A 44,893-nucleotide genomic window follows, 5' to 3' on the forward strand; every position below is an offset into this window, starting at 1 on the left:
GATTCCCGGTCGGCCACATCGGCGACCACCGCGACCGCGGGCACGCCGGTCTCGGGCGCCAAATGATAGGTGGGGTGGTTTAGCCGCCCCCCCCCCGCCCCCCGCCCCCCCCGGGGCGGCCCCCCCCCCCGCTTGGGCCCCCCCCCCCCCCCCCGGGGCCCCCCCCCCGGCCGGGTTCTGCGTTTCCGGGGTGGTTTACGCGCCTGTCGCCAGTGCGGCGATCAGGCGTTTGACGGGGCTCTCGGCGTTGTAGCGATGGGCCAGTGCGTCGAGTGCGTCGGCGTCGGCGGGGATGGGGTGCAAGGTATCAGGGCGGGACAGGATCACGTCCGCGTCGCGGACCACCCGCACGACCGGCGCCGCGGCATCCAGATAGCCGGCGGCGGCGCGAAGTTTGGCCCGGATGCCCTGGGCGAGATCGGTGCCGGGATCGTCGACGGCGGCGCGGAGGGCTTCGAGCGAGCCGAACCGGCTGATCAGCGTCGCGGCGGTTTTCTCGCCGATACCGGCCGCGCCCGGCAGACCGTCGGACGAATCGCCGCGCAGCGTCGCCATATCGGCGTAGGCGGGACCCGCGTTTTCTTCCGGCACACCGTATTTGGCCGCCACCTCGGCGGGGCCGAAGAGTTCGGCCTTGGCCAGCCCGCGGCCGGCGTACAGCACCCGGACGGGCGGTTCCGGGGTATCGCGGACCAGTTGCAGTAGATCCCGGTCGCCGCTGACCACCACCACCGGATCGGTGCGTTCGGTCGAGGCGAGGGTGCCGAGTACATCGTCGGCTTCCAGCCCGGCCGCGCCGCCGGTGGCGATACCGGCCGCGGCCAGCACCTCCAGGATCATCTCGACCTGCGGTGTCAGCCGGTCCGGGACCACCTCGGCGCCCGGTTCGGCGCCCGCGGAAGTATCCAGGCGATGCGTTTTGTAGGTCGGTACCAGGTCCACCCGGAACTGCGGCCGCCAGTCCAGGTCCAGGCACACCACCAGGCGGGCGGGGCGATGCCGGGTGATCAAAGCGGCCACCATATCGATGAAACCGCGCACGGCGTTCACCGATCTGCCGTCCGGTGCGGTGATCTTGTCCGGGATGGCATGGAAAGCCCGGAACCACAGACTCGCGCCGTCCAGCAGGAGCAGCGGACGCGGTGCGGATTCGGTCGTGTTCACCCGCCGGAATCTACCGGGCCCCACCGACCGATCCGGTGTGCCGTCCCCGAAGCCGGGGTAAGTTCGAGATCATGAGCGCGCATACGGAGGCACGGTTCGCGGCGGAGGTCTACGAGCAGCGGCTGGAGCGGGCGGTCCAGCTGATCCGCGCGGCGCATCTGGACGCCCTGCTCATCACCCCCGGCCCGGACCTGCGGTATCTCATCGGTTCGGCGGCGCAATCGTTCGAACGGCTCACCTGCCTGGTGATCACCTCCGATAAGGCCACCCCGTCGGTTGTCGTACCGAAACTGGAGGTGGCCGGGTTGCAGGAATCCGCGGTGGACGAACTCGGCCTGCGGGTACTGGACTGGGTCGACGGTGTGGACCCCTACGAACTGGTGCAGTCGGCGCTGCATATCGGGTCGCGGGTGGCGGTCGCCGACGATATGCCCGCCCGGCATCTGCTGCCGCTGGCCCACAGTTTCAGTGGCCTCCCCGTTTCCGCGACCCCGGTCCTGCGTGAACTGCGCATGATCAAGGATGCCGCCGAGACCGAGGCGCTGCGCCGCGCGGGGGCCGCCATCGACCGGGTCCATGCGCGGATGGGGGAATTCCTGCAGGCCGGTCGCACCGAGGCCGAAGTCGGCGCGGCCATCACCGCGGCCATCGTGGCCGAGGGGCATACCGAGGCCGCGTTCGTCATCGTGGGTAGCGGGCCCAACGGCGCCATCCCGCACCACGAGGTGTCGGACCGGCGGATCGAGGCCGGCGATGTGGTCGTCGTGGATATCGGCGGCCCGGTGGAGCCCGGTTACTACTCCGATTCCACCCGGACCTACGTGCTCGGTGAGCCCACTCCGGAAATCGCCGCCCGCTGCGCCGAACTGGAACGCGCGCAGGCCGCCGCGGTGGCGGCCGTCCGTCCCGGGATCCCGGCGGCGGCGGTGGATGCGGCGGCCCGCGAACCGCTCGCGGCGGCCGGGTTCGGTCCGGCGTTCGTGCACCGCACCGGCCACGGGATCGGGCTGTCGGTGCACGAGGAGCCTTATATCGTCGCGGGCAACGACCTGGAGTTGCGTCCCGGAATGGCGTTCAGCATCGAGCCGGGGATCTATTTCCCCGGCGAATGGGGCGCCCGGATCGAGGACATCGTGGTGGTCACCGAGGACGGCTGCGAATCGATGAACCAGCGTCCGCACGGTCTCACGGTGCTCCCCACCTGACGCGCACATTCGGGAGAGGAGCGCCTACTCGCCGGACGGGAGGCAGGCGCTCGCGCTCGGGCGGGTATGCGCCTCCTGCCGGGCGAGCAGGCCCGGGGGTCAGGCGTTCCGCAGTGCTACTCCGCTCAGCACCCGCCGGACCTGGATCGCCAGCACGACGCGAGCCGGGTTCTCGCGGGGGGTGCGGTAGCGCTGCGCGTAGCGGCGCTCGGCCTCCCGGACCTGCTCCGGATCGTCCAGGACCGAGACCGGGCCCTCGAGAGTCAGCCAGCGCCGCCCGTCGACCTGACTCACCGCGGCATAGCCCGCCCGCCGCGCGTTGCGGGCCTTCACCGAGCCGCCGCTGGTGATCACGCGGACCAGGCCCGCGTCACCGTCCCAGGTGAAACCGACCGGAACGACGTGCGGGGTGCCGTCCGCGCGCAGAGTCGTGAGGGTGGCCAGGTGACGTTCGGTGAGGAACTGCACCGCCGCGGGTGACAAGTCGATGGTTGGGGTTGTCATAGGAGGACCGTAACCGTCGGCGTGACAGACTGAGCGCATGGTTGTGCGTCGTACACGAGGAATCGACCCGGGCACTGTGCTGGTGCTGGGTGGGCGCAGCGAGATCGGCCTGCAGGTGGCGCTGCGGCTGGCCCCCGGGCGGCCGGTGGTGCTGGCCGCGCGGCGCTGCGAGGAGCTGGATACGGAGACCGCGGCATTGACCGCGGCGGGGGCGACGGCTGTGCATCCGGTGGAGTTCGACGCCGATGACACCGCGAGCCATCCCGCGCTGCTGAACAAGATCGTCGCCGATTACGGCCCGATCGGCGTCGCGGTCCTGGCCTTCGGCGTGCTGGGTGATCAGGCTCGCGCCGAAGCCGACCCCGCGCACGCGCTGTCGGTGATCCACACCGACTACGCCGCCCAGGTGAGTGTGCTCACCGTGCTGGCCGACGAGTTCCGTGCCCAGGGCAGCGGCCACCTCGTCGTCTTCGGTTCGGTGGCGGGGGTCCGGGTGCGCCGGGCCAACTACGTCTACGGTTCGGCCAAAGCCGGGTTGGACGGTTTCGCCAGCGGTCTGGCCGACGCCTTGCACGGGACCGGCGTGCATCTGCTGCTGGCGCGGCCGGGATTCGTCATCGGCCGGATGACGGAGGGGATGAGCCCCGCACCGTTCTCCAGCACACCGGACCAGGTGGCCGATGCTGTGGTCGGGGCACTGGGCCGCCGCTCCGGGCGGGTGTGGATTCCCGGCATCCTGCGCCCGATCTTCTTCGGTCTGCGGCTGCTGCCCCAGGCTGTCTGGCGGCGGTTGCCGCGGTGAACGCGCGGGTCGCCGGCGGCGCCCGGACGGGAAGGTGGCACGGGTGAGCACCGAACCGCCGGTGCGGTGGGCCGGGCCCCGAATTCCGGTGGTGGGTATCGGTGCCGACGGGTGGGCGGGCCTGCCCGAGGCCTCGCGTGCGGCGCTGCGGGACTGTGCGGTACTGCTGGGTTCGGCGCGGCAACTCGCGTTACTGCCGGAAGAAGTCACCGCCGACCGGCAGGCCTGGCCTTCGCCGCTGGTACCGGCGCTTCCGGGGCTGCTCGCCGACCGGCAGGGCACGCGGCTCGGGGTACTCGCCAGCGGCGACCCCATGTACTACGGAATCGGGACCACATTGGCGCGGTTGCTCGGACCCGGATCACTGCGGGTGCTGCCACAGCCGTCCTCGGTCTCGCTGGCCTGCGCCCGGCTGGGTTGGTCGCTGCCGGAGGTCGGCGTCGTGAGTGCGGTCGGCCGGCCGGTGCACCGGGTGCTGCCGGAACTGGCCGAGGGGCGCCGGGTGCTCGTGCTGAGCGCCGATGCCGCGACCCCGGCCGAACTCGTGGAGCTTCTGCGGCGCCACGGTTTCGGGCCGTCCGAGGTCACGGTTCTCGAACAACTCGGTGGTCCGGCCGAACGAGTAGTCGCGGGCCACGCCGCCGACTGGCGGGAGCCGCCCGGGGATCCGCTCAATATTGTCGCGATAGTGGTGCGTGGCGAAGCCGGACGGTTGCGTCTCACCCGCGTCCCGGGTCTGCCCGACGCCGCCTACACCGGTGACGGGCAGCTCACCAAGGCCGAGGTCCGGGCGCTGACCCTGGCCGCGCTGGCACCGTCCCCCGGGGAGACACTGTGGGATATCGGCGGTGGCTCCGGCAGTATCGCCATCGAATGGTGCCGTACGCATCCGGCGTGCCGGGCGGTGACGTTCGAAACGCTGGATCGGCGCCGCGCGCAGATCACCGCGAACGCCGCGGAACTGGGTGTGCCCGACATCGAGGTGCGGGGGGAGGCCGTCGCCGAACTCACCGGTGCTTCCGTCCCGGGTGCTCCCGACGCGATCTTCCTCGGCGGCGGCCTCACCGTACCTGGGTTGTTCGATCGGTGCTGGTCGCGATTGCCCGTGGGCGGGCGGCTGGTGGCCAATGCGGTCACCGCGGAATCGGAGGCACTGCTGATCTCGTGGTCGGCCGCGAACGGCGGGAGCCTGCGGCGGTACCAGATCTACCGGGGCGAACCGCTGGGCCGGTTCACGACCTGGCGGCCACAGTTGCCGGTGACGCAATGGTCGGTGGTGAAGGAGCTCTAGCGCCTGCGGATTCCGTTCGAATGGACGAATCGGACAGCGGTAGTAGTGTCACGAAATGTTCCGAGCACGGGTCATCGGACTCGTGCGCGACGGGGAGATTCGATAGTGAGATACAAGAAGTTCGCCGCGACCGCGATCATGGCGGCCGCGGCCACCGGTATCGCCGCCGGCACCGGCTACGCCGCTCCCGCCCCCGCGGCGCCCGCCGCCGAACAGCAGCGCAACGCGGCACCCGAGGTCGCGGGACACGATCGCGGCGTCGATTACACCCTGGCTCTCGCCGAGTCCGGTGAATCGCTGGTCACCACGGTATCCGGCGGTGCGTTCGGCCTGGACGCCGCCAACAACGCGGTCGTGCTCACCAATGCCGCCGGCGAACGCCTGACCAGCATCCCGCTGCGCCAGCAGACCGGTGATCAGCTGGTCTCCGTCGCCGCCCGGATCGACGAAGACAACAGCCGGCTGACCCTCACCCCGCAGGCCACCCCCGTCGCCGGCGCGCCGGCGCAGGCCGAATTCATCGGCGCCCAGCACTGGTTCATGGCCGAACTGCAGCGCGCCTCGCTGGGCGCGGCCGTGGGTGCGGCCATCGGCGCCGGCATCGGTTTCCTGTTCCTGGGTATCGGCCTGTTGCCGGGCGCGATCATCGGCGCCGGTATCGGTCTCGCGGTCGCCGGCGGGCCGCCGCTGCTCAACGCGGCACTCGCCTACTTCGGCGGGCAGCCCTGAGAATTCTGCTGCTGGGCGGGACCGGGGAAGCCCGGGAACTCGCCCATGTACTGGCCGGCGAGCGAGGACTCGAGATCGTGTCCTCGCTCGCCGGTCGCGTCTCCGATCCGGTCCACCCCGGCGGGCAGGTGCGCGTCGGGGGCTTCGGCGGAGTCGACGGCCTGCGGAACTGGCTGGCCGCCGAGCGGATCGAACTCGTTGTCGACGCCACACATCCCTTCGCCGCGACCATGACCGAACACGCCGCGCGGGCGACCGCGGATCTCGGCCTGCCCATGCTGCGGCTGAACCGTCCGGGCTGGACCCCCGGGCCGGGCGACCGCTGGCTCCGGGTACCCGATATGCACTCTGCCGCAAAGGTTTCCGCGGATACCGGGGAACGGATTCTGCTCACCATCGGACGGCAGGGGGTCGGCGCGTTCGCCGGCTGCACCCGCCCCTGGTTCCTGATCCGGGCCATCGACCCACCCGAATCCGCGCTACCGCCGCGACACGAGATCTTGCTCGCCCGTGGGCCTTTCACAGTGAACGCGGAGGCCGAACTCCTGGCCCGGCACCGTATCGACGTGCTGGTCACCAAGGACAGCGGCGGCGACGCCACGGCCGCCAAGCTCGTTGCGGCCCGGGACCGAGGTATTCCCGTGGTGGTCGTGGACCGTCCGCCCACACCGGACGGTCTCGTCGAGGTATCCTCCGTCGCCGCCGCGCGCACCTGGGTGGCCGAATACGCTGCCGGCGAAGGTATTCCCAGCGTGGAACCGCAGTAGTCCGTACCACGCGAGGGCCGCCTGAAGAACTGCGGGCCCGCGGCTTCCGGCCGGTCGCGTCATGGCGTGCAGCAGTCCCGCAGCGGCCGGGCGCGGACGCTCGGATTCCCTACGCCTGCCGGCGGCGGCCCCGGTCGCTTGCGCGGTATATGCGCTGCCGTGGGCGTAGATTCCGGGTTACCGAAACCGGTCCGAGGCCTGGCGCCGCGGTTCCCCGTCATCGGCCGGGCGCGAGCGGCCGAGCCGGACGACGGCGCGATGGCCGCGAAAGTCCGCACGCGTCGGCGACCAGCTCGCCGGCTCGGCTTCCGTCATCGCGCTCCGGTGCCGGATTCACGAGGTGAGCAGGTCCGGTAGCCGGTCGAACCATTCCAGGACCGCGCTTTCGTACCCGATCCCGAACTCCAATGTCGCGCGGGCGTGCGGCGGTAGGGCCCCGGCGTTCTCGGCTCGGTAGCGGTTCAGGCGCTCCTGGTGGATCTTGCGGCTGTTCTCGATGATCGCGGCCAGGTGCGCCGGGTCCAGATGACCGCCGAAATGCAGGGTGAGCAGCAGCGGGAACCTGATGGTCTCCGCGCCCGGATCCCGTGCGATCCATTCGGCGAACTCCGCGCGCCCCGCCTCGGTGATCCGGTACGGGGTGCGTTCGCGGGCACCGGTTTCGCCCTTCACCACCAGACCCGCCGCGTCCATGGTGGCCAGTTCCCGGTAGACCTGGCTCTGGGTGATGGTCCAGAAATCGCCGATCCGCTCCTGGGCCAGCGTCACCAGATCCCAGCCCGACATGGGGCCCTCGTGCAGGAAACCCAGCAGTGAGGCGGCCGTGGAGTTCAGCGGCCGCTTCCGTTTGCCGTTCACCACGTATCCTTCCGCCGGTATCATTCCACAGTGGAATGATATCGGATTGCGTTCTCAGCCTCGATACCGCCGTGCGGTGAACACCCGGGGCGCGGCGGCGTCGCCGAACACCGCGGTGGTGGACGCGCCGATGATCAGCAATGTGCGCATGTCCACCTCGGCGGGATCCAGTTCGCCCAGTGTGACCACCCGGACCGATTCCGCCGGTCCGCCGACATCACGGCCGAGCACCACCGGGGTCTCCGGGGTCCGGTGTTCCAGCAGGATGTCCTTCATCGCCCCCACCTGCCAGGTGCGTTTGCTCGAGGCCGGGTTGTAGACCGCGATCGCCATATCCGCGGCGGCCACCGCCGCCAGTCGCCGGGCGACCACCTCCCAGGGTTTGAGCCGGTCGGACAGCGAGATGGTGGCGTAATCGTGGCCCAGCGGCGCACCGACCCGGCTGGCCACCGCGTTCGCGGCCGTCACCCCGGGCAGTACCCGCACCGGAACCCCCGCCCACCGGGGATCGGCGGATTCCTCCAGGACCGCCGCCGCCATCGCGAAAACGCCGGGGTCGCCGGAGGACACAACGGCCACGCGGCCGCCGCGGGCGGCGAGGTCCAGGGCCATGGCGGCACGCTCGGATTCCACCCGGTTGTCGCTCGCGTGGCGGTGCTGGCCCGCGCGGACCGGTACCCGGTCGATATAGGTGGTGTATCCGACGAGATCGGTCGCGGTAGCGAGCGCCGCGGTGACCTCGGGGGTGGTCCACGCGGTATCACCCGGGCCGAGACCGACGACCACCACCTCACCGGTCCCGGAGCCGGTCCGCTGTGCGGGCTCGCGGAACATCGCCGCGCGCACACCGGCTGTGGTCTCCCCGCCGGGCACCGGCGTGGCCGCCGCCGCGCGCAGATCCGCTCGCGGTCCGGTGGCGTGCTCGCGCTCCTCGGCCGGCGAACGGGCGGCTCGGGTGGATCCGCCTCCGGCTGTTTCCGCGTCCGGCGCCGGGCCCGCCGCGACCGCGCCGGTAGGCCGCGCTCCGGTGTCCCCGGTATCCGCCCCGGCGGCAACGGCGCTCGCCGGTCCGGTGTCCCCGGGAGCCTCGCCGGCGGGGACGGTGCGCGGTGATCCGGTGTCCCCGGGGCTTCTGCGGCCGGGGCCGGTGCGCTCGGACCCGGGGGAACCGGGCAGCGCGGTGGTCGGCTCGGGACCCGGGACGATGGTGATCGCGAAATACGGGACCTGCGAGTCGTCCACATCACCGGCGGCCAGGACGCGTTCGCGACCGGTGCTGGCCCGCTCCACGTAATAGGCGCGGTCGAGCCGGCCGGAATCGGCGAGGGCCTTGCGGACGGCGGGAAAGGTGCGGCCCAGTTTCATGATCGCGGCCGCGTCGGTACCGGCGAGGCGCCGGGTGAGCTCGCCGGGGTCCATTGTGCCGGGCAGCACGGTGAGGACCTGCTCGCCTTCCACCAGCGGGGTGCCCAGCGCCGCCGTCGCCGCGCTCACCGAGGTGATTCCCGGGATGATCTCCGCCTCGAACCGGCCGGCCAGCCGGCGGTGCATATGCATGTACGAGCTGTAGAACAGCGGATCGCCGGCGGCGAGCAGGGCCACCGAACGGCCCGCCGCCAGATGTGCGGCCAGCCGGTCGGCGGCCGCGGTGTAGAACTCGTCGATGGCGCCCTGATAGCCACCCGGATGGTCGGTGGTCTCGGTGGTGACCGGGTAGATCAGATGCTCCTCGAGCTGCCCCGGACGCATATACGGTGCCGCGATACCGCGGGAGATACTGCGGCCGTGCCGGGCGCTGTGGAAGGCGATCACATCGGCCTCGGCGATGATCCGCGCCGCCTTCACCGTCACCAGTTCCGGGTCTCCCGGCCCCAGTCCGACACCCCACAGTTTCCCGGTCGCCACTGTCATTCCTTCTCGCTCGCGATCGCGTTCAAAGCCGAGGCGGTGATGGCGCTCCCGCCGCGCCGTCCCCGGACCGTCAGATACTCCAGGCCCGCGGTGTCGGCGAGTGCTTCCTTCGATTCGGCGGCACCCACGAAACCCACCGGAATCCCGAGCACCGCCGCCGGTGCGGGCGCTCCGGCGGCGACCATGTCCAGCAGATGGAACAGCGCCGTCGGCGCGTTGCCGATGGCCACCACCGCGCCGCCGAGCCGGTCGCGCCACAGTTCCAGTGCGGCCGCCGACCGGGTGGTGCCCAGCCGGGCCGCGAGATCGGGGACCCGTGGGTCGCGCAGCAGGCAGAGCACCTCGTTGTCGGCGGGTAGCCGGGTCCGGGTGACCCCCGAGGCCACCATGTTCGCATCGCAGAGGATCGGCGCACCCGCCCGCAGCGCCTGCCGCGCCGCGGCGACGACACCGGGTGTGTAGGCGATATCGCCGGCCAGATCGACCTGACCGCAGCCGTGGATCATCCGCACCACCACCTGCGCGATATCCGCCGGAAACCGGTCCAGTTCGGCCTCGGCGCGGATGATCGCGAACGATCGGCGGTAGATCTCACCCGCGTCGGTGAGGTAGCCGGTGCGTGTATCGGACATGGGCACACCCTATGTGGGGCCCCGCGCCGCGGGCCGGTGTGGGTGGGTGCCGGTCCGCTACCCGCCTTCGCGAACCCATCCGTCCGGTGGTGGTACGCGAGGCACCGGGGGTTCCCGGCGCGCCACCGTCGATCCGCGGTGAGCAGCAGCCGGGGTGCGGCGTATCAGATCGGAGCGGTGGACCACCACTGGTCGACGATATCCTGCCCGGTGTAGTGCGGCCAGGAGATATCGAGGACCACCCAGGCTCGGGCGGGATCGTCGAAGGACACGGTGAGCATGCCCGTATTCGCGCCCGGGTAGTGGCTCCAGCGCATCCGCCCGGAACCCGACGGACGGGTCCAGGGTTGTTCCCGGGTGGTGTCGTTGTCGATATTGGTGGTGTAGGTCGTCTCGCGGCGCGGGTCGCCGCGCCGGAACGACCACACGTAATAACTGATCCCGTTGTCCTGCCGGCATTCGAGGGCCGGCGCGCCGCCGTTGTTGAGGACATCGAGATCGGCGCACCGGGCGCCCTGATAGCCCGTGGCGCCGGGCTCGGGCGGTAGGAGATCGGGGAACAGCGCGACGAGTGCGTTGTTGCGTCCCCAGGCCGTCACCACCGGTGTGGGAGCGGCGGTGGGGGTCGTCGTGCCGTCCGGATCGCCGGCGGGTGTGGGCGTGGCGGGCGTGGGTGTCGCGGTGGCCGGTGTGCCGGTCGGGCGAAGGGTGCCGACCACCATGAGGACCGCGACGACCACCAGAGCCGCGACCGCTCCCACGAGCGCGGCGGTGAGCGCCGGTCGGTTCGGGCGCCGCACCGGGCCGACCGCGCGGGTGCGCCTGCCTGCCCGGCCGTTCTCGTCGCCGGGACCCGCGGGATACCCGGGTACAGGTCGTGAAGTTCCGGGCGGGGGATACCCGGTTCCCGGTCGCGGAGTGCCGGGCTCGGGGCTGCTGTTCCGTGCCGGCCGGTGCACGGATACGTGCGGTTTCCGGTCGTTCGGTGGGGTTATGGGCGGGCGGGTCGTCGCCAGCGCACGGTCCACCGCGGCCGCGAGTTCCCGGCAGCTGCCGAATCGTTCGGCCGGGTCCTTGGCCAACGCGCGGGCGATCACGGCGTCGAGTGCGCCCGAGAGGCCCGCCACCGCGTGGGACGGGCGCGGCGCGGGGTCGTTCAGATGTGCGGCGAGTACCGCGGCCGGGCTCGCCCGGTCGAACGGCACCTGCCCCGTGAGCATCTGGTACAGGGTGCAGCCCAGCGCATAGATATCGGCCCGGTGCCCGGCGGGCTCCCCGCGGATCTGCTCGGGCGCTACGTAGGCGAGTGTCGCCACCACCGCACCGGTATCGGTCAGGCGGGCCTCGTCGCGGACCGCCCGGGCGATACCGAAATCGGAGACGAACACCTGATCGACGCCATCCTGGGTGCCGACCAGTAGATTCGCCGGTTTCACGTCCCGGTGCAGCAGACCGCGCCGATGTGCGGCGTCCAGACCTTCGGCCGCCTGCGCGAGGATCCCGGCCACCCGCCGCGGCGGCAGCGCCGCCGGACCCCGCTCGATCAGCCGGGCCACATCGGTTCCCGCCACATAACGCATGGCGATCCAGAACCGGCCGTCGTCCTCGCCGCGGTCGTAGACCTCCACCACGTTCGGGTGGTCGATCCGTACCGCGAGATCCGCCTCGCGTTCGAAACGGGCCCGCAGCAACGGATCCGGGCCGGCGGCCGTGAGTACCTTCAGCGCCACCGAACGCGGGAGGCGGGGGTGGCGGGCCAGGTACACGGTGCCCATACCGCCCGCACCGAGCAGCCGCTCGATCCGGTAACCGGCGAATTCGTGCCCGGGCTGCAGCGTCATGGCTTCGTTCCGTTCCTACAGCGGCGCACCGGTCCACCAGCGGTCGAATACATCCTGCCCGCCCGTACCGCCGGAGGCGGTGATCGTGCAGAAGGTCCGCCCGGCATCGTCGAAACGCACTTCCAGCAGTCCGAATCCGGCCATCGCGTCGGTGGCCCAGCGCACGGTGCCCGTGCCCGACGGCCGGGTCCAGCGCTGTTCCCGCAGGTCGGTGAGGCCGGTTTCGCCGAGCCGGGTGCCTGCCGGCCGGCGCGCCGGGTCGCAGTGGATATTGACGTGGAAACCGCCGGGGTCCTCGGTGGGACAGTGCAGCCACGTACCGGTGTCGTCGTTGAGCGCGCAGCGCAGCCCGGCATAGCCCGTGGCCGCCGGGTCGGCCGGGAGCAACGCCGGAAACGCCTCGGCGATATAGGCCGCCGGACCCCAGGCGGCCGCCGGTGATTCGGTGGGTGCCGTCGTGGCCGATACCGGGCCACCCGTGGAGGTGGATGCGGCGGTGGTCGGTATCGGGGTGGGTGTCCCGGCGACCGTCCGAGGGCCCTGGCGGTAGAGCAGCCCACCGGCCGCCACCGCCAGCGCAACGACGACGAGCATCAGCAGCGGGGTGCGGAGCGCCGGCGGGCGCCGCGCGCCCGCGCCGGGCCGTGCGAGGCCGGTTGCCGGTTCCGGCCCCGGCGCCGGGCGCGCCGCGGGCTCCGGGTGGGCCGTCGCCGGCCCGGGACTCGGTGTGGCAGCGCCGTTCCCGGCGAGCGGCGGCGTGAGGTTGCGGCCGGGCTCAGGCGTGAGGTTGTGGCCAGGTCCCGGCGTGAAGTTGCGCCCGGGCTCCGGTGCGATATTCGTGGCTCCGGGGTGCGTGGCCGCGGAGCGGTATCGCAATGCCTGCCGGGCCGCCGCCGCGAGCTCGGCGCAGTCGGCGAACCTACCGGCCGGATCCTTGGCCATGGCGCGGGCCACCACTTCGTCCAAGGCGGCGGGTAGGTCCGGCCGGGCCTGCGACGGCCGCGGCGGCGGTTCGGACAGGTGCGCGTAGATCACCGCCGCGCCGCTGCGGTGACCGAAAGGCTTCGCTCCGGTCAGGAGTTCGTACAAGGTGCAGCCGAGCGAGTAGATATCGGCGCGATGGTCGGCCCGCTGTCCGGACAGCTGTTCCGGTGCGGCGTAGGCGAATGTGGCCAGGACGGCCCCCGTGGCGGTGAGATCGGTCGCGGCGTCGAGCGACCGGGCGATCCCGAAATCGGTGATCCGGACGATATCGCGGCCCTCGTGGTCTGCCGAGATCACGATGTTCGCGGGTTTCACATCGCGATGCAGCAGGCCCCGCCGATGCGCGGCGTCGAGGCCCCGCGCCGCATCGCGCACGATACCCACCGCGCGATCCGGTGGCACCGGACCGCGCGCCACCAGCTGACGCGCGTCCATTCCGGCGACGAAACGCATCGAAATCCACAACCGGCCGTTCTCCTCGCCACGGTCGTAGATCGACACGATATTCGGATGTTCCAGGCGGGCGGCGAGTTCGGCCTCCCGCTGGAAACGCGCGCGGAACTCCGGATCGGCGCTCAGCGCTTCGTCGAGTACCTTGAGCGCGTCCTCCCGCGGAAGCCGCGGATGCTGCGCGAGATACACCGTTCCCATCCCGCCCGAACCGATGGGCCGGATGATCCGATACCCGGCGAAAACCGCCCCCGCAGCCAGCGTCACGCGTCGACCTCCTGGGCGAAACGCTACCCGAGCCCGGGGCCGTGAAACAGACCGTTCGTTGCCGGGTTTCCGGGTGCTGCTCGGGTACAACTGGGTCACCGCTACCGAAGGACTGAGGAGCCGCCATGTCGACACCGCCGCTGCCCCCGGAGGCCACCGAGATGCTCGCCCGGGCCAACCCGTGCACCGTCACCACGCTGCGGTCGGACGGTGCGCCGGTCTCCACCGCCACCTGGTACCTGTGGGAGGACGGGCGGGTCCTGCTGAACATGGACGACGGCCGGGTGCGGCTGAAACATCTGCGCCGGGATCCCCGGGTCACCCTCACGGTGCTCGACGAGGACAATTGGTACAACCACATCAGTCTGCTCGGGCGGGTGGCCGAACTCCGCGCCGACACGGACCTTTCGGTGATCGACCGGATGTCGCGGCTGTACACGGGTAATGCGTACCCCGACCGGGTCCGCACCCGGACGACGGCGGTGGTCGAGATCGACCGCTGGCACGGCTGGGGTGCGTTCAAGGACAGCGACCAGGCATCCGCGGTGGCCGAGCGGGAGAGCCGGCCGGAACGCCGCTATTCGCCGACCGATACGTAGCGCCATACCTCGCCGTCGACGCTGTCCTCCGCCGCGTCGTCGGGGTCGAGATCCAGGCGCATACCGGTGGGTTCGTACACCTCCCGCAGCCGGGTGCGCATCTCGTCGCTGAGGTAATTGTGGTGCAGGTCCAGGGTGTGCAGATGGGTGAGCGGCTGACCGCTCAGCAGCGCTGCCGCGCCGTCGTCGGTGAGTACGCCCAGCGACAAGTCCAGTGTCTCGAGCCGCGCCACCACCGGCGCCGCGGCCACCGCCGCGCAGATCCGGTCCTGGATCTCGCTGTTGCGCAGGGCCAGGTGGCGGAGATTCGGGAATTGCTCGCCACCGAACAGGGGCGCCAGGTCGGCGGGTTCGGCGTCACCGCCGTAATCGGGCGTGCCCAGCCACAATTCGAGGTGAGTGAGCGCGGGGAGCTCGCTCGCGGCGATCCCGCGGACGGCGGCGGCCGGCAGTCCGCCCGCCTCGACGGTCAGTTTCCGCAGGTGTTCGTGGCGTACCGCGTCGAAGACGAGTTCCGTGCCCCCGCGGATGCCGAGCTCCGTCAGTTCGGGGTAGGCCTGCAGCAGCGGCGCGATACGACCCTGGGTGATCCAGGAGATCTCACATTCCTCGCCGGTGATATCCCCGAGAAAAACGGCGCGCAGGCGTGGCAGTTGCGCGCGGGCCGCGACCAGGGCGTCGATCACCACGTCGACGCTGGAATCGTAGGCTTCCGGCCAGTCGCCCACGATGACCGTGGTGACCGACGACGAATCGACGGTCGTGAGGAACCGGGTGAAGGTCTCCGCCCAGGTGTTGTCGCCGTCCCAGCCGCGTTCGGTGATCCGCCAGGCCGCGGCGTCCGCTGCGGGCAGCGCGCTCGTTCCGCTGTCCGGCTCGGGGAAGTCGAAGGCCGGCAGGCCGCCGAATTCCGCGAGATGTTCGATGATCATGATGCTCCGCGCCTCTCGTCACGCCGGCCTCCTCGGTCCGGATCGCCGAGGGATTCATACCAACTCGCCCCGACATCCGCGCGGCAAGCGGTGTACGGACATGATTCCGGTGGATACCGACCGATTGTTCGCGTGCGGTCGCGGGACACGATCCGGCTCGGTGCCCGTCGAACCGGACCGGGATATCGCTCTGGCCTCGTCTCGGCCGTACCGATGACATGTGAATCGGCTATGCATCGTTCTGGTTCGGGCGGGTATTGCCGCACCGCACGGTGGGCCGGCGCTGCGCACCGGTCGGCATCGTGCGGACCGCTCCCGTGGCCACGAACGGCGCCTGCGCCTCATCCGCGACGGGACTGGCGGCGGCGCGTGCGGATCCGGTCCGCGGCGCAGCGAGGAGGACGTGCGCTCGCGACGGCCGGCGCTCGGTGCTCCCGCCGGCTGCCCGGCCGGAAACGGCGACTGTCCGGTCAGGCCAGTTGATCGATGGCCTGCGCGAGGCTGGTGAGCCGCTGGATTCCGGGCGGCAGGATGACCGCGTCCCAGCCGGGGCCACCGGCGAACACCCGGGCACCGGCGGCGGCGCCGGCGCGTACGGCGGAGGTCGGTGCGGTCGATTCGTGGTGCGACCACAGCACCAGATCCGCTGCCGCCGGAAGGCGGGCCAGCGTATCGGTCAACGCGGCGGTGGGGACGTCGGCGCCGAGCATATGCGCGCCGACCTCGCGTTCGGCCAGCGCGGCGCGCAGCACCTCCAAGGGCAGGGCGTGGGTCTCCCCGGAGGTGCAGGCCAGCACGATCGGGTGCGGGCGCAGCCGGTCCGGTGGGTACGCGCGGTGCAACGCCGAGGTGATGCACCAGGACAGCAGATGTTCGACATCGATACAGCCCTCACCGCTGTCCTGCCGGGCGACGATCTCGGCGAACGCGGGCCGGCACAACAGTTCCCAGGTGTCCGCGACGCCGAAGCTGTGCAGATGGGCGCTCAGCTGGGTGGTCACCGCCCGGTAGTCGAGGCGGAAAGCGGCGGTGAGCAGGGTGGTCCGGTCGCCCGGGGCGGCGGCAGGCGCGCGGACCGCGGCGGCCGCACCGGCCGGAGTGGCGCCCGCGGCGATGAGTTCGAGCATCCGCCGCAACTGGTCGATATCGTCCTCGCTGTAGAGGCGATGGGTCCCCGGCCGGTGCCCGGTGGGCCCGATCTCGTAGCGCCGGTTCCAGCTTCGCAGTGTCGCCGTCGGGATGCCGAGACGATCCGCGACCGCGCGGACGGTGAAACCGGCCGGGGGAGTGGGACTGGGGCGGGAGGACATCGTCTTATTGTGCCCAGTCCGGTTCGCGGCACCGGCCGGGCCGGGCCGCCGGGGTGGTGGTGGCGTGCGGGGTATGGGGAACCCGGCGCGCCGCCGCCGCCGTTCCGCGGTCTCCGCCCGGGTGCCGCCGCGCCGGTATCGCTGTCATTTTCTCCTCCCGACCACCGCGTGTGTGCATCGATTATGCATCTATACGAGTAGGCTGGAGGTACCCGCCGACCTCCGAGGAGTCACCGTGATCGCTCATCGAGTAGTTCGCCGCACACTCGCCTTCGTTTCCGCCCTCGCCGCCTTCGGTGCATTGACCGCCGGTGCCGCCGGGGCGCAGCCCACCGGTCCGGCGCCCGTACCCGGCCTCGACCTGAACCGCTACCTCGGCACCTGGAACCAGCTCGCGGCCGTTCCCCAGCCGTTCAATCTGGACTGCGCCCGCGACACCCGGGCCGAGTACACCCTCGGCCCACGGGGCGATATCGGCGTGTACAACCGGTGCACGACCTGGTCCGGCGGCCGTAACGAGATCCGCGGTACCGCGAAGGTCAACGATCCGGTCACCCGCGCGCAACTGCATGTGAGCTTCCCGGGTGTCCCGGGTCAGGACGCGGTGGACGGCCCGACCAACTACATCGTCACCGCCCTCGCCCCCGACTACTCGTGGGCGCTGGTGACCGATCCGAGCCGGCTCTCCGGTTTCGTGCTCGCCCGCGCGGCGGCCTTGGACCCGGCCACCTGGCAGCAGGTCCGCACCGCCATCGAAGCGGCCGGGCAGAGTCCGTGCATGTATCTCACCTCGCCGACCACCGGCGGAATATCCGATATCGCTCCGCTGTGCCTGCGCTGAGCTGACGCCGCAGCGCCGGCAGACCGTCCGGAATGTCGATTTCCAGTCCGACCGCGCGCCCCCCGCTGCGGCGGAAACTGCCCAGCAGGGTGGTGAGTACGAAGATCCGGAACTTGGTGCCGTACTTGGCGGTCAGTGCCCGCTCGGCCCGGCGGATCTCGCCGGGCGGCAGCACGCGGGCGGTGCCGGATCGCCAGGGGCCGGTCGGCGTGCCGTCGAAGGTGCAGCGGGCCACCTCGACCCGCGGATTCGCCTGGATACGCCGGACCTTCCACGACCGTCCCGGGGTGTAGCCGTACCAGCGGTCCCCGGCGGGGGCCAGCCAGATCGGGGTACCCACCGGGGTGCCGTCGGCGCGGTGGGTACGCAGGGCGAAGAACTGGTCACCGTCGGGGTCGTCCGTGAACGCCATATCCCCAGTGTGGCAATCGAGAACAACGACATCCGCGGGATACACCGCCACGCGACCGGAGCAACCGGCTCAGGGGGCCGGATCCCGGCATAATCCGGGTATGGCAGAGGACTGGAACCAGCAGATCATCAGGGAATTCCGGGCGAACGAGGGCCGGGTCGGCGGGCCCTTCGAGGGCGCCCCGATGCTGCTCCTACACCATCGGGGCCGGAAATCGGGGCGCGAATTCGTGGCGCCGACGATGTATCTGGCGGATGAGCGGGATCCCGGCGATCTGATCTACGTGTTCGCCAGTAAGGCCGGCGCGCCCACGAATCCCGAGTGGTACCACAACCTCACCACCGCCGGACAGGCCACCGTGGAACGCGGTACCGAGACCTATCCGGTCACCGTCACCGAGGTCACGGGTGCCGACCGGGACCGCATCTACGCCGAGCAGGCCCGGCGCTATCCGGGTTTCGCCGAATACGAGGAGAAGGCCCGCGGGATCCGCACCATCCCGGTACTGGCCCTCCGTCGCGTGTAGTGCCTATGCCGGACGCGGCTGGTGCAGCGCTTTCGCGGTCGGGGAATTCGGGATCCGCGCGGGATCGGGATAGGTGCCCAGGAGCCGGTCGGCGGTGCCGGCGGTGGTGACCGCGAACCAGTAGTGCTCGTTCATGAAATGGTGCAGCCGATGGTTGCGCCGCACGGTGCGCAGCACCGCCCCGCGCGGCTGGTAGTCGGTATGCACCAGGAAGTGGGTCCATTCGTACAGCAGGCCGAGCGCGCCGACGGTGGTCAGGAAGGTCAGCCCGAGTTCCGGCCGGCCGAACGCGACGAACCCGATCACCAGGAGCGCGGGCAGTAGCCAGAGGAATGTCTGCCAGGGGATGAACACCAGCTCGGGGAGCCGCGGATCGGCATGGTGGGCCCGGTGTTTGCGGGCCAGCAGCGAGTCGAGACGCCACCGGCCGATCGTGCGGGGCCGCCAGTGCAGAACGCCGACGTGGATGATCCACTCGACGAACGGGAACGCGGCCACCGCCACGACCGGGATCAGGGCATCGGTGAGCTGCCAGTCGCCCGCAATGATCCGCGCGGTCGCGGAACACACCAGCAGGCTCAGGATTATCCACGGCGACGGGGCCCGGACGAAATCCCGCAGCACCGCGGTGAGGGTGAGCCCGCGCCGGGCGGTATGCGCTTCGTCGGCGGCCAACCGGCGCCGGGCCAGGCTGTCGCGCGCGGAATTACGGGCGCGCCGGGCGCGTAGCGATTCGGTGAGGTTCATGACGGGTTCCGTTCCAAACGGTGCAGCAGCGTATCGAATTCGGCGGTGGCCGCCGAAAGCAGTTCTCCGGCGCGTACGGCGGCGGTCTCGCCGTCCCCCGCGGTGACGGCCTCGGCGAGCGCGCGATAACGCTCGGGCCGGCCCACCTCGGCGTCCATCACTCCGGCGAGCGCGGCCATCGTTGGTTCGTAGATACCGCGCAATTGGTTGAACAGCAGCCGGAAGACGATCGAATCGGCCGCGTCCACGAGATGGTCCCAGAACAGGAGCGCCGCACGTTGCCGCGCCGGGGAATCCGGCGCCGCGACGAGTTCCCGCACCGCCTCGGCGAGGGCCCGGCCGAGTTCGGTGCCGCCGCGCCGGGCCGCCAGCACTGCGACCTCCCGGCCCAGCGAAGCCCGGGTCTCCAGGATGCTGCGGACCACCGCGTGGTCGAGCGCGCCGCCGCGGAAGATCAGTTTCGGCAGCAGTTCCAGGCCGCCGTGGCGGCGTGGATCCCGCACGGTGGTGCTACCGCCCTGCCGGATATCGACGAGGCCGGCGCGGGCCAGCCGCTGAACGGCCTCCCGCACGGTCGGACGGGAGACGCCGAGTGCCTCGGCGAGTTGCCGTTCGGCGGGTAGTGCGGAGCCGGGCGTCAGTTCCCCGGTGAGAACATCGTCGACCAATTGATCGAAGATCTCGTCGGGCACCGAGCGCCGGGCGATCCGTTGCAGAGCCATACGGCGACACTAGGCGCCGATTGGTAAGAGGTCAAGTGGTAAGACCAGTTCAGCGATCCGCGTCGGTGTAGCGGATGACGCCGCGGATATTGCGACCGGCGAGCATGTCCTGATAACCCTCGTTGATCTCCTCCAGCCGGTACCGGCGGGTGACCATATCGTCCAGATTCAGCTTGCCCACCTGGTACATCGACAGCAGGTGCGGGATGTCGTAGTGCGGGTTCCCGCCGCCGAAGATGGTGCCCTGCAGGTTCTTCTGCAGCAGTGACAGCATGGCCAGGTTCAGTGTGGTCTGGTTCTCGGTGAGGCTGCCCATGGCGGTGAGTACGCAGGTGCCGGCCTTGGCGGTGATCCCCATCCAGCTGTCGACATCCTCGCCGTGTACTTCGCCCACGGTGACGATCACCTTCTTGGCCATACCGCCCCAGGTGACCTCCGCGCAGCCGGCGGTGGCTTCCTCGATGGTCGCGTAGGCGTGGGTCGCGCCGAACTTCAGCGCCTGTTCGCGTTTCCACGGCACCGGGTCGACAGCGAAGATGTACCGCGCGCCGGCGTGGACGGCGCCCTGCAAGGCCGACATGCCGACCCCGCCGAGGCCGATGATCGCGACATCCTCACCGGGCCGGATATCGGCCGTGCGGACCGCCGAGCCGTACCCGGTGGTGACCCCGCATCCCACCAGGCAGGCCACCTCGAACGGAATGGACGGATCGATCTTCACCACCGAGCTCTCGTGCACCACCATGTACGGCGAGAAGGTGCCCAGCAGTGCCATCGGGTAGACATCCTGGCCGCGGGCCTGGATCCGGAACGACCCGTCGGTCACCGAGGTGCCCGCGAGCAGTAGCGCGCCCAGATCGCAGAGGTTGCGCAACCCGGCCTGACAGGACGGGCATTTCCCGCACGACGGGATGAACGACAGCACCACATGATCGCCGACGGCGAGGTCTTCGACCGCCTCGCCGACTTCGATGATCTTGCCCGCGCCTTCGTGACCACCGAGTACGGGGAAGCCCATCATCGGGATGCCGCCGGTGACCAGATGGTGGTCGGAATGGCACATACCCGCCGCTTCCAGCGCGACCTTCACCTCGTGTTTGCGCGGATCGCCGATTTCGATCTCCTCGATCTGCCACGGCTGGTTGAATTCCCAGATGAGAGCGCCTTTGGTCTTCATCGTGTACTCGCTTTCGTCAGCGCGCTCCGGGCCCGCCACGATGCCGGGCAGTGGCCTCGATCTCGCATGAACATCTGTATGGACATCAGTCCGGACAACGATACGGCAGTGTAGTCGCCGCCGGTTCGCATTTCATCGCCCGCGGTGTACTTCCGCACCCGCCGTGCCGAAATGATGAGAGGATGAACTACCATCCGTTTCAACGCTTCACTCTGTGTGCAAAGGAGATCGGATCATGGGTGCTCCGGAAACCGCCGTGCCGTCCGCCCCGGTAGGCGCACCGATCGGACCCGGTTCGCTGACCTGGAAATACGCGGGCGACCTCCGCAATATGCTGTTCCTCGGCCGTACCGGCATCCTGCAGAACATGCACCCGGCGGTCGGCGCCGCGCTGCAGGATCATTCGAACTTCTTCGACGACCCCTGGGACCGGTTGATCCGCTCCCTCCCGCAGATCCAGGGCATGATCTACGACGCCGACAACGAGGCACAGGCCGGCCGCGTCCGCGACTACCACCGCCCGCTGAAGGGCACCGATTCCCGGGGCGAGCGATACCACGCGCTCAACCCGGACGTGTACTGGTGGACCCACGCCACCTTCGTCGAACTCACCCTCGCGCTCAACGAGCATTTCGGTACCCCGCTCACCACGGCGGAGAAAGACCAGTTGATCGCCGAAGGGGTCACCTGGTGGCGGATGTACGGACTGTCCGACAGGGTGCTCGTGTCGAATTACGCGGAGTTCGAAGAATATTGGAATCGCACGATCGACGAGGTGCTGGAAGCCAACGCGACCACCGATTTCGCATTACGCCTCGGCGGGCACCGCATCCCGGCCATGCCCGGAATCCCGGAACCGGTCTGGTCGGTGATCTGGCGGCCGGTCATGGCGTTCAATGTCTGGCTGGCCAACGCGCTCATGCCCGAACGGGCACGCGAGATCCTCGGCCTGCGCTGGAGCCCGCTCGATCGGAAACTCTTCGGCCTTTTCGCGACGACCGTACGCACCGTCTGGCCGTTACTGCCGGAGCGACTGCGCTACGCGCCGCGTGCGTACGCGGGTATCAAGCGGGTTCGCGCGGTCTGAGCGCTGCCGCGTTCCCGGGATCATCCGCCGTGCGAGGTGACTCGATAACCCTCCGGCGTGGCGGTGACCTCGGTGATCTGCCCGGCCGGCCGACCGCAGCGCCGGTCGCAGCCGGACCAGTGCTGGCGTCCGGAGGTCGAGACCGTGTCCGCGGGTACTGCGTTCGCTTCCGTGGTACCGGCCGCGGTCGTGCGGCCGGATTCGACCGCCGCCGACGCGTCGGCGCGGATATCGGTCAGGGATTTCGCGCAGCCCGGCTGCCCGGCGCAGGCGGTGATCCGCAACCACGGTGAGGTGGCGTCGAAGATCAAGCCCATCGGCGCCAGCACCCGGACCACCTGCTCGGCAGCTCCTTCGCCGAGATCGGTGATCACCAGGCTGCGCCAGGGGGTGAGCAGAACCGGGCGTTCGATCGCGGCCAGGAACTCGGCGGTCCGCGCGGGCAGTGACCCCAGGCGGATGCCGGCGCCCAGCGCCACCAGTCCGTCGTCCTGGTCGAGCCAGCCGATCGGTGGTTCGGCCGCCTCGGCGAATTCCCTGCGTTCGGGGCCGGGGGTGTGGCCGAGCAGTGCGATCAGGCGTCCGGCGCCGTCGCCGAGTTCGTGCAAGCGCCACTGGCCGGTCCCGAGTTCCAGGAAACCGTGTGCGGCGGCGAGCAGCGTATCCACGGTATCCGCGGTGGCTACCCGGACTCCTGTGTCCTGTCCGGCGAGGATCAGTGCGAACAGGTCGTTCCCGACGGCGTGGACCCCGATATCCGGGCGCAGACCACTCACATCGCCCCGGCCGTCGTCGATCGTGAACAGCACGCGACCCGGCAGATCGGCCAGGCGCGGCGAGCCGAGCAGGCGGGTGTCGAGCGCGGATACCAGCGGGCGGATATCGGGGTGCGGACCGATCCGGCCGGACAGGGGAGAGGCGATGATGTTGCGGACCCGTTCATGGGTCCGGCTCGGCAGCAGTCCCGCCGCGCCCAGCAGGCCGGCGAGCGCCTCCGCATCGCGGAGCCGCCGCAATTGCACATTGCCGCGGGAGGTCAGTTCGATATTCCCGTCGCCCAGCCGGTGCGCCGCCTCGGCCAGTGCCTGCATCTGCTCCGGCGTCAGCTGCCCGCCGGGTACCCGGACCCGGGCCAGCGGTCCGTCGGCGGCCTGGTGCAGCCGGAGGACACCAGGACAGGAATCGGCAGTGGTGCGTGGCATGACCCGACCAGGATACGAGCTGTGTCGCGCCGCTCGCGACGGGCACGGGTGCCCCGCGGCGTGGGGCGGCCGGGCAGGCATGCGAAGACCGTTGCGCTGTGCTGTGATTGTGGGCGGGAGGGCGAATATGCGAATGAATCCGTCGAATACCCGTCAGCCGATGCTTCCGGTTGTATTCCGGGCTGTTGCCGGTGCGGTGGGGGTTGCCGCCGGACTGCTCTGGCTCTGCTGTTTGTGGATCGCGCTTCCCTTCTATCTCAGCAGCGACCCCGCGACCGACCCTCACGGCTATGGGCTGATGTTCGGCACCGTGTTCTCCCTGCCCACCGGGCTGGCCGCCGCCCTGGCCGTACCCTTCGCCGTTCCTGCACGTCATCGGCGGCGGGTCACCCGGATCCTGATTCCCGTCCTGGTGCTCGTCACCGCGGCCCTGTGGGTCGCGTTCGTCGCGGCGTCGTAGCCACCACCGCCGCGCGGGCCGGACAGGGTGTCGCGGTAGCATCCGAACGCTCGACGGGTGACGAGGAAACCGGTGGAACTCCGGTGCGGTCGCGCCACTGACACAGCCAGACCCTCTCCGGCGAGCACACCGAACCCCGACGGGCGCGTCACCCCAGGAAGGTCACCCTGTGATTCTGCTGCTGTCCACCTCCGATACCGACCTGCTCAGCGCGCGCGCCAGCGGCGCCGACTACCGCTGGGGCAATCCGGCCCGCCTGTTGGTGGAGGACCTGCCCGGCCTGCTCGACGGGGCGGAACTGGTGATCGTCCGGATCCTCGGCGGCAAACGGGCCTGGGAGGACGGGCTGGCCGCGCTGCGCGGCAGCGGGGTGCCGGTGGTGGCCGTGGGCGGGGAGATGGCGCCCGACGCCGAGCTGATGGAATGTTCGACGGTACCGGTCGGGGTGGCCTCGGACGCGCACAACTACCTGGCGGCCGGCGGCCCGCAGAATCTGCGGCAGCTGCACAACTTCCTGTCCGATACGGTCCTGCTGACCGGTCACGGGTTCGAACCGCCGGTGCAACTGCCCAGCTGGGGGCGGCTCGAGCGGATCGCCCGGGAGCCGGAGCCGGGCGCGCCGACCGTCGGTGTCGTCTACTACCGCGCACAGCATCTGGCGGGAAACACCGGGTACATCGACGCACTGTGCACGGCGATCGAGGACGCCGGCGCGGTGCCGCTGCCGGTCTACTGCGCCTCATTGCGCACGGCGGAACCGGAACTGCTCGCGACACTGCGGCAAGCCGACGCCCTGGTGGTCACCGTGCTGGCGGCGGGCGGTAGCAAACCGGCCACCGCGTCGGCCGGTGGTGACGACGAGGCCTGGGATATCGGGGCGCTCGCCGAACTGGATGTACCGATTCTGCAGGGCCTGTGCCTGACCGGCGGGCGTGCCCAGTGGGAAGCCAACGACGACGGGCTGTCCCCGCTGGATGTCGCGACCCAGGTCGCGGTGCCCGAATTCGACGGGCGGATCATCACGGTGCCGTTCTCCTTCAAGGAGTTCGACGCCGACGGCCTCTCCTCCTATGTGCCCGATCCGGAGCGCGCCGCGCGGGTCGCGGGGATCGCGGTCCGGCATGCCCGCCTGCGCTATATCCCCGCCGAACACAAACGTCTGGCGCTCATGCTGTCGGCCTATCCGACCAAACACGCCCGCATCGGTAACGCCGTCGGGCTGGACACGCCCGCCAGCGCGATCGCCCTGCTCGGCGAACTCCGCGCCGCCGGATACGATCTCGGCGCCCCCGACGAGGTCCCCGGCCTGGACGAGGGGGACGGCGACGCGCTCATGCACGCCCTCATCGCGGCCGGCGGCCAGGACCCCGACTGGCTCACCGCCGAACAGCTGGAAGGCAACCCGATCCGGATCGGTGCCGACGTCTACACCGCCTGGTTCGGGACCCTGCCCGCGGGACTGCGGGAGGCGGTGGTCGAGGCGTGGGGCCCGCCGCCGGGCGAACTGTACGTGGACACCTCCGCCGATCCACGCGGCGAAATCGTCATTGCCGCCCTGCGTTTCGGCAATGTCGTGCTGATGGTGCAGCCGCCGCGCGGATTCGGCGAGAACCCGGTCGCGATCTACCACGACCCCGATCTCCCGCCGAGCCATCACTACCTCGCCGCCTACCGCTGGCTGGCCACGGAGACCGAAGCGGGCGGCTTCGGTGCCGACGCCGTGGTGCACCTCGGCAAGCACGGCAATCTCGAGTGGCTGCCCGGTAAAACCCTGGGCATGTCGGCGGCCTGCGGCACCGACGCGGCGCTCGGCGATCTCCCGCTGATCTACCCGTTCCTGGTGAACGACCCGGGTGAGGGCACCCAGGCCAAACGTCGTGCGCACGCCACTCTGGTGGATCACCTGATCCCGCCGATGGCGCGGGCGGAGAGCTACGGCGATATTTCCCGGCTCGAACAACTCCTCGACGAGCACGCCAATATCTCCGCGCTCGACCCGGCGAAACTGCCCGCCATCCGGCAGCAGATCTGGACCCTCATGCGCGCCGCGAAAATGGATCACGACCTCGGGCTGGCCGAGCGCCCGGACGAAGACTCCTTCGACGATATGCTGCTGCACGTCGACGGCTGGCTGTGCGAGATCAAGGATGTGCAGATCCGCGACGGCCTGCATATTCTCGGCCGCGCGCCGGCCGGTGAGAGCGAGGTGGACCTGGTCCTCGCGATGCTGCGGGCCCGGCAGCTGTGGGGCGGCGAGATGTCGGTACCCGGGTTGCGGGAAGCCCTGGGGCTCAGCGAAGCCGGCGGGGAATCGCGCGAACGGGTCGATGCCGTGGAGGCGCGGGCGCGGGAACTGCTGGTGGCGCTACAGGCCGAGCAGTGGTCACCGGCAGCTGTGGACGGATTGGTCGAGCGGTTCGCCGCGGATCTGTTCGGTGACACCGGCGGCGATCGTGACGCCGTGGCCTCGGTGCTGCGGTTCGCGGCAGCCGAAGTGGTGCCCCGGTTGCGCGGAACCGCCGTCGAAATCGAGCGCGTCCTGCACGCGCTGAACGGTGGTTTCATCCCGGCCGGCCCCAGCGGTTCGCCGCTACGGGGGCTCATCAACGTGCTGCCGACCGGCCGTAACTTCTACTCGGTCGACCCGAAGGCCGTACCGTCGCGGCTGGCCTGGGAAACCGGGCGGGCGATGGCCGATTCACTGCTGGAGCGGTATCTGGCCGACCACGGCGAATATCCGCGCTCGGTGGGTCTTTCCGTGTGGGGGACGTCCGCGATGCGCACCTCCGGCGACGATATCGCCGAGGTGCTGGCCCTGCTCGGCGTGCGCCCGGTCTGGGACGAGGCCAGCCGCCGCGTCACCACACTCGAGGTGATCGACCTCGCGGAACTGGGCCGTCCGCGCATCGACGTCACCGTCCGGATCAGCGGTTTCTTCCGTGACGCCTTCCCGCACGTGCTGGCCCTGCTCGACGACGCCGTCCGCCTCGTCGCCGGCCTCGACGAACCTGCCGAATCGAATTACGTTCGCGCCCATGCGGTTTCGGACCTGGATGCGCACGGCGACGCACGCCGTGCGACCATCCGGATCTTCGGGTCGAAACCCGGCACCTACGGCGCGGGCCTGCTGCAACTCATCGATTCCAAGAGCTGGCGCACCGACGACGATCTCGCGCAGGTCTACACCACCTGGGGCGGCTACGCCTACGGCCGCGATCTCGACGGCGCCCCCGCGGCCGACGATATGCGCACCGCCTACCGCCGGATCACGGTGGCCGCGAAGAACACCGATACCCGCGAACACGATATCGCCGATTCCGACGACTATTTCCAGTACCACGGCGGGATGGTAGCCACGGTCCGGGCACTCACCGGGAAGAATCCCGAGGCCTATATCGGTGACAGCACGCGGCCGGATTCGGTGCGCACGCGCACTCTGTCGGAGGAAACCACCCGAGTCTTCCGGGCCCGGGTGGTGAACCCGCGCTGGCTCGAGGCCATGCGCCGGCACGGCTACAAGGGCGCCTTCGAAATGGCGGCCACCGTGGACTACCTGTTCGGCTACGACGCCACCACCGATGTGGTCGCCGACTGGATGTACGAGAAGCTCGCGGAAAGCTACGTTTTCGACGAGACGAACCGCAAATTCATGGAGCAGTCCAACCCGTGGGCGCTGCACGGTATCGCCGAACGTCTCCTGGAGGCCGCCGAACGCAAGCTGTGGGCCGAACCGGAATCGGCCACCCTCGACCGGCTCCGGCAGATCTATCTGGAAACCGAAGGCGAACTCGAATAGCGCCCGCTACCGGGGGCCGGCTCGGCGTCCGAGCGGGCCCTGCGGGTCAGAGGGTCCAGGCGCCCTGGACGTGGTTGTCGTTGGTGGCGAAGACGATTTGCTCAGGTTGCTGGTCTGCGGTGAGACCGAAGGCGAGCAGTCCGGTACGCGGTTGTCCCGGTTCGAGGAAACCGCCCGGGTACTCGCCCGGCACGCCGGTCAGTGGGTACACCATGTCACCGTTCGTGGTCACCAGGCGCAGGTCGACGGTCGGCAGGAAATAGGGTCGGCCCGCGGTCTGTTCGGCACTGAGTTCGTAGACCGCGACCGATCCGCCCTCCACGCGCGGCGCGACGTCGGCGGCTGCGGGGCGGACCGTAACCTTCATATGGCCGCCCGTGCGAATGGGAAAGGTTGTACCCAGCGGGCCGGAGGCGACCGGTTCGGCGAGGACCGCGGCCGGTGGGCCCGGCTCCGCGGGGGTGGGCTCGGAAACGGCCGCACCGGCGAAGACCAGGGGCAGGACAACCGCTACGGCGGCCACGACGGTCTTTTTCATCCTCATCCTTCTCCGAAGTCTCGTATCACTCAACACCGGCAGTTGCGTCGTCGCAACAGGCGGGGCCGCGCTGTGCGGGCCGAGCCGTACTCGGCCTCCCGCGAGCCTAGGGGCGCCACGCCGCTGTGCCCAACCTGCGAGATCTTTGGTACCGAACCTGTGATATTCGATCTTGCCGAGACCGTACCGTGACCCCGTGGTCAGCCGTGCGCGGGGCCCGCGCTTTCCCGCGCCTCGGCGGTGGCGAATACTTCGCGGGCCGCATCGATGCGATCGGCGAGCACACGGGGGTCGGGCGAGATTCCTGTGATCAGCGGATCGATCTCACGCAGACCGGCCCGCTCGAGCAGGCGTTTCTCATTGGTAACCCATTCGCCGCGAGCCGCCAGGATCGCGTGCGCGGTCTGCATCGCCGCGGTGGCGAGCGCGCCGGCGGTTTCGGCGACCCGCCCGTGCGGGGCGTGCGCGGACCGGGCATAGCGCAGGGTGAGGTCGGCCTGGCGGCGCCAGATCGCCGGCGCCACCGTGCGCATCGCGTCCGGGAATCGGGGTTTCGGCAGGTCACCGCGCAGCACCCGGGAGACGGCGAGTTCACCCACCACCAAATAGGTGGGGATCCCCGCGAGGTGGAAGGCCAGCGGCTCCCAGCGGAACCGTCCCTGTTCCGCTTCGGACCATTCGTGTTCGACCACTGTCAGGTCGCGATAGTGCACATCGACGGCCCGGCCCTCGATCGTCAGCCAGGCGCCGCCGTTGAACACTCCGCCCCACGCACCGAGTTCGGAAACCTCCCCGTCCCAGCCGACCGCGCGCAACGATGCCGGGTCGAAGTGATCACGGTAGTAGAGCGCGAAGTCCCAGTCGCTGTCCGGGCGGTGCGTGCCCTGGGCCCGGGACCCACCGAGCGAGACGGCGACCACCTCGGGCAGGCCGGCGAGGCGGTCGGCGATATGGTCCACGAAATCGTCGTCGGTGCGCACGGAGTCCTTCCGGAGGGGTGTGGGCCGGACCGGCATGAGACGGTGCCCGCGAACCCGCGCATGCGTGCTCGGGACCATCCGCGGCCTGGTCAGGCCTGGTCGGTGACGTTCGGTTCGCCCGATACCGTATCGGCGCCGGGCCGGGCGCGCAGCCGGGTTTCCAGCCCGTCCAGCACACACATCAGCCCGAAGTCGAACCCGAGCGCCTGGCCGACCGTGGAATCCTCGGGCATCACGGTGTGGTAGTCGGCGCGCATCTCCGGATACTCCGTGGCCAGCTCGTCCAGCATCCCGGCCACCTCCTGCTGCCGCACCGGGCCGCCGTGGGCCTTCTCCATGGCGATCACCGGAACGACCTGGCCGAGGACGTAACTGTTCACCGTGCCCCCGGCGAGGTAGACGTCCAAGCCCTGGAAACCGGCGTCGGTGAACGTCCGGCGCAGCCGCTCACCGAGCCGGAACGCGCGCGGCCCCCAGCTCGGTAACTGGCCGATCAGGGCGGCTGCCCACGGATGCTTCAGCAGCACCGCCCGCAGGTTGTAGGCGTAGGTGGTGAGAGTTTCCCGGAGGCTGCCGGATCCGTCCAGCCCACCGCCGTCGTCGACCAGACCCCAGAACTCGTCGAGCGCGAGTTCGAGCAATTCGTCCTTGTTCGCCACATGCCAGTACAGGCTGGTGGCGCCGGCACCGAGGCGGGCGCCGAGTTTCCGCATGCTCAGCGCCGCCAGGCCTTCGGAATCGAGCAGGTCGATGGCGGCGCGCACGATCTGGTCCCGGGTCAGGCCGGAGGTCCGGGGCTGCCGGGGTGCACGTGTCCATACCGAATCGAACGTCTTCGCCACAGCGTCGATCCTAATGCCACTCGCACGCCGTTCCATTTCGTCGTACAGTGTGCGAGTGGAATCGAACACTGTACGAGACCCGCGACGCTGGCTGATTCTCGCGGCGCTGTGCCTGTCCCTGCTGGTGCTGATGATCGACAGCACCGTGCTCAATATCGCGATCCCCTCGCTGATCCGGGAACTGGACGCCACCCCGGCCGATATCCAGTGGATCCTCGACTCCTACGTCCTGGTCTTCGCCGGACTGCTGCTCACCGCCGGTAGCCTGTCGGACCGGTTCGGGCGCCGGCGGATGCTGATCCTCGGCCTGGTGGTGCTGGGGGTGGGCTCACTGGCCGCCGTGGTGGCGGCCGAACCGTGGCAGGTGATCGCCGCCCGCGCCGTCATGGGTGTCGGGGGCGCATTACTGATGCCGTCGACCCTGTCGATCCTGATGACCACCTTCGACGAAACCGAACGCCGGATGGCGCTCGCCGCCTGGTCCACGGTCTCTATCCTGGGGATCGTGGCCGGTCCCGTCCTCGGTGGGCTGCTGCTCGAGCAATTCTGGTGGGGGTCGGTGTTCCTACTGAACATTCCGGTGGCCGTCCTGGCGATCGCCGCCGCGCTCGTCCTCATGCCCGAGACCACCGGAGAGCAGCGCCCGGTAGACCTGGTCGGTGTGCTGCTGTCGATCCTCGCGCTGGGGTCCGCGGTCTACCTGATCATCGAGCGGGAGTGGAACATCCCTGTGCTGGTACTCGCCGTCGTCGCGGCGGGGGCCTTCGTGCTGTGGGAGCGGCGTCAGGAGCATCCGATGCTGCCGCTGGGTGTGTTCGCGAACCGCGATTTCACCGGCACCTGCGCGACGGTGCTGCTGATGGTGTTCGGGATGGGCGCGGTCATGCTCATGCTCACCCAGTATCTGCAGTTCGTCCTCGGCTACGGCCCGATGAAGGCCGGCCTGGCACTGTTGCCGTATGCACTGGCCGGGGCGGTGTTCAACGGTCTCGGTGCCACCCTGGGCAAGAATCTGGCGAACAAAACCCTCATCGTCTCCGGGTTGACGGTGATGGCCGTGGCGTTCGCCGTGCTCGCCGTGGGCGACGGATACCTGTGGGTACTGGTGAGCATGCTGATCATGGGTGTCGGCGGCGGTCTGGCCGGTCCGGCGGCCTATACGGCCATCATGAACGCGATTCCGCTGCGGCACGCGGGCGTGGGGTCGGCGCTCAACGACACCCTGCAGCAGGTGGGGCTGGCGCTGAGTATCGCGATCCTCGGCAGCGTGCTGGCCGGTGTTTTCACCGCGCGGATGCCCGAGAGCGCACCGGCACCGGCCCGTGAATCCCTCGGCGCGGCCTTCGAACTCGGCTATGCCGATATCGCGAAGACGGCTTTCACCGACGCGGTCGCGGTGGGCGCGTGGGTGAGCGCCGGCTTCAGCCTGGCGGCCGCGCTGGTCGGCGCGGTCCTGCTCCGGGCGCATCCGTCCTCGGCCCGCCCGGCCCCCGAACCCGTCGCGGTGCCGGACTGACCGCGGCCCCGGAATTCCGTACGGGTCGTCGAGCGGCCGGGCTTCCGGCCCGGGCCGCTCCGGTCACCCGCGGCTTTCCGGGCTGACGTTCCGTTCGATCATCGCCGCCAGCCGGGCGATATCGTGGCGGTCGTGGTCGCCGGTGACCAGGGGTACCTGCCGGGCACCGCGGTAGGCGGCCCGGCCGGGTGCGGGATCATCGATCAGGCCGACGATCGGGCGGATCGCGGTGTCGGGACGTGCGCCCAGGAGGCGGCCCAGGACCGCTGCGGAGAGCTTCATCGCCGGGCCGACCGCGCCGGCAAAGCTGGTTCGGACGAGCCCGCTGGGACCCCAGGTCACATAGGAGAGACGGGGATCTGCCTCCGTGGCGAGGATGCCCAGGAGTTCGTTGGCGCGCCGCTGCTGCGCGTTCGCGCGCGTAAAGGTGAAGCCTTCGCGCATTCCCGGATCGTCGAAATCGATGGCGTCGGGGCGCGTGCCGGGAACCGAGGTATTCACCACGATGGGTCGTCCGGCCGCGCCGAGCCGGTCGGCCAGGCCCGTGACGAACAGGTACTTCGAGACGAAGAACAGCACCCAGGACGCCTCGTGGCCCTCGGTTGTCATGTGACGTCGCTGCCGGATGAACGACGCCGCGAGCACCAGGGCATCGATCCGTTCGTGCTCGGCACGCAGCTGTTCGACCACCCGGCGGCTCTCGGCGACCGAGGACAGATCGGCCGCGACGAACGTCGCCCGGCCGGGTGCTGCCGCGGTGGCGCACAGGGCTTCGAACTTCGCCCGGTCGCGCCCGATGGCAACGACATGCTCACCCGCTCCCAGGTAGTGCCGGGCGAGTGCCGCGCCCATGCCGTCGGTGCCACCGGTGATCACGATCGTTCTCATCCACCCACTCCTGTTCCGGAACACTCGTTCCGGAACAGCGTACCTCGAGCGGAACCGATGTTCCGGTTCGCTATTGTGGGGTAGTGGCAGCGGATCGGAAACAGCGGCGCGACGCCGCCGCCAACCGGGAACGGATACTGGCGGCCGCACGAGAAGCGCTGCGGGACAACGGCTTATCCGTGGACATGCGGGCAATAGCCGGCGCGGCGGGCGTCGGCATCGGTACCCTCTACCGGCATTTTCCGACCCGGGACAGCCTGCTGACGGCTGTCACCGGCACCGATCTCGCCGCACTTGCGGGAGCGGTCCTCCCCGAGGGAATGTCCGCGCTCGCCGGCCTGCGCGCGTTCTTCACGGCGGCCACCGATCAGCTCGTCGGTAATCAGGCGATGATCGACCTGCTGGCCGCCGGGCCGCCGTCGAACACCGACCTCGAACGGTGCCTGGCGCATCTCACCGAAATCGGGCACGAGGCCGTACGCCGCGCACGCACCGATCACACCCTCGGCCCCGATATCACCGCCGGCGATATCGCCTATCAACTTCTCGGACTTCTCCGTATCGTCCAGCTGATACCCAGCACCGATACCGAGGCCCGTGCGCACCACATCGACCTCGTCCTCCGTGGACTGGCCGCAACCTGAGTTCCGCGCCATCGCCTGACAGGTGCGGCCATCGCGTCGGTTCACCCCATTTCGTTCCGCAGTGCCGGCCATCCCCCGTGGCCGTGGCCGGTCCGGCGTTCACCGATGGCCGCAGGCAGTCCAGAGGTCACCTGTGGCCGCGGTCGGTCCGGATTTCACTGCTGGCCGCGGCCGGCCGGGCTTTCTCCGATGGCCGCGGTACTCAACTCGTGAGCGGTGCCGTATTCGGCTGGAGCACAGGGCCGACGGCGTCGAGAGTGCCGGGTTTGCGGCCCTTGCCCCAGCCGATCCGGGCACGGTAGCTGCCGAGCAGGCCGCGGCGGATCAGTTCCTGCTCATCCGCGGCGAACGAGTCCGCGGGTTCGGGAACCGTACCGGGGGCCACGAACAGAGCATCGGCCGGGCAGTTCGCTTCGCATTGGAAGCAGGTCTGGCAATCGCTGTGCCGGCTGATCACCGGGATACCGTCCGGACCGCGATCGAAGACATTCGTCGGGCACACCGCGATGCATTTGTCGCAGGCTATGCAGCGCTGCGCCGAAACCAGTTCGATCATGAGGCCACCCCGGCCGTCACCGCCTGTTCCGGGTGGACCCGGATACCGTCCAACCCGCTCGTGATCAGGCGATGGTGCTGCTCCGGGTCCTGGCCGGGGAAATCGAGCCGTTTCGCCATACCGCGGGTTTCGGTGCGGGCCAGCGCCGTGCGATACATCCACCGGGCATGGGCGGTCGTCGCCGCCGCCTGCCTGGTGCGCACGCGCTGTTCGTCCGTCCCGCCGAGAGATTCCCGCACGGTCGCCCAGATATCGTCGAGTGTGGCGAGGGATTCGGTGAGCACGGCGCCGTGACGCAGGTAGTTCTTGTCGTAGGGGAGGACCTCGCGCTGTACCGCGGCCACCACCTCGCGGTGATCCCCGGAAACCCGGTCGCCACCGGGCCGGGCACCGGCATCGCCGATGGCCCGCACCGGGCGGCTGTGCGAGCCGGTTCCCAGCGACCGGGCGTAGCGGGCCGCACCGGCACCGGCCCAGGTCCCCGAGGAAATCGCCCACGCCGCATTGTGACTGCCGCCGCCGGTGAAGCCGCCGCAGATCAGTTCGCGGGTGGCGGCGTCGCCGGCGGCATAGAGCCCGGGGACGCCGGTCGCGCACTCATCGGTGACGAGCCGGATTCCGCCCGTCCCGCGTACCGTCCCCTCCGCGATCAGCGTGATCGGGAATTTGTCCGTGAACGGGTCGATACCGCGTCGGTCGAAGGTCAGGAAGAAATTCGGCTGGGCCCGGCGCATGGCCGCGCGCGCGGGCTCGTCCACTTGGTCCAGCCGACAGTACACCGTTTCGCGCAGGAGTTCGGCCGCGATCGGTGAGCGATGCCGGCCGCTCGCGCCTTCCAGCACACTGCCGTCGGCGCGATAGAAGGTCGCGAACTGGTAGAACGCTGTTTTGGTCACCGAGGAACCTGCGGGCGCGATCCCGTAGGCGTTGGAGAATTCCATACCGGACAGCTCGGCACCGGCCTCGACCGCGAACAACGCGCCGTCGCCGGTGTTCACATCGCAGCCGAGTGCTTTCGACTGGAACGCGCAGCCGCCGGTCGCCAGCACCACCGCGCCCGCCCGCACACGATAGTTCTCCCGGGCCTGGCGCCGGTAGCCCAGGGCGCCCGCCACCGCACCGGCGCCGTCGATCAGTAGTTCGGTGACCGGCGCGTGATCGAGGATCCGGACCCCCGCCCGGCGCACCAGGATGCGCATCCGCCGCATGTACTCGGGCCCCTGCAGCCCATTCCGCAACTGCCGGCCGTCCGGACCCACCGGGAACGGGAAACGGGCGATCTCCGCGAGCTCGTTCACGCGGTCGAAGGTTTCGTCCAGTACCCGCTGCGCCCAGCGGCGATCGGCCAGATAACCGCCCAGGCTCTCCCTGCTCGCGATCGCCGCCTCCCGTGCGATCGGATCGGGCGGGACGTACCAGACGCCGGTCCCGGCGGAGGCGGTGGCGCCGCTGGTACCGCAGTAGCCCTTATCGGCGAGCACGACCGCGGCGCCGGACCGCGCGGCGCGCAACGCGGCCCAGGTCGCGGCCGGTCCACCGCCGACAACGAGAACATCGGTGCTCAGATCGATCGGATCGGTCATTCGAAACCCCTTGCTGCGTGCCGCGCATACGGCCTGTCTCGGCGAATGACAGGCTGGCACCGCCGCGCCGCGTGGAACAACGGTTGGAATCGGCAGTGGTTTAACCCTCGCCCGGAGCCGAGGTCCCGGAGATCCTCAACGCGCCGCGGCCGTGAAGGGGAGAACCCGCAGCAGGCCGAGTACTGGAAGAGCACCGGTGTAGCCGGGCCGGGCGGGGGTGATCCGCGAGCAGGAGATCCCGCATCCGGTGCCGCCGTGATGTACCGCTACATACCGCGTTTCGCACCCGCTCCGATCCGGTCGGCGCCCGCGAGTGCAAGGTCGCGGAAAGGTTTTCGCAACCGCACCGGATAGGTTGAGCGTATGACGCACAGCGTGATCCGCCGGATTCTGCTCGCCACGGGGTGGTGTGCGTTGTTCGCCGCATCGGCCGGTATCGCGCTCTACGTGGGTGGCTGGCAGCGCCGCGAGCTCATCCTCCTCGCGTCCGGAGCGACCTACCTGATGCTCGGCGCGCTGGCGGCGCTGCTGCTGTTCGTGCTGGCCAAAGGCTGGCGGAGCGCCGGCGCCGCCGTCATCGTGCTGACCGGTGTGCTGTGGACGCAGATCCCGCTGTACGTACCCGACGGCAATGCCGCCGCCACCGGCACCGAACTGACCGTCCTGCAGACCAACCTGCTGTTCGGCGGTGCCGATACCGGCGCGGTCGCCGCCGCCGTCCGAGACCACGACGTCGATGTCCTGACGATCGACGAACTCACCCCGGATTCGGTAGCGCGGCTGACAGCCTCCGGTGTCGACACCCTGCTCCCATACCACTACCTGGAACCGGGCCCGGGTGGCGGCGGAACCGGTATCTACAGCCGCTTCCCGCTGACGGAGACCGTCCGCCATCAGGAATTCCGGATGGCCAACCTGTCCGCCACCGTCACCCATCCCGAACTCGGGCCGGTCACCGTTTTCGCGTTCCACCCGCTGCCGCCGAATATCGACCACACGGTGTGGCTGCAGGAACTGGCGGCCGTCGCCACCCTGCTCGAGGCCACCGACGGGCCCGCGGTGGTCGGCGCCGATTTCAACGCCACCAGCGACCACGCCGCCTTCCGCAAGCTGGTGAGCGGGCGCTTCGCCGCCGCGGCCGAACAGGCGGGTGCGGGCCGGATGCTCACCTATCCGAACGACCGGTCCTGGGGTCCGGTGATCGGCATCGACCACATCCTGGTGTCCGGTGGAACCACGGACCACATAGCAACCCTCACCATCCCGGGCTCGGACCATCGCGCCGTCCTGGCCCGGCTCCGGCTGGCGGCCCGGCCCGTCGGCATTTCGTGATCGGCAACCGTTTCAGGAGACAGATACATGTTTTCCAGTACCCGCCTACGCACCGTCACCTGCACCGCGGTCATCGCCCTCGCCGCCGGCCTGGGTTCCGCCGCCTGCGGCAACGACCGCTGGTGCGAATTCGACGCCACCGATACCAAGGTGGACAATTCCTACTGCGAAAAGGGCACTCCCGGCTACGAATGGGAACCGGACAGCGACGGTTCGAGCAAGAGCAAGAAATCGAAGTCCACGACCTCGAAACGCAACAAGTAACCCGATCGCGGCGCGCCGGCCGCTGCCCGATTGCTCGGTGCGGCCCGGCGAACTCGCCCGACCACGGTTGGTAACGGGAAAGGTGGGTAGCACGTCCGGTGTCGGTGCTCCAGCGCAGCGTAGGGCGCGGAGCCGGGGCCGGAAACGAGGAGCCGTGATGGCGAACAGGATTCACGATGTGGATGTCGAGTCGAAGGTGTTACCGCTGTCGGGGATGCGATTACAGTGGCGCGGCTCCGACCGGTGCTTCCGGGTCACTCACCCGCAGCCGGGAGGTGCGATCGTGACCGAGGCCGGGCAGGACGAGCTGCTGTGGCGGCCGTGGTCGGGCGCGGCGGATATGGCGGTCGGTGTTTCCGGGCCGATCAATGCCCATGCCCCGGGCCGATGGTGGGTGGTCTGGGGTGAGTACGTGGACGATCCGGTGACGGTCACGCTGACCGACGGGGCGACACCCGAAGTCTGGATCGTGGGCGGACTGTGGGTCAGTGAATGGAGCGGGACCGAACAGACCGCGGTGGTCACCACGCCGGCCCGGCGCACCGAGGTCCGGTTCGCCCCACCGTCGTTCCTCCCGCCGCCGCTGACGACGCTGGGCGAGGAGAGCAGTTGCTGGGTGCACGTGGAAACACCGGCCACTTTCCGGCCGACGACCACATTCGCGGCCGCCCACGGGGCATAGGCGCACGCTGAAGTTCCCGATTTCCGTGCCGGCCCGACCTGCTCGCTCGCATCCGCACCGAAATCCACGACGGCCGGCCGGAGCGGTATGGCTCGTCCTGGCCGCCGCGACCGATCGGTTTCGCTGCTGTCGCGGTCGCGTGGTGGCAGAGCCGGAGGTAAGTGCTGCGAGCCGCTGAGCCCCGGTCGGTCGGGTGCGTGGCGGTCCCCGATCCCGCGCTGTCGCGCCGGTAGAGTGCCGAACGCATATCAGCACGTCAGTGGGTCTTCTCGGGAACGCAAAGCGATGTGATCGGGGTGGCGATGGACAGGCGTTCGATGTTGTCGATGATGGCCGCGGGGACCGTCATGGCACTGGCGGGATGCAGCTCGGCGCAGGGCGATCCCGTGGCGGCGGGGGCGCCGGAGGTGCCGGAGGTGGGTGGTCCGGGGCCGGCGCCGCCGGCGCTGCTGCCGCCGCCGGGTGGGGCGAAGACCGCGATTGCGCCGGCCACCATCACCGCGTTGCCGGGTGCGGGGAACAGTTTGGCGCTCACCGTGGACGACGGAGCGAGCGCCGAGGTCGTGGGCGCCTACGTACAGTTCGCCAAGGACACCGGGGCGCGGTTCACGTTCTTCGTCACCGCCTATTATCAATCCTGGATCGCCCACCAGGACGAACTGCGGCCGCTGGTGGATTCGGGACAGATCCAGCTGGCCAACCACACGTGGGATCACGCCGATCTCACCGCGCTGTCCGATCATGCTGTCGCCGACGATATTTCGCGCTGTAAGTTGTTCCTGCGCAACAGATTCGGCGTGGACGGTATGCCGTATTACCGCCCGCCGTTCGGGCGGCACAATGCCCGGGTCGACCGGATCGCCGCCGATCTCGGGTACACCGTGCCGGTGATGTGGTACGGGTCGCTGTCGGATTCGGGGCTCATCACCGAGCAGTACCTGATCGAATGCGCCCGCAAATACTTCAACCCGCAGGCGATCGTGATCGGGCACGCGAACTTTCCGCCGGTCACCCGCTGCTACGGCCAGTTGGTGGACATCATCCGGGAACGCAATCTGTCCCTGGTCACCCTCGACGACGTGCTCACCGTCGCCTGACTCCGTCTGGGTAGGGGCAGCCGCGGCGAAGGCGGAAACGTGACCGGTAGCGCGGCGAGGGTGCGGTGCAACGGCCCGGGACGCCGGCTCGGTTCCGCCGCGGGCGGCGCTCTGTAGGCGCCGGACTGCGCACGACGCCGGCGCTCACCGGTGTATCCGCCGCGGCCGGCCGGGTTCCGGTCCGCGGCATATCGTCACCACTTCCGGTATCGCCGTGTGGTCGGTGAGGCCGGCCGCCACACGCGCCGGGTGACGGACAACCGCCCGGCCGTGTCTCCGGGCGGCCGAGTGCGGGTCCGGCGGCCCGGCCGGGGATCTCCGTGCTCAGGCGGATTCGGCGAGTTTATCCGTGGTCCAGATCTGGGCGAGGTCGTCGAGCGGCAGGTCGAGTGCGCGGCTCAGGGAGACCACCGTGCCGAAACTGGGGGAGGGCAGACGGCCGGTTTCGATCTTTCGCAAGGTTTCCGGGGAGATGCCGGCCGTCCGGGCGACCTCGGCGAGGTCGCGGTCGGCGCGGGCGATCCGGATTCGGGCCCCCAGGCGGCGGCCGGCTTCGAGCTGTTCGGGGGTCAGAGGGAGGCGGACCATGTGCTCCAGCTTAGAAGTGGTATTAAAGTACCGCAAGGAACGGTATTGAAATACCGGCGACTGATGGAGGCTGTGATGGTGGAACTGAAAACGCCCGAGGAGATCGAGCGGATGCGCGTCACCGGCGCGTTCGTGGCCCGGACCCTGGCGGAACTCCGGGCGAAGGCGGCGGTGGGGGTGAACCTGCTGGAGCTGGAAAGCATTGTGCGGGAACGCATCCGGGAGCGTGGCGCCGAGTCCTGCTATTGGGATTACGCGCCGTCGTTCGGGCGCGGGCCGTTCCGCAATACGGTCTGCCTGTCGGTGAACGATGCCGTACTGCACGGACTGCCGTTCGACTATGCGCTGCGCGACGGCGATGTGCTGACGATGGACCTGGCGGTGAGTATCGACGGCTGGGTCGCCGATGCCGCGACCACCGTGATCGTCGGCACACCCGACGCCGAGGATCAGCGCCTCGTGCACGCCACCGAGGAGGCCCTGGCCGCGGCGATCGAGGCGGCACAGCCGGGCAACCGGCTCGGCGATATCTCGGCGGCGATCGCCGCGGTCGCCCGTGCGCACGGCTACCCGGTGAACACCGAGTTCGGCGGTCACGGACTCGGCCGGACCATGCACGAGGACCCGCATGTAGCCAACACCGGGCGGCCGGGCCGCGGATTCCCGCTGAAACCCGGGCTGACCATCGCGATCGAACCGTGGTTCGCGAAAACCACCGACCGGATCGTCACCGACCCGGACGGCTGGACCATTCGCTCGGCCGACGGTTCCCGGACCGCGCACTCCGAACACACGATCGCGATCACCCCGGACGGGCCGCGGGTACTCACCGTCGCGTGAGCCGGTCGAAGCGGCGGCCGAGCGACCGGGCAGCCGCCGACGCGGGCCGGCGCTCGACCGGAACGCGTGCGGCGAAGTCGCGCCGGCCGAGGCAGGACACGCCGCCCACCGCACGCTCGCCGCGCACGGTCATTGCATGTCCAGCGCCTCGTCGCCGGATCCTCGGGATATCAGGTCGCCTGGCTCACCGAGGACATGTGGAAGTCCGGGATACGCAGCGGCGGCATGGCCGCGCGGGTGAACCAGTCCTTCCATTCGCGGGGCAGCGTCTGCTCGGTGGCGCCGGCTTCGGTGGTCCGGCGCAGGAGGTCGAGGGGGCTTTCGTTGAACCGGAAGTTGTTCACCGCTGCCGTGACCTTTCCGTTCTCGACCAGATACACCCCGTCGCGGGTGAGGCCGGTGAGCAGCAGGGTGGCCGGGTCGACCTCACGGATGTACCACAGGGTGGTGAGCAGCAGGCCGCGTTCGGTGCGGGCGATCATCTCGTCCAGGGTGGCCGCCGAACCCCCGGTGAGCAGAAGGTTCGGCACCGGGACGGTGGGCGAGGTGCCGTAGTCGGCGGCGGTGGCGCGCGGATACACCAGATCGGCGATCGTCCCGTCGCGCAGCCAATCGACCCGCTGGGCAGGCAGGCCGTTGTCGAAGACGGAGACCGTTTCCGACGACGCCTGCGTCGCCACGAACGGCAGGCATTCGAGGCCGGGTGCGGTGGGGTCGGAGGCGAGGGTCAGCGGGATATCGGTGAGTTTCTCCCCGACCCGCGTGCCGCCGGGAGCGGCGAACGCGGTGTGGCCCTCCTGCGCACCGCGGCCCTCCATCGACCAGTACATGTAGATCAGCAGATCGGCGACGGCCGAGGGCGGCAGCAGGGTTTCGTAACGACCGGCCGGCAACTCGACCCGGCGCGCCGACCAATCCAGCCGGCGGGACAGTTCGGCGAGCAAACCGGGGGTATCGACATCGGTGAAATCCGCGGTGCCCGCGCCGACCCAGGCGCTGGCGAGATCGGTGCCCTCCCCGCGTTTACCGTTGATCTCCACCGACCCGGTGGGCTGGGTGTAGCGGCGGCGGATGCCGGTGGAGGTGCCGAGCCACGTGGTGTGCATCTGGTGATGCGCGAAACCGTAGAGGCGATCGGCGCCGTCGAAACCGGTGGCCAGATCGGCGGCGAGCCCGGCGAACACCTCGATCCCGGTGCCCGCGGCCGGCGCCTCCCAATCGGCCGCCGCCGCGGGCGCATCCGGGAGCGGCATGGCGTCGCGCGCGGGTTCGGCGGCCGCGGCGGCCTCCTCGCTGGCCCGCACGACGGCCTCGATATCGGCGGGGTCCACGCTGGTCGAGGCCACACTGCCCACGCGCGCCGACCGTGGGCCGTCGCGCAGTACCGAGATCACCGACCAGCGCCGCGCCACCGAACTGCCGTTCGTGGTCATCGAATTACCGGCCCAGCGCAGCGACGCCTCGGCCTCGTCGGTGACGAGCACCATGGCCTCGTCGGCCCGGGACACCGCGAGTGCCCGCTCGACCACCGCGTTCGCGGGCAGCACCCCCGCACCGGTCAGTGTCGTCATTGTCCCGCCTCCGTCCGGGTATTGAGCACATTCACCCCGCGCACCAGGACCGCCGGGCAGCCGTGACTGACCGCCGCGACCTGACCCGGTTGCGCTTTACCGCAGTTGAACGCGCCGCCCAGTTGCCAGGTGGACGGGCCGCCCACCGCTTCCATCGAGCCCCAGAAATCCGTGGTGGTGGCCTGGTAGGCCACATCGCGCACCTGGCCGGCCAGTTCACCGTTGCGGATGCGGAAGAACCGCTGGCCGGTGAACTGGAAGTTGTAGCGCTGCATATCGATCGACCAGCTCTTGTCGCCGACGATGTAGAGACCGTCGGAGACCCGCGAGATGAGTTCGGCCGTGCTGGTGTCGTGTACCGGATCGGGTTGCAGCGAGACATTGGCCATCCGCTGGATCGGCACATGGTGCGGGGAATCGGCGTAGGAGCAGCCGTTGGACCGCTCGAGACCGAGCCGGGGCGCGAACACGCGGTCGAGCTGGTATCCCACCAGCACGCCGTCGCGCACCAGGTCCCAGCGTTGACCCGCCACCCCGTCGTCGTCATAACCGACGGTCGCCAGACCGTGCGGCTGCACCCGGTCGGCGGTGACATGCATGACCGGGGTCCCGTACCGGAGCGTGCCGAGCAGGTCGGGAGTCGCGAACGAGGTTCCGGCATAGGCGGATTCGTAGCCGATGGCGCGATCGTATTCGGTGGCGTGGCCGATGGATTCGTGGATGGTGAGCCACAGGTTGGTGGGGTCGATCACCAGATCCGTCGCACCGGGCACCACGGTCGGAGCCTTCACCTTCTCCGCCAGCCACTCCGGGATCCGGGTCAGCTCCGTATCCCAATCCCAGACGCCGTCCCTGCCGGTGACGTACTCCCAGCCCCGCCCCGCCGGTGGCGCCAGCGTGCGCATGGTTTCGAACGCACCGGACGCGGTATCGACGGTGATCGCCTCGAGCTGGGGTTGCAGCCGCACCCGCTGCTGAATGATCGCCGAGCCCGCGGTGTCGGCGTAGTAGGTCTGTTCCTTGACCTGCAGCAGGGTCGCGGTGACGTGATCCACCCCGTCGGCGGCCGACAACCGGCCCGAATAGTCCTGTAAGAGGGCTACTTTGTCGGCGGAGGGGATGGTGAACGGGTCGATATCGTAGGCGGAGAGCCAGCGTGCGTTGTCGTAGACGGGTTCGGGCGCCAGTTCGACGCGTTCCCGGTTCAGCGCGCGCAGCGTGGTCGCCACGGCGACCGCCGAACGCGCGACCTCGGCCGCGGTGTCCGGATTCAGCGCCGCGTGTGAGGCGAACCCCCAGGTCCCGTCGACCACAACGCGCACCGCGAAACCCAGTTCGACGGAATCGGTGAGTGCCTCCACCCGGCCGTCCCGTAACCGGATCGACTGGGTACACAACCGGTGTACCCGCAGATCCGCGTGCTCGGCACCCGCGGCGCGGGCCGCGGACAGCGCCGCGTCCGCCAGCTGCGTCAGCGGCAGGCCCGTGAATTCGGGATCGATATCGTGCCCGGGAGGTTGCCCGCCGGGTTCGGTGGACGTCGCCATGCTCACCCCGACCAACCTAGTCGGCCACCGCGGATTCCGCGTGCACGGGCGGTCGGGTCAGCCGAACTGCTGCCAGCCCAACCGGATCACCATCGCCACCACGACGACGAGCAGTACCGCGCGCACGAACTCCGCACCCCGCGCCAGCGCCATCCGCGAGCCCACCACGGATCCGGCGATATTGGCCACGGCCATGGCGGCACCCAGCGCCCACAGAATATGGCCGGTGAACCCGAAGAAGATCAGCGCACCGACATTGGACCCGCAGTTGATCACCTTCGCCATCGCCGCCGCGCGCACGAACTCCGTACCGAGCAGAGTCGCGAACGTGATGATCAGGAAGGTGCCGGTACCCGGGCCGAGCAGGCCGTCGTAGGCGCCGATCAGTCCGGCGGCGAGCGCGACGACCAGTATCGCCTTGCGCCGCGACGGCGGATGGGTGGCCAGGGTGATCCCGATCGACGGCCGGGCGGTGACGAAGACCGCCACCCCCACCAGCACCACCAGCACGATCGGGATGAACAGATCCCGGTCGATCAACGACACCGCGGCCGCGCCGGCTGCCGCCGTGACCGCGGCCAGTACCGCCGCGGGCACCAGCAACCGCCATGGCAGCGGGACCTTGCGGGCGAAGGTGATCGCCGCGGTCGCGGTTCCCGCCACCGCGGACAGCTTGTTGGTGCCCAGCGCGGTCTGCGGCGCGATACCGGGCGACACCAGCAGCAGCGTCGGTAGCACGATCAGCCCGCCGCCGCCCACCACGGCGTCGACCCAGCCGGCCGCCGTCGCGGCGGACAGCAGTGCCACCCAGTCGATCACGTCCATAGGGTTCAGCAAACCAGACGGTCGACTCATGATTTCGCCGCCTACCTGCGTATGTGGCGTTCGGCACGGATGCGCACGGCGGCTGCGAGTTGGCTGTCCCCGTACTGCTCGGCCGGCCGGTGGCGTTCCGCCTGCCGGCATGCTTGCGGGCCCCGCGGTGGCGGCACGGCCCGGCCGACGTCCCGAACTAGGCTGGTCGGGTGCGCCGGTTCAGTCTGTGGCTTCGAGGCAAACCTGTCGTCGCCGATTCTGCGCTCGCGCTGCTCCTGCTGATTCTCGATCTCGTGGTCGCCCGCGACAGCACCAGCCCGGCCGCGTACCTGGTGTTCTCGGTGCTGCTGCCGTTGCCGATCGCTTTGCGGCGTGTCTATCCGCGGGCGATGGCGGTGACGTTCATGGTGCTGTCGTTCTGCACCAGCACCATCGGCTACATCGTCGGCGACCCCACCGTGCACGCCGCCCTGCTCGGGCACGGGATCATGCTCTACACGCTGGCCGCCTACGTGGGGCGCCGCGAAGGCCTCTGGTACGCGATCGCGCTGGTCGCCGACAGCGCCTACGGCATGGCGGTGGTGACCGGTTTCAAGGTCGGTGATCTCGCGTTCATCGTGATCTACTTTGCCTTCTGCTGGGTGCTGGCCGAGTTCTCCGGCGCCCGGCGCGCTTACGACGCCGAGGTCGCGGCCCGGCACGCCGTCGCCGAATCCGACCGGGAACGCCGCGCGCACGACGCGGTCGCGGCCGAACGCACCCGGATCGCGCGGGAACTGCACGATGTGGTGGCGCACGCGGTGAGCGTCATGATCGTGCAGGCCGACGGCGCCCGGTACGCCTTGCGCACCGACCCCGCCACCGCCGAACAAGCATTGGTCACGATCGCCGGTACCGGCCGGGAGGCCTTGCGCGAACTGCGCCGCACGGTCGCGTTGCTGCGCACCGAACACGCCCCCGACCAGGTGCCGCAGCACGGTACCGCCGGACTGGCGAAAGTCGCGCAGCTCATGCGGGACGCCGGGCTGGCCGTCGAACTGGAACTGTCCGGGGAACTGGACGAACTGGCACCCGAGGTGGGCCTCGGCGTACACCGGATCGTGCAGGAAGCGCTGACCAATACCCTGCGCCACGCGGGCGCCCATCCGAAGGCGTGGGTGCGGGTGCATCGGCGCAGCCAGGATGTCGACATCGAGGTCACCGACTCCGGCGGGGTCCCGGTGCGCCCCGAGTCCCGCATCCAGGGCAGTGGGCTGGGGCTGGCCGGTATGCGCGAACGGGTGGCGGTACTCGGGGGAAGCCTGGAGGCGGGCCGCACCCAGGACGGCGCCTGGCGGGTGCATGCCCGGATCCCGCTGACGTCACCGGATGCGGAATAACGCGGCCCCGCCAC

General features: G+C 69.9%; 43 protein-coding genes. 19 read left to right on the plus strand and 24 right to left on the minus strand.

Annotated elements, in window-relative coordinates; all coding sequences use genetic code 11:
- Positions 1-195: 195 nt before the first annotated feature.
- Positions 196-1,164, minus strand: coding sequence for a 5'-3' exonuclease (locus QH276_RS30775; protein ID WP_280406985.1), 969 nt, complete (start codon positions 1,162-1,164; stop codon positions 196-198).
- A 71-nt stretch (positions 1,165-1,235) separates the two neighbouring features.
- Here QH276_RS30775 and QH276_RS30780 point away from each other — a divergent pair, with 71 nt between their 5' ends.
- On the plus strand, positions 1,236-2,369 hold the full coding sequence (locus tag QH276_RS30780) for a M24 family metallopeptidase (RefSeq protein WP_280402484.1): 1,134 nt from the start codon (positions 1,236-1,238) through the stop codon (positions 2,367-2,369).
- Positions 2,370-2,468: 99 nt separating this feature from the next.
- On the opposite strand, the gene QH276_RS30785 is transcribed toward QH276_RS30780, so the two are convergent.
- Positions 2,469-2,873: a PPOX class F420-dependent oxidoreductase gene (locus QH276_RS30785; protein ID WP_280402483.1), complete on the minus strand. Its 405-nt coding sequence runs from the start codon at positions 2,871-2,873 to the stop codon at positions 2,469-2,471.
- A 37-nt stretch (positions 2,874-2,910) separates the two neighbouring features.
- Between QH276_RS30785 and QH276_RS30790 the strand changes: the two genes are divergently transcribed.
- From QH276_RS30790 to QH276_RS30805, 4 genes are all read left to right on the plus strand, one after another.
- Positions 2,911-3,675: an SDR family NAD(P)-dependent oxidoreductase gene (locus tag QH276_RS30790; protein WP_280406986.1), complete on the plus strand. Its 765-nt coding sequence runs from the start codon at positions 2,911-2,913 to the stop codon at positions 3,673-3,675.
- A 43-nt stretch (positions 3,676-3,718) separates the two neighbouring features.
- Complete coding sequence (gene cbiE / locus QH276_RS30795; protein ID WP_280402481.1) at positions 3,719-4,966, plus strand: precorrin-6y C5,15-methyltransferase (decarboxylating) subunit CbiE; 1,248 nt, start codon at positions 3,719-3,721, stop codon at positions 4,964-4,966.
- A gap of 105 nt (positions 4,967-5,071) precedes the next feature.
- Positions 5,072-5,695: a hypothetical protein gene (locus QH276_RS30800; protein WP_280402480.1), complete on the plus strand. Its 624-nt coding sequence runs from the start codon at positions 5,072-5,074 to the stop codon at positions 5,693-5,695.
- Positions 5,692-6,462, plus strand: a complete 771-nt coding sequence (locus QH276_RS30805; RefSeq protein ID WP_432278751.1) for a cobalt-precorrin-6A reductase — start codon at positions 5,692-5,694, stop codon at positions 6,460-6,462. The genes QH276_RS30800 and QH276_RS30805 overlap by 4 nt, the downstream gene beginning before the upstream one ends.
- Positions 6,463-6,795: 333 nt before the next feature.
- Here QH276_RS30805 and QH276_RS30810 read toward each other — a convergent pair whose 3' ends face one another.
- From QH276_RS30810 to QH276_RS30830, 5 genes are all read right to left on the minus strand, one after another.
- On the minus strand, positions 6,796-7,344 hold the full coding sequence (locus QH276_RS30810; protein ID WP_432278750.1) for a PadR family transcriptional regulator: 549 nt from the start codon (positions 7,342-7,344) through the stop codon (positions 6,796-6,798).
- A 30-nt stretch (positions 7,345-7,374) separates the two neighbouring features.
- Positions 7,375-9,231: a precorrin-2 C(20)-methyltransferase gene (locus QH276_RS30815; RefSeq protein WP_280402478.1), complete on the minus strand. Its 1,857-nt coding sequence runs from the start codon at positions 9,229-9,231 to the stop codon at positions 7,375-7,377.
- Positions 9,228-9,863, minus strand: a complete 636-nt coding sequence (locus QH276_RS30820) for a precorrin-8X methylmutase (protein ID WP_280402477.1) — start codon at positions 9,861-9,863, stop codon at positions 9,228-9,230. The genes QH276_RS30815 and QH276_RS30820 overlap by 4 nt, the downstream gene beginning before the upstream one ends.
- A gap of 164 nt (positions 9,864-10,027) precedes the next feature.
- Positions 10,028-11,704: a serine/threonine-protein kinase gene (locus QH276_RS30825; RefSeq protein WP_280402476.1), complete on the minus strand. Its 1,677-nt coding sequence runs from the start codon at positions 11,702-11,704 to the stop codon at positions 10,028-10,030.
- Positions 11,705-11,719: 15 nt separating this feature from the next.
- On the minus strand, positions 11,720-13,405 hold the full coding sequence (locus tag QH276_RS30830; protein WP_280406987.1) for a serine/threonine-protein kinase: 1,686 nt from the start codon (positions 13,403-13,405) through the stop codon (positions 11,720-11,722).
- A gap of 125 nt (positions 13,406-13,530) precedes the next feature.
- Between QH276_RS30830 and QH276_RS30835 the strand changes: the two genes are divergently transcribed.
- Complete coding sequence (locus QH276_RS30835; RefSeq protein ID WP_280398536.1) at positions 13,531-14,004, plus strand: PPOX class F420-dependent oxidoreductase; 474 nt, start codon at positions 13,531-13,533, stop codon at positions 14,002-14,004.
- Here the strand turns inward: QH276_RS30835 and QH276_RS30840 are convergent.
- Together QH276_RS30840 and QH276_RS30845 are read right to left on the minus strand one after the other, a co-directional pair.
- Positions 13,983-14,936, minus strand: coding sequence for an STM4015 family protein (locus QH276_RS30840; RefSeq protein ID WP_280398535.1), 954 nt, complete (start codon positions 14,934-14,936; stop codon positions 13,983-13,985). The genes QH276_RS30835 and QH276_RS30840 overlap by 22 nt on opposite strands.
- Before the next feature lie 470 nt (positions 14,937-15,406).
- Positions 15,407-16,246: a MerR family transcriptional regulator gene (locus QH276_RS30845; RefSeq protein ID WP_280398534.1), complete on the minus strand. Its 840-nt coding sequence runs from the start codon at positions 16,244-16,246 to the stop codon at positions 15,407-15,409.
- 235 nt (positions 16,247-16,481) lie between these two features.
- Between QH276_RS30845 and QH276_RS30850 the strand changes: the two genes are divergently transcribed.
- Positions 16,482-17,087: a lipocalin family protein gene (locus QH276_RS30850; protein WP_432278613.1), complete on the plus strand. Its 606-nt coding sequence runs from the start codon at positions 16,482-16,484 to the stop codon at positions 17,085-17,087.
- Here QH276_RS30850 and QH276_RS30855 read toward each other — a convergent pair.
- On the minus strand, positions 17,032-17,499 hold the full coding sequence (locus QH276_RS30855) for a PPOX class F420-dependent oxidoreductase (protein ID WP_280398533.1): 468 nt from the start codon (positions 17,497-17,499) through the stop codon (positions 17,032-17,034). The two genes, QH276_RS30850 and QH276_RS30855, sit on opposite strands and share 56 nt — an antisense overlap.
- Positions 17,500-17,599: 100 nt before the next feature.
- On the opposite strand from QH276_RS30855, the gene QH276_RS30860 reads away from it, so the two are divergent.
- Positions 17,600-18,025 (plus strand): nitroreductase family deazaflavin-dependent oxidoreductase, encoded by a 426-nt coding sequence (locus tag QH276_RS30860; RefSeq protein WP_280398532.1) that lies wholly within the window; start codon positions 17,600-17,602, stop codon positions 18,023-18,025.
- 3 nt (positions 18,026-18,028) lie between these two features.
- Here the strand turns inward: QH276_RS30860 and QH276_RS30865 are convergent, their stop codons facing one another.
- From QH276_RS30865 to QH276_RS30875, 3 genes are read right to left on the minus strand one after another with little or no spacing between them, the layout of a single operon-like run.
- Positions 18,029-18,772: a sterol desaturase family protein gene (locus tag QH276_RS30865; protein WP_280406988.1), complete on the minus strand. Its 744-nt coding sequence runs from the start codon at positions 18,770-18,772 to the stop codon at positions 18,029-18,031.
- Positions 18,769-19,494: a FadR/GntR family transcriptional regulator gene (locus tag QH276_RS30870; RefSeq protein ID WP_280398530.1), complete on the minus strand. Its 726-nt coding sequence runs from the start codon at positions 19,492-19,494 to the stop codon at positions 18,769-18,771. The genes QH276_RS30865 and QH276_RS30870 overlap by 4 nt, the downstream gene beginning before the upstream one ends.
- Before the next feature lie 49 nt (positions 19,495-19,543).
- Positions 19,544-20,671, minus strand: coding sequence for an NDMA-dependent alcohol dehydrogenase (locus QH276_RS30875; protein ID WP_280398529.1), 1,128 nt, complete (start codon positions 20,669-20,671; stop codon positions 19,544-19,546).
- A gap of 235 nt (positions 20,672-20,906) precedes the next feature.
- Between QH276_RS30875 and QH276_RS30880 the strand changes: the two genes are divergently transcribed.
- On the plus strand, positions 20,907-21,758 hold the full coding sequence (locus tag QH276_RS30880; RefSeq protein WP_280398528.1) for an oxygenase MpaB family protein: 852 nt from the start codon (positions 20,907-20,909) through the stop codon (positions 21,756-21,758).
- 20 nt (positions 21,759-21,778) lie between these two features.
- Here QH276_RS30880 and cobG read toward each other — a convergent pair whose 3' ends face one another.
- A complete protein-coding gene (cobG, locus tag QH276_RS30885; RefSeq protein WP_280406989.1) occupies positions 21,779-22,960 on the minus strand; it encodes a precorrin-3B synthase in 1,182 nt (393 codons plus the stop codon).
- Between the two features lie 133 nt (positions 22,961-23,093).
- Here cobG and QH276_RS30890 point away from each other — a divergent pair, with 133 nt between their 5' ends.
- The gene (locus QH276_RS30890; RefSeq protein ID WP_280399568.1) at positions 23,094-23,420 is read left to right on the plus strand and encodes a hypothetical protein; all 327 of its coding nucleotides are present in this window, start codon (positions 23,094-23,096) and stop codon (positions 23,418-23,420) included.
- Between the two features lie 169 nt (positions 23,421-23,589).
- Positions 23,590-27,216 (plus strand): cobaltochelatase subunit CobN, encoded by a 3,627-nt coding sequence (gene cobN, locus QH276_RS30895; protein WP_280399569.1) that lies wholly within the window; start codon positions 23,590-23,592, stop codon positions 27,214-27,216.
- 46 nt (positions 27,217-27,262) lie between these two features.
- Here cobN and QH276_RS30900 read toward each other — a convergent pair whose 3' ends face one another.
- From QH276_RS30900 to QH276_RS30910, 3 genes are all read right to left on the minus strand, one after another.
- The gene (locus QH276_RS30900) at positions 27,263-27,754 is read right to left on the minus strand and encodes a hypothetical protein (RefSeq protein ID WP_280399570.1); all 492 of its coding nucleotides are present in this window, start codon (positions 27,752-27,754) and stop codon (positions 27,263-27,265) included.
- Positions 27,755-27,954: 200 nt separating this feature from the next.
- On the minus strand, positions 27,955-28,734 hold the full coding sequence (locus tag QH276_RS30905; RefSeq protein WP_280399571.1) for a nucleotidyltransferase domain-containing protein: 780 nt from the start codon (positions 28,732-28,734) through the stop codon (positions 27,955-27,957).
- Positions 28,735-28,823: 89 nt separating this feature from the next.
- On the minus strand, positions 28,824-29,576 hold the full coding sequence (locus tag QH276_RS30910) for a TetR/AcrR family transcriptional regulator (protein ID WP_280399572.1): 753 nt from the start codon (positions 29,574-29,576) through the stop codon (positions 28,824-28,826).
- Between the two features lie 55 nt (positions 29,577-29,631).
- On the opposite strand from QH276_RS30910, the gene QH276_RS30915 reads away from it, so the two are divergent.
- Positions 29,632-31,092 (plus strand): MFS transporter, encoded by a 1,461-nt coding sequence (locus tag QH276_RS30915; RefSeq protein ID WP_280399573.1) that lies wholly within the window; start codon positions 29,632-29,634, stop codon positions 31,090-31,092.
- A 63-nt stretch (positions 31,093-31,155) separates the two neighbouring features.
- Here the strand turns inward: QH276_RS30915 and QH276_RS30920 are convergent, their stop codons facing one another.
- The gene (locus QH276_RS30920) at positions 31,156-31,980 is read right to left on the minus strand and encodes an SDR family NAD(P)-dependent oxidoreductase (protein WP_280399574.1); all 825 of its coding nucleotides are present in this window, start codon (positions 31,978-31,980) and stop codon (positions 31,156-31,158) included.
- Between the two features lie 83 nt (positions 31,981-32,063).
- Between QH276_RS30920 and QH276_RS30925 the strand changes: the two genes are divergently transcribed.
- On the plus strand, positions 32,064-32,624 hold the full coding sequence (locus QH276_RS30925; RefSeq protein ID WP_280399575.1) for a TetR/AcrR family transcriptional regulator: 561 nt from the start codon (positions 32,064-32,066) through the stop codon (positions 32,622-32,624).
- Positions 32,625-32,826: 202 nt separating this feature from the next.
- Here the strand turns inward: QH276_RS30925 and QH276_RS30930 are convergent, their stop codons facing one another.
- A complete protein-coding gene (locus QH276_RS30930) occupies positions 32,827-33,180 on the minus strand; it encodes a ferredoxin family protein (protein WP_280399576.1) in 354 nt (117 codons plus the stop codon).
- Positions 33,177-34,763, minus strand: a complete 1,587-nt coding sequence (locus QH276_RS30935; RefSeq protein WP_280399577.1) for an FAD-binding protein — start codon at positions 34,761-34,763, stop codon at positions 33,177-33,179. Before QH276_RS30935 ends, QH276_RS30930 begins: the two co-directional genes overlap by 4 nt.
- Positions 34,764-35,126: 363 nt before the next feature.
- On the opposite strand from QH276_RS30935, the gene QH276_RS30940 reads away from it, so the two are divergent.
- The 4 genes from QH276_RS30940 (at position 35,127) to QH276_RS30955 (ending at position 38,138) form a co-directional block, all read left to right on the plus strand.
- Complete coding sequence (locus QH276_RS30940) at positions 35,127-36,095, plus strand: endonuclease/exonuclease/phosphatase family protein (protein ID WP_280399578.1); 969 nt, start codon at positions 35,127-35,129, stop codon at positions 36,093-36,095.
- Between the two features lie 27 nt (positions 36,096-36,122).
- Entirely contained in the window at positions 36,123-36,359 is a 237-nt protein-coding gene (locus tag QH276_RS30945) for a hypothetical protein (protein ID WP_280399579.1), read from the plus strand.
- A 157-nt stretch (positions 36,360-36,516) separates the two neighbouring features.
- Positions 36,517-37,041, plus strand: coding sequence for a hypothetical protein (locus QH276_RS30950; RefSeq protein WP_280399580.1), 525 nt, complete (start codon positions 36,517-36,519; stop codon positions 37,039-37,041).
- Positions 37,042-37,343: 302 nt separating this feature from the next.
- Positions 37,344-38,138, plus strand: a complete 795-nt coding sequence (locus QH276_RS30955; RefSeq protein ID WP_280399581.1) for a polysaccharide deacetylase family protein — start codon at positions 37,344-37,346, stop codon at positions 38,136-38,138.
- A gap of 324 nt (positions 38,139-38,462) precedes the next feature.
- Here the strand turns inward: QH276_RS30955 and QH276_RS30960 are convergent, their stop codons facing one another.
- Positions 38,463-38,726, minus strand: coding sequence for a helix-turn-helix transcriptional regulator (locus QH276_RS30960; RefSeq protein WP_280399582.1), 264 nt, complete (start codon positions 38,724-38,726; stop codon positions 38,463-38,465).
- Positions 38,727-38,801: 75 nt separating this feature from the next.
- On the opposite strand from QH276_RS30960, the gene map reads away from it, so the two are divergent.
- Positions 38,802-39,566 (plus strand): type I methionyl aminopeptidase, encoded by a 765-nt coding sequence (gene map / locus QH276_RS30965; protein WP_280399583.1) that lies wholly within the window; start codon positions 38,802-38,804, stop codon positions 39,564-39,566.
- 170 nt (positions 39,567-39,736) lie between these two features.
- Here the strand turns inward: map and QH276_RS30970 are convergent, their stop codons facing one another.
- From QH276_RS30970 to QH276_RS30980, 3 genes are read right to left on the minus strand one after another with little or no spacing between them, the layout of a single operon-like run.
- Complete coding sequence (locus tag QH276_RS30970; RefSeq protein WP_432278626.1) at positions 39,737-41,113, minus strand: metallopeptidase TldD-related protein; 1,377 nt, start codon at positions 41,111-41,113, stop codon at positions 39,737-39,739.
- A gap of 20 nt (positions 41,114-41,133) precedes the next feature.
- The gene (locus QH276_RS30975; protein ID WP_280398986.1) at positions 41,134-42,684 is read right to left on the minus strand and encodes a TldD/PmbA family protein; all 1,551 of its coding nucleotides are present in this window, start codon (positions 42,682-42,684) and stop codon (positions 41,134-41,136) included.
- A 57-nt stretch (positions 42,685-42,741) separates the two neighbouring features.
- Complete coding sequence (locus QH276_RS30980) at positions 42,742-43,509, minus strand: TSUP family transporter (protein ID WP_280398987.1); 768 nt, start codon at positions 43,507-43,509, stop codon at positions 42,742-42,744.
- A gap of 200 nt (positions 43,510-43,709) precedes the next feature.
- Between QH276_RS30980 and QH276_RS30985 the strand changes: the two genes are divergently transcribed.
- Positions 43,710-44,879 carry a sensor histidine kinase gene (locus tag QH276_RS30985; protein WP_280398979.1) on the plus strand — a complete coding sequence of 390 codons (1,170 nt, stop codon included), beginning with the start codon at positions 43,710-43,712 and terminating at the stop codon, positions 44,877-44,879.
- Positions 44,880-44,893 lie beyond the last annotated feature (14 nt).

Source organism: Nocardia carnea (assembly GCF_029869215.1).
GTDB lineage: Bacteria > Actinomycetota > Actinomycetes > Mycobacteriales > Mycobacteriaceae > Nocardia > Nocardia carnea_B.

Bases quoted from the DNA above. Each gene is read 5' to 3' on its own strand.
- QH276_RS30955 (WP_280399581.1), top strand. From the start codon at position 37,344: ATGGACAGGCGTTCGATGTTGTCGATGATGGCCGCGGGGACCGTCATG.
- QH276_RS30855 (WP_280398533.1), bottom strand. From the start codon at position 17,499: ATGGCGTTCACGGACGACCCCGACGGTGACCAGTTCTTCGCCCTGCGT.
- QH276_RS30835 (WP_280398536.1), top strand. From the start codon at position 13,531: ATGTCGACACCGCCGCTGCCCCCGGAGGCCACCGAGATGCTCGCCCGG.
- QH276_RS30945 (WP_280399579.1), top strand. From the start codon at position 36,123: ATGTTTTCCAGTACCCGCCTACGCACCGTCACCTGCACCGCGGTCATC.
- QH276_RS30935 (WP_280399577.1), bottom strand. From the start codon at position 34,763: ATGACCGATCCGATCGATCTGAGCACCGATGTTCTCGTTGTCGGCGGT.
- QH276_RS30930 (WP_280399576.1), bottom strand. From the start codon at position 33,180: ATGATCGAACTGGTTTCGGCGCAGCGCTGCATAGCCTGCGACAAATGC.
- QH276_RS30975 (WP_280398986.1), bottom strand. From the start codon at position 42,684: ATGGCGACGTCCACCGAACCCGGCGGGCAACCTCCCGGGCACGATATC.
- QH276_RS30980 (WP_280398987.1), bottom strand. From the start codon at position 43,509: ATGGACGTGATCGACTGGGTGGCACTGCTGTCCGCCGCGACGGCGGCC.
- map (WP_280399583.1), top strand. From the start codon at position 38,802: ATGGTGGAACTGAAAACGCCCGAGGAGATCGAGCGGATGCGCGTCACC.
- QH276_RS30950 (WP_280399580.1), top strand. From the start codon at position 36,517: ATGGCGAACAGGATTCACGATGTGGATGTCGAGTCGAAGGTGTTACCG.
- QH276_RS30960 (WP_280399582.1), bottom strand. From the start codon at position 38,726: ATGGTCCGCCTCCCTCTGACCCCCGAACAGCTCGAAGCCGGCCGCCGC.
- QH276_RS30780 (WP_280402484.1), top strand. From the start codon at position 1,236: ATGAGCGCGCATACGGAGGCACGGTTCGCGGCGGAGGTCTACGAGCAG.
- cobG (WP_280406989.1), bottom strand. From the start codon at position 22,960: ATGCCACGCACCACTGCCGATTCCTGTCCTGGTGTCCTCCGGCTGCAC.
- QH276_RS30815 (WP_280402478.1), bottom strand. From the start codon at position 9,231: ATGACAGTGGCGACCGGGAAACTGTGGGGTGTCGGACTGGGGCCGGGA.
- QH276_RS30825 (WP_280402476.1), bottom strand. From the start codon at position 11,704: ATGACGCTGCAGCCCGGGCACGAATTCGCCGGTTACCGGATCGAGCGG.
- QH276_RS30790 (WP_280406986.1), top strand. From the start codon at position 2,911: ATGGTTGTGCGTCGTACACGAGGAATCGACCCGGGCACTGTGCTGGTG.
- QH276_RS30785 (WP_280402483.1), bottom strand. From the start codon at position 2,873: ATGACAACCCCAACCATCGACTTGTCACCCGCGGCGGTGCAGTTCCTC.
- QH276_RS30920 (WP_280399574.1), bottom strand. From the start codon at position 31,980: ATGAGAACGATCGTGATCACCGGTGGCACCGACGGCATGGGCGCGGCA.
- QH276_RS30860 (WP_280398532.1), top strand. From the start codon at position 17,600: ATGGCAGAGGACTGGAACCAGCAGATCATCAGGGAATTCCGGGCGAAC.
- QH276_RS30810 (WP_432278750.1), bottom strand. From the start codon at position 7,344: ATGATACCGGCGGAAGGATACGTGGTGAACGGCAAACGGAAGCGGCCG.
- QH276_RS30845 (WP_280398534.1), bottom strand. From the start codon at position 16,246: ATGTCCTCCCGCCCCAGTCCCACTCCCCCGGCCGGTTTCACCGTCCGC.
- QH276_RS30865 (WP_280406988.1), bottom strand. From the start codon at position 18,772: ATGAACCTCACCGAATCGCTACGCGCCCGGCGCGCCCGTAATTCCGCG.
- QH276_RS30900 (WP_280399570.1), bottom strand. From the start codon at position 27,754: ATGAAAAAGACCGTCGTGGCCGCCGTAGCGGTTGTCCTGCCCCTGGTC.
- QH276_RS30870 (WP_280398530.1), bottom strand. From the start codon at position 19,494: ATGGCTCTGCAACGGATCGCCCGGCGCTCGGTGCCCGACGAGATCTTC.
- QH276_RS30880 (WP_280398528.1), top strand. From the start codon at position 20,907: ATGGGTGCTCCGGAAACCGCCGTGCCGTCCGCCCCGGTAGGCGCACCG.
- QH276_RS30820 (WP_280402477.1), bottom strand. From the start codon at position 9,863: ATGTCCGATACACGCACCGGCTACCTCACCGACGCGGGTGAGATCTAC.
- QH276_RS30890 (WP_280399568.1), top strand. From the start codon at position 23,094: ATGAATCCGTCGAATACCCGTCAGCCGATGCTTCCGGTTGTATTCCGG.
- QH276_RS30840 (WP_280398535.1), bottom strand. From the start codon at position 14,936: ATGATCATCGAACATCTCGCGGAATTCGGCGGCCTGCCGGCCTTCGAC.
- QH276_RS30940 (WP_280399578.1), top strand. From the start codon at position 35,127: ATGACGCACAGCGTGATCCGCCGGATTCTGCTCGCCACGGGGTGGTGT.
- QH276_RS30875 (WP_280398529.1), bottom strand. From the start codon at position 20,671: ATGAAGACCAAAGGCGCTCTCATCTGGGAATTCAACCAGCCGTGGCAG.